General features: G+C 56.9%; 49 protein-coding genes (2 of these 49 only partly in view). 19 read left to right on the top strand and 30 right to left on the bottom strand.

Annotated elements, in window-relative coordinates; all coding sequences use genetic code 11:
• Positions 1 to 1,786: the 5' portion of a threonine--tRNA ligase gene (gene thrS / locus ADIMK_RS13400; RefSeq protein WP_036189027.1), read on the bottom strand. The gene continues 131 nt to the left of window position 1, outside the view; only the first 1,786 of its 1,917 coding nucleotides appear in the window; the start codon lies at positions 1,784 to 1,786; its stop codon lies beyond the left edge, outside the window.
• A gap of 195 nt (positions 1,787 to 1,981) precedes the next feature.
• On the opposite strand from thrS, the gene ADIMK_RS13405 reads away from it, so the two are divergent.
• Together ADIMK_RS13405 and ADIMK_RS13410 are read left to right on the top strand one after the other, a co-directional pair.
• Positions 1,982 to 3,568: an ATP-binding protein gene (locus ADIMK_RS13405; RefSeq protein WP_036189030.1), complete on the top strand. Its 1,587-nt coding sequence runs from the start codon at positions 1,982 to 1,984 to the stop codon at positions 3,566 to 3,568.
• The gene (locus ADIMK_RS13410) at positions 3,565 to 4,263 is read left to right on the top strand and encodes a response regulator (RefSeq protein WP_036189033.1); all 699 of its coding nucleotides are present in this window, start codon (positions 3,565 to 3,567) and stop codon (positions 4,261 to 4,263) included. The genes ADIMK_RS13405 and ADIMK_RS13410 overlap by 4 nt, the downstream gene beginning before the upstream one ends.
• A gap of 114 nt (positions 4,264 to 4,377) precedes the next feature.
• Here the strand turns inward: ADIMK_RS13410 and ADIMK_RS13415 are convergent, their stop codons facing one another.
• From ADIMK_RS13415 to ADIMK_RS13450, 8 genes are all read right to left on the bottom strand, one after another.
• Entirely contained in the window at positions 4,378 to 5,913 is a 1,536-nt protein-coding gene (locus ADIMK_RS13415; protein ID WP_036189035.1) for a tripartite tricarboxylate transporter permease, read from the bottom strand.
• Between the two features lie 13 nt (positions 5,914 to 5,926).
• The gene (locus tag ADIMK_RS13420; protein WP_036189037.1) at positions 5,927 to 6,367 is read right to left on the bottom strand and encodes a tripartite tricarboxylate transporter TctB family protein; all 441 of its coding nucleotides are present in this window, start codon (positions 6,365 to 6,367) and stop codon (positions 5,927 to 5,929) included.
• Complete coding sequence (locus tag ADIMK_RS13425) at positions 6,364 to 7,347, bottom strand: Bug family tripartite tricarboxylate transporter substrate binding protein (protein ID WP_036189551.1); 984 nt, start codon at positions 7,345 to 7,347, stop codon at positions 6,364 to 6,366. The genes ADIMK_RS13420 and ADIMK_RS13425 overlap by 4 nt, the downstream gene beginning before the upstream one ends.
• 182 nt (positions 7,348 to 7,529) lie before the next feature.
• Entirely contained in the window at positions 7,530 to 9,521 is a 1,992-nt protein-coding gene (locus ADIMK_RS13430) for a diguanylate cyclase (RefSeq protein ID WP_051692948.1), read from the bottom strand.
• Positions 9,522 to 9,636: 115 nt separating this feature from the next.
• Positions 9,637 to 10,938: an NAD(P)/FAD-dependent oxidoreductase gene (locus ADIMK_RS13435; RefSeq protein WP_036189039.1), complete on the bottom strand. Its 1,302-nt coding sequence runs from the start codon at positions 10,936 to 10,938 to the stop codon at positions 9,637 to 9,639.
• Between the two features lie 22 nt (positions 10,939 to 10,960).
• Complete coding sequence (gene aguA, locus ADIMK_RS13440) at positions 10,961 to 12,055, bottom strand: agmatine deiminase (RefSeq protein WP_036189040.1); 1,095 nt, start codon at positions 12,053 to 12,055, stop codon at positions 10,961 to 10,963.
• 14 nt (positions 12,056 to 12,069) lie between these two features.
• The gene (gene aguB, locus ADIMK_RS13445) at positions 12,070 to 12,972 is read right to left on the bottom strand and encodes an N-carbamoylputrescine amidase (RefSeq protein WP_036189042.1); all 903 of its coding nucleotides are present in this window, start codon (positions 12,970 to 12,972) and stop codon (positions 12,070 to 12,072) included.
• A gap of 21 nt (positions 12,973 to 12,993) precedes the next feature.
• Positions 12,994 to 14,385 carry a glutamine synthetase family protein gene (locus tag ADIMK_RS13450; protein ID WP_051692949.1) on the bottom strand — a complete coding sequence of 464 codons (1,392 nt, stop codon included), beginning with the start codon at positions 14,383 to 14,385 and terminating at the stop codon, positions 12,994 to 12,996.
• Between the two features lie 329 nt (positions 14,386 to 14,714).
• On the opposite strand from ADIMK_RS13450, the gene ADIMK_RS13455 reads away from it, so the two are divergent.
• From ADIMK_RS13455 to ADIMK_RS13475, 6 genes are all read left to right on the top strand, one after another.
• Complete coding sequence (locus ADIMK_RS13455; protein ID WP_036189044.1) at positions 14,715 to 16,064, top strand: glutamine synthetase family protein; 1,350 nt, start codon at positions 14,715 to 14,717, stop codon at positions 16,062 to 16,064.
• A gap of 78 nt (positions 16,065 to 16,142) precedes the next feature.
• Complete coding sequence (locus ADIMK_RS22315; RefSeq protein WP_255344288.1) at positions 16,143 to 16,274, top strand: hypothetical protein; 132 nt, start codon at positions 16,143 to 16,145, stop codon at positions 16,272 to 16,274.
• On the top strand, positions 16,271 to 17,368 hold the full coding sequence (locus tag ADIMK_RS13460) for an extracellular solute-binding protein (protein WP_036189046.1): 1,098 nt from the start codon (positions 16,271 to 16,273) through the stop codon (positions 17,366 to 17,368). Before ADIMK_RS22315 ends, ADIMK_RS13460 begins: the two co-directional genes overlap by 4 nt.
• 125 nt (positions 17,369 to 17,493) lie before the next feature.
• A complete protein-coding gene (potA, locus tag ADIMK_RS13465; RefSeq protein WP_036189049.1) occupies positions 17,494 to 18,627 on the top strand; it encodes a polyamine ABC transporter ATP-binding protein in 1,134 nt (377 codons plus the stop codon).
• The gene (locus ADIMK_RS13470) at positions 18,624 to 19,526 is read left to right on the top strand and encodes an ABC transporter permease subunit (RefSeq protein ID WP_051692950.1); all 903 of its coding nucleotides are present in this window, start codon (positions 18,624 to 18,626) and stop codon (positions 19,524 to 19,526) included. Before potA ends, ADIMK_RS13470 begins: the two co-directional genes overlap by 4 nt.
• 65 nt (positions 19,527 to 19,591) lie before the next feature.
• The gene (locus ADIMK_RS13475; RefSeq protein ID WP_036189559.1) at positions 19,592 to 20,383 is read left to right on the top strand and encodes an ABC transporter permease subunit; all 792 of its coding nucleotides are present in this window, start codon (positions 19,592 to 19,594) and stop codon (positions 20,381 to 20,383) included.
• A 33-nt stretch (positions 20,384 to 20,416) separates the two neighbouring features.
• On the opposite strand, the gene ADIMK_RS13480 is transcribed toward ADIMK_RS13475, so the two are convergent.
• The 4 genes from ADIMK_RS13480 to ADIMK_RS13495 all read right to left on the bottom strand — a co-directional run bounded on the left by ADIMK_RS13480 (position 20,417) and on the right by ADIMK_RS13495 (position 25,873).
• Entirely contained in the window at positions 20,417 to 21,691 is a 1,275-nt protein-coding gene (locus ADIMK_RS13480; RefSeq protein ID WP_036189054.1) for an MFS transporter, read from the bottom strand.
• Positions 21,688 to 23,499, bottom strand: coding sequence for an ABCB family ABC transporter ATP-binding protein/permease (locus ADIMK_RS13485; protein ID WP_081849789.1), 1,812 nt, complete (start codon positions 23,497 to 23,499; stop codon positions 21,688 to 21,690). Before ADIMK_RS13485 ends, ADIMK_RS13480 begins: the two co-directional genes overlap by 4 nt.
• 14 nt (positions 23,500 to 23,513) lie before the next feature.
• Positions 23,514 to 24,971, bottom strand: coding sequence for a sensor domain-containing diguanylate cyclase (locus tag ADIMK_RS13490; protein ID WP_197027538.1), 1,458 nt, complete (start codon positions 24,969 to 24,971; stop codon positions 23,514 to 23,516).
• A gap of 185 nt (positions 24,972 to 25,156) precedes the next feature.
• Positions 25,157 to 25,873, bottom strand: coding sequence for a glutamine amidotransferase-related protein (locus ADIMK_RS13495; RefSeq protein ID WP_036189060.1), 717 nt, complete (start codon positions 25,871 to 25,873; stop codon positions 25,157 to 25,159).
• A 219-nt stretch (positions 25,874 to 26,092) separates the two neighbouring features.
• Here ADIMK_RS13495 and ADIMK_RS13500 point away from each other — a divergent pair, with 219 nt between their 5' ends.
• A complete protein-coding gene (locus ADIMK_RS13500; RefSeq protein WP_036189062.1) occupies positions 26,093 to 27,496 on the top strand; it encodes an aspartate aminotransferase family protein in 1,404 nt (467 codons plus the stop codon).
• A gap of 150 nt (positions 27,497 to 27,646) precedes the next feature.
• The gene (locus ADIMK_RS13505) at positions 27,647 to 28,456 is read left to right on the top strand and encodes a response regulator transcription factor (RefSeq protein WP_036189063.1); all 810 of its coding nucleotides are present in this window, start codon (positions 27,647 to 27,649) and stop codon (positions 28,454 to 28,456) included.
• A gap of 53 nt (positions 28,457 to 28,509) precedes the next feature.
• Here the strand turns inward: ADIMK_RS13505 and ADIMK_RS13510 are convergent, their stop codons facing one another.
• Both ADIMK_RS13510 and ADIMK_RS13515 read right to left on the bottom strand, forming a co-directional pair.
• Positions 28,510 to 29,994 carry an aldehyde dehydrogenase gene (locus tag ADIMK_RS13510; protein ID WP_036189064.1) on the bottom strand — a complete coding sequence of 495 codons (1,485 nt, stop codon included), beginning with the start codon at positions 29,992 to 29,994 and terminating at the stop codon, positions 28,510 to 28,512.
• Between the two features lie 108 nt (positions 29,995 to 30,102).
• Positions 30,103 to 31,113: an ankyrin repeat domain-containing protein gene (locus tag ADIMK_RS13515; protein WP_036189065.1), complete on the bottom strand. Its 1,011-nt coding sequence runs from the start codon at positions 31,111 to 31,113 to the stop codon at positions 30,103 to 30,105.
• Positions 31,114 to 31,262: 149 nt separating this feature from the next.
• Between ADIMK_RS13515 and ADIMK_RS13520 the strand changes: the two genes are divergently transcribed.
• Both ADIMK_RS13520 and ADIMK_RS13525 read left to right on the top strand, forming a co-directional pair.
• Positions 31,263 to 32,303 carry a hypothetical protein gene (locus ADIMK_RS13520; protein WP_036189067.1) on the top strand — a complete coding sequence of 347 codons (1,041 nt, stop codon included), beginning with the start codon at positions 31,263 to 31,265 and terminating at the stop codon, positions 32,301 to 32,303.
• A complete protein-coding gene (locus ADIMK_RS13525) occupies positions 32,300 to 33,061 on the top strand; it encodes a hypothetical protein (protein ID WP_036189070.1) in 762 nt (253 codons plus the stop codon). Before ADIMK_RS13520 ends, ADIMK_RS13525 begins: the two co-directional genes overlap by 4 nt.
• Positions 33,062 to 33,079: 18 nt before the next feature.
• On the opposite strand, the gene ADIMK_RS13530 is transcribed toward ADIMK_RS13525, so the two are convergent.
• The gene (locus ADIMK_RS13530; RefSeq protein ID WP_231517056.1) at positions 33,080 to 33,799 is read right to left on the bottom strand and encodes a FadR/GntR family transcriptional regulator; all 720 of its coding nucleotides are present in this window, start codon (positions 33,797 to 33,799) and stop codon (positions 33,080 to 33,082) included.
• Between the two features lie 113 nt (positions 33,800 to 33,912).
• Here ADIMK_RS13530 and ADIMK_RS13535 point away from each other — a divergent pair, with 113 nt between their 5' ends.
• From ADIMK_RS13535 to ADIMK_RS13555, 5 genes are all read left to right on the top strand, one after another.
• Positions 33,913 to 34,683, top strand: a complete 771-nt coding sequence (locus ADIMK_RS13535) for a (Fe-S)-binding protein (RefSeq protein WP_036189072.1) — start codon at positions 33,913 to 33,915, stop codon at positions 34,681 to 34,683.
• A gap of 3 nt (positions 34,684 to 34,686) precedes the next feature.
• Positions 34,687 to 36,090 carry a LutB/LldF family L-lactate oxidation iron-sulfur protein gene (locus ADIMK_RS13540; RefSeq protein WP_036189075.1) on the top strand — a complete coding sequence of 468 codons (1,404 nt, stop codon included), beginning with the start codon at positions 34,687 to 34,689 and terminating at the stop codon, positions 36,088 to 36,090.
• On the top strand, positions 36,087 to 36,755 hold the full coding sequence (locus tag ADIMK_RS13545) for a LutC/YkgG family protein (RefSeq protein WP_036189079.1): 669 nt from the start codon (positions 36,087 to 36,089) through the stop codon (positions 36,753 to 36,755). Before ADIMK_RS13540 ends, ADIMK_RS13545 begins: the two co-directional genes overlap by 4 nt.
• 182 nt (positions 36,756 to 36,937) lie before the next feature.
• Positions 36,938 to 40,033: a tectonin domain-containing protein gene (locus tag ADIMK_RS13550; protein WP_156042919.1), complete on the top strand. Its 3,096-nt coding sequence runs from the start codon at positions 36,938 to 36,940 to the stop codon at positions 40,031 to 40,033.
• A gap of 397 nt (positions 40,034 to 40,430) precedes the next feature.
• Positions 40,431 to 42,323: a S8 family peptidase gene (locus ADIMK_RS13555; RefSeq protein WP_051692952.1), complete on the top strand. Its 1,893-nt coding sequence runs from the start codon at positions 40,431 to 40,433 to the stop codon at positions 42,321 to 42,323.
• A gap of 18 nt (positions 42,324 to 42,341) precedes the next feature.
• Here the strand turns inward: ADIMK_RS13555 and ADIMK_RS13560 are convergent, their stop codons facing one another.
• Together ADIMK_RS13560 and ADIMK_RS13565 are read right to left on the bottom strand one after the other, a co-directional pair.
• Positions 42,342 to 43,277 (bottom strand): pyridoxamine 5'-phosphate oxidase family protein, encoded by a 936-nt coding sequence (locus ADIMK_RS13560; protein WP_036189084.1) that lies wholly within the window; start codon positions 43,275 to 43,277, stop codon positions 42,342 to 42,344.
• Position 43,278: 1 nt separating this feature from the next.
• The gene (locus tag ADIMK_RS13565; protein WP_036189086.1) at positions 43,279 to 43,683 is read right to left on the bottom strand and encodes a VOC family protein; all 405 of its coding nucleotides are present in this window, start codon (positions 43,681 to 43,683) and stop codon (positions 43,279 to 43,281) included.
• 138 nt (positions 43,684 to 43,821) lie between these two features.
• Here ADIMK_RS13565 and ADIMK_RS13570 point away from each other — a divergent pair, with 138 nt between their 5' ends.
• Together ADIMK_RS13570 and ADIMK_RS13575 are read left to right on the top strand one after the other, a co-directional pair.
• Positions 43,822 to 44,397 carry a TetR/AcrR family transcriptional regulator gene (locus ADIMK_RS13570; protein WP_036189088.1) on the top strand — a complete coding sequence of 192 codons (576 nt, stop codon included), beginning with the start codon at positions 43,822 to 43,824 and terminating at the stop codon, positions 44,395 to 44,397.
• A 63-nt stretch (positions 44,398 to 44,460) separates the two neighbouring features.
• Positions 44,461 to 44,700, top strand: coding sequence for a hypothetical protein (locus ADIMK_RS13575; RefSeq protein ID WP_036189090.1), 240 nt, complete (start codon positions 44,461 to 44,463; stop codon positions 44,698 to 44,700).
• On the opposite strand, the gene ADIMK_RS13580 is transcribed toward ADIMK_RS13575, so the two are convergent.
• From ADIMK_RS13580 to ADIMK_RS13635, 12 genes are all read right to left on the bottom strand, one after another.
• Positions 44,693 to 45,220 carry a retropepsin-like aspartic protease family protein gene (locus tag ADIMK_RS13580; RefSeq protein WP_036189092.1) on the bottom strand — a complete coding sequence of 176 codons (528 nt, stop codon included), beginning with the start codon at positions 45,218 to 45,220 and terminating at the stop codon, positions 44,693 to 44,695. The genes ADIMK_RS13575 and ADIMK_RS13580 overlap by 8 nt on opposite strands.
• A gap of 74 nt (positions 45,221 to 45,294) precedes the next feature.
• Positions 45,295 to 47,622 carry a DNA polymerase II gene (locus ADIMK_RS13585; protein ID WP_036189095.1) on the bottom strand — a complete coding sequence of 776 codons (2,328 nt, stop codon included), beginning with the start codon at positions 47,620 to 47,622 and terminating at the stop codon, positions 45,295 to 45,297.
• Positions 47,623 to 47,628: 6 nt separating this feature from the next.
• The gene (gene mvaD, locus ADIMK_RS21985; RefSeq protein ID WP_036189098.1) at positions 47,629 to 48,624 is read right to left on the bottom strand and encodes a diphosphomevalonate decarboxylase; all 996 of its coding nucleotides are present in this window, start codon (positions 48,622 to 48,624) and stop codon (positions 47,629 to 47,631) included.
• A 7-nt stretch (positions 48,625 to 48,631) separates the two neighbouring features.
• Complete coding sequence (gene mvk / locus ADIMK_RS13595; protein ID WP_036189101.1) at positions 48,632 to 49,570, bottom strand: mevalonate kinase; 939 nt, start codon at positions 49,568 to 49,570, stop codon at positions 48,632 to 48,634.
• A complete protein-coding gene (locus ADIMK_RS13600; protein WP_036189103.1) occupies positions 49,557 to 50,567 on the bottom strand; it encodes a mevalonate kinase family protein in 1,011 nt (336 codons plus the stop codon). The genes mvk and ADIMK_RS13600 overlap by 14 nt, the downstream gene beginning before the upstream one ends.
• Positions 50,568 to 50,580: 13 nt before the next feature.
• Positions 50,581 to 51,747 (bottom strand): hydroxymethylglutaryl-CoA synthase, encoded by a 1,167-nt coding sequence (locus ADIMK_RS13605; RefSeq protein WP_036189105.1) that lies wholly within the window; start codon positions 51,745 to 51,747, stop codon positions 50,581 to 50,583.
• Positions 51,748 to 51,762: 15 nt separating this feature from the next.
• Positions 51,763 to 52,791 carry a type 2 isopentenyl-diphosphate Delta-isomerase gene (fni, locus tag ADIMK_RS13610; RefSeq protein WP_036189107.1) on the bottom strand — a complete coding sequence of 343 codons (1,029 nt, stop codon included), beginning with the start codon at positions 52,789 to 52,791 and terminating at the stop codon, positions 51,763 to 51,765.
• Entirely contained in the window at positions 52,791 to 53,828 is a 1,038-nt protein-coding gene (locus tag ADIMK_RS13615) for a hydroxymethylglutaryl-coenzyme A reductase family protein (RefSeq protein ID WP_036189110.1), read from the bottom strand. The genes fni and ADIMK_RS13615 overlap by 1 nt, the downstream gene beginning before the upstream one ends.
• Positions 53,829 to 53,988: 160 nt before the next feature.
• Complete coding sequence (locus tag ADIMK_RS13620) at positions 53,989 to 55,368, bottom strand: TolC family outer membrane protein (RefSeq protein ID WP_036189111.1); 1,380 nt, start codon at positions 55,366 to 55,368, stop codon at positions 53,989 to 53,991.
• A 33-nt stretch (positions 55,369 to 55,401) separates the two neighbouring features.
• Positions 55,402 to 56,022, bottom strand: a complete 621-nt coding sequence (locus ADIMK_RS13625; protein WP_051692954.1) for a LuxR C-terminal-related transcriptional regulator — start codon at positions 56,020 to 56,022, stop codon at positions 55,402 to 55,404.
• 1 nt (position 56,023) lies between these two features.
• Positions 56,024 to 57,355: an HlyD family type I secretion periplasmic adaptor subunit gene (locus ADIMK_RS13630; RefSeq protein WP_036189114.1), complete on the bottom strand. Its 1,332-nt coding sequence runs from the start codon at positions 57,353 to 57,355 to the stop codon at positions 56,024 to 56,026.
• 14 nt (positions 57,356 to 57,369) lie between these two features.
• On the bottom strand, positions 57,370 to 57,671 hold the end of the coding sequence (locus tag ADIMK_RS13635; protein WP_036189117.1) for a type I secretion system permease/ATPase. Its footprint extends 1,819 nt past the window's final position; 302 of the gene's 2,121 nt are visible here — the last part of the coding sequence; its start codon lies off the right edge, out of view; the stop codon is at positions 57,370 to 57,372.

A 57,671-nucleotide genomic window follows, 5' to 3' on the forward strand; every position in this document is an offset into this window, starting at 1 on the left:
CTACCACAAGCAGGTAGGGCACTTTCTGTAAAGTGCGCTCGCGGATTTTAAAGCCGATCTTCTCGTTTCTCAAGTCCGCAACGGCTCGATAACCCTGATTTTCGAGACGTTCTGTCACCTCTTTCACGAAATCGGCCTGTTTATCGGTAATATTCATCACCGCGACCTGTACCGGTGCCAGCCAGGTCGGCAACGCTCCGGCATAGTGTTCGATCAGAATACCGATAAAGCGTTCGAACGATCCAAGAATTGCACGGTGTAGCATCACCGGCGTTTCACGCTCGCCCTGCTCGTTAACGAACTGTGCATTCAGGCGGCCCGGCATCGAGAAGTCGACCTGAATGGTACCGCACTGCCAGACGCGGCCCAAGCAGTCACGCAGGGAAAACTCGATCTTCGGACCGTAGAACGCACCCTCGCCCGGCAGTTCATCCCAATCCAGTTGCGCGGTATCCAGGGCATCGGCCAGCGCTTTCTCCGCCTTGTCCCAGCTCTCATCGGAACCGACACGCTGCTCTGGACGGGTGGAGAGCTTATAGATGATGTCAGTGAAGCCGAAATCAGCATAGACCTCATGTAGAAACTCAATGAACGAGGCCACTTCTGACTGGATGGAGTTCTCGGCACAGAAGATATGTGCGTCATCCTGCACGAAACCGCGCACACGCATGATGCCGTGCAGTGCGCCGGAGGGCTCGTTGCGGTGGCATGAGCCAAACTCGGCCAGACGCAGCGGCATCTCACGGTAGGAGCGCAACCCCTGATTGAACACCTGAATGTGGCAGGGGCAGTTCATCGGTTTGATGGCAAAGTCACGACTCTCGGAGTGCGTGGTAAACATCTGCTCGTGGAACTTGTCCCAGTGGCCTGACTTCTCCCACAGGGTACGCTCGACCACCTGAGGCGTCTTGATCTCCTGATAACCGTGCTTGCGCTGTTTGGCACGCATGTATTGCTCGATCTGCTGGTACAGGGTCCAGCCGTGCGGGTGCCAGAACACCATGCCCGGCGCTTCTTCCTGCAGATGGAACAGGTTCAGCTGCTTGGCCAGCTTGCGGTGATCGCGCTTTTCGGCCTCCTCCAGACGGTGCAAGTAAGATTTCAGCTCCTTCTTGTCACCCCAGGCGGTACCGTAGATACGCTGCAGCATCTCGTTCTTGGCATCGCCGCGCCAGTAGGCACCGGCCACCTTCATCAGCTTGAACGCTTTGATATGGCCGGTGGAGGGTACGTGTGGACCCCGGCAGAGGTCGATGAAATCGCCCTGACGGTAGAAGGAGAGAGGCTCCTCGCCCGGGATCGATTCGATGATCTCGACCTTGTACTTCTCCCCCATCTGCTGGAACATCGCCACCGCTTCACTGCGGCTCATGATGGAGCGGGAAACCTCAAGGTTCGCCTTGGAAAGCTCATTCATACGCTGCTCGATCTTCGCCAGATCTTCCTGCGTGAACGGCCGCTCATAGGCGAAATCGTAATAGAAGCCATGTTCGATGACAGGACCGATGGTCACCTGAGCACCCGGAAACAGTTCCTGTACGGCCATCGCCATCAGGTGCGCACAGGAGTGCCGGATAACATCCACACCCTCTTCGTCACGCGCCGTCACGATCGCCAGCTGCGTATCCTGCTCGATGAGGTAGCTGGTATCGACCAGCGTACCGTCGACCTTGCCCGCCAGGGCAGCTTTGGCCAGTCCGGTGCCGATTGAGGCAGCGACATCGTATACAGTTACCGGGTGATCGAATTCGCGTGTACTTGCGTCTGGGAGGGTAATGACAGGCATCGGAGTTCCTTTAGCTTAGTGGTGGCCCCTACGACAGGCCACATAAGTGCTTCGCTGGCGGCCCCACTGGCCACCGGTTGAAAATAAGACGGGCAAGTATAGCGCTGCACCGCAGCAACCTCCACCCATACGGACAACGCTGGCGATTACGCGTACAATTGGGCAGGTTAACGGCGACAGAAATATACAATAACCATGCCCCGTATCCGTCTTCGCATCAGCACGCGCCTGATGCTTGTACTCTGCCTGTTAGTCCTGCTGCAATCCGCCCTGCTAGGCGGGTTCGCCCTGCGCCACCTTGGTGACTCCCTCGAGGACCAGATGGCCCAGCGCGCCCTGCAGCTGGCATCGATGATCTCCCAGACCCCCTCGATCCGTGAAGCAGTCGCGGCCAACGACAGCGAGGCCACACAACGCATCGCCAGTGAGCTCAGAGACGCCACTGATGCCAGTTTTATCTCCATCGGCAATGCGCAGGGTATTCGTCTGGCACACCCACTGCCTGATCGAATCGGCAAGCCTATGGTCGGCGGCGACAACGACGAGGTACTCAAGCAGGGCCATACGATCATTTCACAGGCAGTCGGCAGCATGGGGCCCTCCATTCGAGGTAAGGCACCTGTCTTCAACGACGTGGGCGAGATCGTCGGCGTTGTCTCCATCGGCTACCTGACACAGGAGATCGATGAGACAGTTCTGACCTACCAAAGAGTTGTCATCACCGTCACGCTCGTTCTGCTTGTGCTCTCCGTTCTGGTCGCCAGCTGGATAGCACGGCGATTCCGGGCCGCGATTTTTGATCTGGAACCGCATGAGATTGCGGCCCTGTTTGAGGAGCGCAATGCCACGCTGGAATCGATCCGCGAGGGGATCATTGCCATCAATACCGACGGGCAGATCACCACATGTAACCAAGCCGCTATCGAGACGCTGGGACTGGATGCCCGAAACCTGATCAATCGCCCCATTCGAGAGGTTGTACCCGACAGTCGGCTACCCGATTTGCTTGAAAGCGGCGAGCCGGAATTCGATACCGAGATGGTGATCGACGGACGCAGTCTAATCATCAACCGCATACCGATTCGGGTAAAAGGCCGCCTGACCGGCGTTGTCGCCAGCTTCCGTGTACGCGACGAGTTGGCGATGGTCAGTCGCCAGCTAACCCGTATTCGCCAATATGCGGAGACCCTGCGCAGTCAAGCGCATGAATACGCCAACAAACTGCACACCATCGCAGGGCTTATACAACTCGACAAAAGTGATGAAGCACTTGAGCTGATCGGCCAGGAAACCCGAGACCATCAGGCGATGCTGCGTTGGCTCGTGGACTCTGTGGACGATCCGGTGGTTTCGGGCTGCCTGCTCGGCAAGTTCAACCGTGCTCACGAGCTGGGGCTACAGCTGGTGATAGACCCCGACAGTCATCTGGGCCCGCTCCCTGCCAATATCACGCCCGAACGTCTGGTCACGCTCATTGGCAACCTGATCGACAACGCGTTCGACGCAACCCTCAGTGCCAAAGGTCGCAGTGTATTGCTCTCGATGACCGATATCGGCCAGGATCTGATATTCGAAGTGGAGGATCAGGGCCCCGGGATTGCCGAAGCAGACATGCCCCGTGTATTCGAGCGCGGCTTCAGCCGCAAGGCCGAGGGCCGCGGTATCGGCCTTTATCTGGTCAAGGAGGGGGTGAGTCAGCTCGGTGGCGAGATTGTGGTCGAAAACCTCAATGACGGTGGCGCCCGGTTCACACTTTACCTGCCCAAGGAGACGCTAGGATGAGCACACCTTTAGGTATTGTCATTGCCGAGGACGATCCTCAGATTGCCGAGATTCAGCGCCGCTTCGTCGAGCGCGTCTCCGGTTTCGAGGTTCGCGCAATCGCCCATACCACGCGGGATGCCCGTGAGCTGATCGAGGTATTGCGGCCCAATCTAGTGATGCTTGATATCCAGTTTCCTGACGGCAGCGGACTGGAGCTGTTGCGCGAACTCCGCGCCGCCAGACAACCCACCGACGTCATTCTGATCACAGCGGCAAAAGAGGTGGACAGCCTGACCGAGGCGCTGCGCTGCGGGGTATTCGACTATATTCTCAAGCCACTGGTGTATGAGCGTCTGGAGCAGTCACTGCATAACTACCTGTCGCATCTGGAACGCCTGCGTCAGCTCGGAAGCCTGAGCCAGCAGTCAGTGGACGGCCTGCTGCCGAGAAGCGGTACTTCAGTAAACAGCGTACCAGCCCCCTCCCGCCTGCCCAAGGGCATCGACACGCTGACGCTGGATAAGGTGCGCGCAGTCATGGCGCAAACGACTGACAGCTACAGCGCGGAGCAGGTCGGGGAGTGCATAGGCTCAAGCCGCACCACGGCGCGACGTTATCTCGAATATCTGGTATCCGAACAGGAGCTTGAAGCCGATATCAATTACGGCAGCATCGGTCGTCCCGAAAGGCGTTATAAACGTTCGACTGTTTGATCGAAGCCTAAAAAAAAGAAACCACCCTGGGAGCGGATCCGAAGGTGGTTTAAAGGTGCCGGACAACAGGAAGCTCAAGTTATCCGGCAGGTGCAGGAGCAGTCACACGCGGTATCAGTCGGCTTCCTCTTCCACTTCCATCCGCGCACGCGCATTTTCCATGCGGCGGCGCAGCAGCGGGCCGAGAATATAGGGCAAGGCAAGGCCTAGAATCGCCACACTCCAGATACCGATGCTCAAGCCGCTGGAGAACAGGATTGACCAGTCTCCATCGGAGATTGTCAGTGCGTGACGCAGGCTACGCTCCATCTCAGGCCCCAGCAGCATGCCGAGAATCACCGGCACCAGCGGCACTTCCAGCTTGCGCAACAGGTATCCCATCAGACCGAAGCCGACCATGAAGTAGAGGTCAAGCGCCGAGTTACTGATTGAGTAGATACCCACAGCCGCGATCAGTGTCACCACCGGCATCAGGTACTTGGGAGGGATACTGAGCAGCTTGACGAACACACCCACCATTGGAATGTTCAGGACAAGCAGCATCAGGTTGCCCACCAGCAGTGCCGCGATAACACCCCATACCAGCTCAGCATTCTGGGTGAACAGCATCGGACCCGGTTGCACGTTCAGCGAAATCAACATCGCCAGCAGAACCGCAGTGGTACCGCTTCCCGGTACACCGAGGGTCAACATCGGTACCAGAGCGCCATTGGCTGCCGCGTTATTACCCGCTTCAGGCGCCGCCACACCGCGAGGGTCACCCTCACCGAAATACCCCTTGGCGCCAACAATGCGCTTCTCCAGCGAGTAGCTGATAAAACTACCCAAAGACGCACCAGCACCTGGCAGAACACCGGAGATAAAGCCCAGAACCGAACCGCGCAGGCTGGTCGGCAGGATGTGCAGGATATCGCTCATCTTCAGATTGAGCTTGTTCAGCGTGGCACTGGCCGCGCCTTCGCTGATATGGCGTTCGATGAAGAACAACAGCTCGCTCACTGCAAACAGACCGACGATGGCGATAATGAAATCCACACCCTCGTACAACTCAAGGATGTTGTACGTATAACGCTGGTTGCCCGTGGTGATGTCGACGCCTACGGTCGAAATCATCAGGCCTAAAGCCGCCGCGACGACCGTCTTGACCTGATTCTTTCCGGTCACACCGCCCAACGTGGCAAAGGCCAGAGAGAACAGCGCAAAATACTCCGCAGGACCAAAATGCAACGCAAAACGGGCCAAAATCGGCGCCAGAATAATCAGGCCGATGGTGGCCAGCAGACTGCCGATAAACGACGCGATCGCCGAAATCGCCAGCGCTTCCGCCGCCTTGCCCTTGACCGCCATGGGATAACCATCAAGTGTGGTCATCATCGCCGGTTCATCACCGGGAATATTGAGCAGGATCGAGGAGATACGCCCACCATACATGGCACCGGCATAGACCGACGTCAGCATGATCATCGACGCGGCTGGCGACAGTCCGAGACTGAATGCCAGCGGAATCAGAATTGCAACACCGTTGGCAGGGCCTAATCCTGGCAACGCACCGATCAAGGTACCGAGCATGGCACCTATCGCCGCAAACATCAGGTGCTCAGGCGTTAACGCGACGGCAAAGCCCTGCAATAGAAAATTCATTGTTTCCATCAGTTCAGCTCCATCACGTCAGCTTGAGAATGCCCGCAGGCAGATGCAGCTCAAGCACGAAGTTGAACAACAGGTAGATCACCACTGCACTGCCAAGACCTGTCAGACCTGACGGCAGTGGCTTTGCACCCATGCGCCAGCAGAGCACACTGACCATCAGCGTGGTGGAGATCACAAACCCGAGCGGTGCCAACAACGCCGCGAAGATCAGCAGCAGAACCAGCACAAATCCGAGATCAAACAACGTTTTGGTACCTGGCCACTCCTGATCGGGATCCGGCTTGACGATCATATAGATGCTCGCGAAACCCATAATCACCGCCAGCAGCAGCGGGAAGGTTTCCGGTCCAACCGCTTCGGATCCACCAAACGGCTCGGGGAACTGGCTGGCCTCCCAGCCGTACGCGACGGCCAGGAGGAGCATCAGGATTCCCAGGATGCGGTCACCGATCATTTGATCAGCCCGATTTCGGTAGACAGATCACGGATATCCTTCACCTGCTGCTGTACGAAGGCTGTAAAATCCGGACCAGACTTGTGGAAAGGCATCAGACCGTTCTGCTGCATTACCTGCTTCCAGTTGTCACTTTCATAGACACCGTCGATGGTCTTAGTCCACCAATCGAAGGCATCATCCGGCACACCGGCCGGCAAATAGAAGCCACGCCAGTTCGGCGCGATAGCTTCGATGCCCTGCTCTTTCGCGGTCGGCATATCGGCATACTGACCCGGCAGACGCTCGTCAGACAGCACCGCCAGCACGCGCAGGTCACCGGACTCTACGAAGCCCAGCACCTCGGAAACGTCACCGGTAAAGCCCTGAATATGGCCGCCGACCACCTGAGTGATCGCCTCACCACCACCATTGAATGCCAGGTACTTGATCTTTGGCAGGTTACCTACGCCTGCGGCCTTGGCTGCGATCAGCACCTTCAGGTGATCCCAACCACCGGCAGCACTACCACCGCCAAACTTGACTGACTGAGGATCGTTTTTCAGCGCTTCCATCAGCTCATTCAGGTTTTTGTAGGGAGAGTCCTTGGCCACAGCGATGACACCGTAGTCGGCACCAAGTGCCCCGACCCAACGGACCTGATCGGCATTCATGCCAACAAACTGGCCCTGCGCCAAACGCGTTGTTGTGGCTGTACTGGCTGCAACGAGCAGCGCGGTGTCACCTTCACGCTTGGATACGGTATGAGCATAGGCTACACCACCACCGGCACCGGGCATGTTCACGGTCTGAACGTTGCCATCGATGTAGTGAAGGTCAGAGAGGATCTTGCCGACGCTGCGGCAGGTGAAGTCCCAGCCGCCGCCTGGGTTGGCCGGCGCGATACATTCGGCGGACTTGGCCGGTTCAAATGCGAAAGACTGAGAGGTTGCGAATACGAGAGAAGTGGCAAGCAGCAGCTTGCGAACGGAACGTTGCATCAGCGTAATCTCCAACATTATTGTTTTATTGTTGCCGGCCTGATCATGTAGGGGGGAATCAAGCCTTTCGGTACCTCTTCGGGTATCCGATTACGCTGAAAAGATAGTGCGGTGCTAACCCCTTAGATAGTTAAGACAATTAATAAGTATTGAATACTTAAACCGCTTTTTGTGCATATTGTTCACGCACGTTTTCCGGCACTACCGGACGCTGCTGGCGTAACAGCAGCTTCGACACGGTTACGTCCGCCACGCTTGGCGATGTATAACGCCTGATCGGCCTCATTGAGCAACGTATCAAGGGCAACCGCGCGCCCGGCCAGAGTGCTGACCCCGAACGACGCCGTAAACTGAATGGTTACTCCTTTCACGGTCGGCATGCGAGCATCGGTTATGCTCTGGCGCAAACGTTCCGCCACCTCCAAAGCCCGCGCCTTGTCGGTCTGCGGCAAGAGTATGGCGAACTCCTCGCCTCCGATACGCCCCACCATGTCCACTTCACGCAGCACCTTCAGACACAGCTCGGCGAGCTTCTTGAGCACAGTGTCGCCCACCTTGTGGCCGTAACTGTCATTGATCCTCTTGAAGTGATCCAGATCCAGCATAATCACCGACAGCTCACCTCCGTATCGCTCCACCCGCGCCAACTCGTTTTCGGCCTGCATGAAAAAGAATCGGCGATTCGCAAGCCCCGTCAGGTAGTCATAGTAGGCGCGGCTTTCGAGCTCTTCATAGGTGCGGCGGTTTTCGATGGCGATACCCGCCAGATTGGCCGCAAAGCCGATGCGTTCGATATCCTCAGCGCTGGGTTCCCCCGGTTCACGATGGTAAATACCGAAAGTACCCAGCACCTGTCCGCGCGAAGAGATGATCGGCTCCGACCAGCAGGCCCTGAGCCCTGCTTGCCGCGCAAGCTCTGCATGATCCCGCCAGAATTCATGGGTGGTGATGTCATCGACGATCACCCGCTCACCACTGTAGGCCGCAGCACCACAGGAGCCCACTGTAGGACCTATCTCGACGCCATCGATCGCACGGGTATACCAATCGGGAAGATCGGGGGCCACACACCGGCGCAGATGACGCCCCTCGTCATCGAGCAACAATACACTGCACAGAGAGTCTTCATCTTCAGACTGTACCTGACGCACGATGGCGGCGAGTATTTCCGACAAGGGTGCGCCATTGGCGACCATACCGAGCATCGCATCATGCGCCAGATTACGCTTTTCACTCTGCCAGTGCGCGGTAATATCGCTGAAGTTCACAAGACGCTTATCACCCACCCAACGCACATGGATCATCACCCGTCGGGTCGAACCATCCTTGCAGGTGACCGATGCTTCGAGCGTCGGCGGCGTCAGACCACTGGATCTCAGCCTGGAAATTTCGCTAAACCAGGGTTTGATCACCGCTTCGCGGTAATGGGCATCGGGGTATGCCTGCCTATACCAGCTGGCGAGATCTGGCAGATCGTCAAGCGTGTAACCGAACAGGCTGCTGAAACAGCGGTTGATATACTCAATCTTGCCGCTGGCGTTGGACCAACCGATCGCAACAGGTGAGGAGTCAAGAATATCCTCAAGCTGTATCTGCCGTTTACGCTGCCGCGACAGATCACGCTCCATATCCCTTTGCCGCAATCTGGCAAGGCCGCTCTTGGCGAGCATCTCGGCCATATCCACAAGACAGGCCATCAACGCATCAACGCGTACTTTCTCTACGACAGGAATGTGGGCGATGGACGCAAGATAGGCCGTTTCATCGAAGCCAAAACGATGGGCCTGCTCTTTGAAGAACGCCATGTCCGGCGACTCATGCAGCAGTTGACCCAGAAACAGTGTGGCGACGCGCTGGCCCTCGATCACAACCGGTGTTGCATAATCGAAAAGGCCATTGCTGCAGTGGCTGCCGCAGAACACGCCCGTTCGGGTGCGGGCGATCAGCTCAAGGTTGCTCTCGCGACAATTAGACGCAGACTCGGGACTCATCCGGTGAAAGAGTGTACAGGCGCTCTCCCAGCCGGACTGAATAAGCAGCTCCCCCTCTTCCGACACCAGTCCGTTAGCGATACCAGTGGCGCGATAAAAGTGTTCGAGCATCCGCTCAAACGCCGGGAGATCTACCAGATCACTAAAGCCATAGCGGGCCTGATCAACGTCTTTATCTGCCATGCATCTACCTCGTGCGTTGATGGCGCCGATTTGTGCTCATCAAAGCAAGATACTACCACCGGCATACTAACGCGCTGCCCACGCAATATCGATCAAAAATTGGCCGTTAACAGATTCAAAGCAGGTCCTTGGCACGGTAATAGAGCATGCCCAGTGCCAGCAATGGCGAGCGCAATGCAGGACCGCCCGGGAAGGTCATATGCTTGACCCGATCAAAAACATCGAAGCGCGCAGCTTGTCCGCTCAAAAGCTCCGCGATCACCCGCGCCGCCATATGCGTTGCATTGACGCCGTGCCCTGCGTACGCCTGGGCAAAGAGTATGTTGGGTGCATCGGGCAGACGGCCGATCTGCGGCAGACGGTTGGCGCCGATACCGATCATACCGCCCCACTCATACTCCACCCGGACACCTTTCAGCTGCGGAAACACACGCTCCAGATTGGGCATCAAGGCGCCGGTAATATCGCGCGGATCGCGGCCGGAATAGTTGCACAGACCGCCGAACAGCAGACGTCGGTCCGCCGACAGGTGGAAGTAATCCAATGCCACGCTGAGATCGGCAAATGCCATGTTCTGCGGAATGATATCGCGGCATTGCGCGTCGCTCAGCGGTTCGGTAGCGATCAGATAACTGCCGGCAGGTAGCACCTTGCCACCGATATGAGGCTCAAGCCGATGGCCAATATAGGCGTTGCCGCACAGCACCAGATAGCGGCAATTCACCTCGCCTGAGGGGGTCTCCACCTTCGGCTTGTCACCCTTGACGATCTTCTCCGCCGGGGTGTACTCGAAGATCTGCACACCGGCTTCGCGAGCTGCCCTCGCCTCCCCCAGCACCAGATTGAGCGGGTGCAGATGGCCGCTTCCCATATCGACCATGCCGCCGAGATAGCGATCCGAGCCGATCACCTCGTGCATCTCGTCGCGCTGCAGTATGCGTGTTTCGTGTCGATAACCGAGACTCTGCAGAAACGCCTGGTCCTCCTCCAGCTCGCGCATGTGACGCGGCTTGAGCGCCAGATCGCAGTAGCCCATCTGCAGATCGCAATCGATGGCATAGCGCGCGACACGCTCACGCACGATCTCCACCGCTTCGATCCCCATCCGGGCGATAGCATCGATCCCCTCCTGCCCGATCTCACCGGTAAACTGGTCGATACCGTGACCAATTCCGCGAATCAGCTCACCGCCGTTGCGGCCCGAAGCCCCCCAGCCGATGCGCTTGGCCTCAAGCAGCGCCACACTGAAACCGCGTTCGGCAAGCTCCAGCGCGGTATTAACGCCGCTGAAACCGCCGCCCACAACACACACATCGACGCTAATATCGCCCTCCAAACGCGGGTGTTCGGCCATCTCCCGGGCCGTCGCAGTATAAAAGGATTGCGGATGCTGTTCGGTGTGAACGGCGACTTTCATGGAGCCTCCCTGGGCTGTTTAATTAAGCAAGCGGCTGTTGCTGAGTAATGCAGTGGATATTGCCACCACCGAGCAATATTTCGCGTCCGGGCACGCTGACCACCTCTCTTTCCGGATAGAGCGCCTGCATCAACTCCATCGCGGCCCGGTCGGCCGGATCATCGAACTGCGGCATGATAACGCCACCGTTAACCAGCAGGTAGTTGATGTAGGATCCAGCCAGACGAATCGACGGATCACGCGGCTGACTGCTGTCGTTGTGGTCAACCCCGGCACACTCATCCGCCGAGGCGTACAAGGGGCCTGGAATCGGCATCTTGTGCACGATCAACTGGCGTCCCGCCGCATCCCGGGCAGCGTCCAGACGCGCCAGTGCAGAGCGACAACGCGGGAAGTTGGGATCGGCCTCGTCGTCTGTCCATGCCAGTGCGACTTCACCCGGGCGGACGAAACAGCAGAAGTTATCCACATGGCCGTCAGTTTCATCGCTGAACAGCCCTTCCGGCAACCAGATGGTTTTACTGATACCGAGATACTGCTCTAGCTGATGTTCGATCTGCTCACGTTTCATATGCGGGTTGCGATTGGAGTTAAGCAGACACTCCTCAGTGGTGAGCAGTGTGCCTTCACCATCGACGTGGATAGAACCGCCCTCCAATACAAAGCCCTCGGTACGATAGCGCGGGCAACGCTCGATCATCGCCACCTTGGCGGCCACCTGCTCATCCTGATCCCAGGGGAAGTAGAGCCCGCTTTTCAGTCCACCCCAGGCATTGAACTCCCAATCGACGCAACGCACCTCGGAACCGTTGGTGATAAAGGTCGGACCTGTATCGCGTATCCAGGCGTCGTTGCTGGCGATCTCCACCACCCGGATATCGGGGTGATCTAGCATCCGGCATGCATTGGCAAACTGCGCCGCGCTGACGCCGACGGTGACCAGCTCGAACCTGGCGATCGCCAGCGCTACGGCGGTGAATGCCGCCTGCGCGGGCTTAGCTCCCAAGCGCCAGTTATCGGGACGCTCCGGCCAGAGCATCCATATCTGCTGCTGTGGCGCCCACTCCGCCGGCATATGAAAGCCATCGGCGGCGGGCGTTCCGGTAAGAGTTTTCATGCTGTGTTCCACTGTTATTTAACCTGTTTTCCGACAAACGCACTGCTGCGTCCATCGAAGGTGGCCAGCGCGCCATAGAGTTCCGGACGCCGATCCCTGAATACCCCCCATCCGCGCCGCATCCGGGCAAGCTCATCCAGATCGAAGCTGTGCACCAGCACAGTCTCGCTCTGCTGATCCGCCTCGGCCACCAGCTCGCCATGCTGATTGGCAATAAACGAGGAGCCGTAGAAGGTTATTGAGACTTCATCCTCCCACTCCGTCCCGACGCGATTGGAGGCAATAACCGGTGTCAGGTTGGCCGCTGCATGACCCTGCTGGGTACGCTGCCAATGACGGCGCGAGTCCAACCCCGCATCCTGAGGCTCACTGCCGATAGCGGTCGGATAGAAGATTAGCTCGGCCCCCTGCAACGCGAGACAGCGTGCGGTTTCGGGAAACCACTGATCCCAGCATATACCAAGTCCGATGCGGGCATAGCGGGTGTCCCATACCTGAAAACCGGTATCGCCCGGCGAGAAGTAGAACTTCTCGCTGTAAGCCCAACCATCAGGAATATGGCTTTTACGATACAGGTTAGGCAGTACACGACCATCGGCGTCGATCATCACAACCGAGTTGAAACGCGCCTGTCCACTCAGTTCGTAGAAGCAGATCGGCAGCACCACCTCAAGCTCGGCCGCCAGACGGCTGAAGTGGGCAATTGCCGGATTCTCATCCACAGTGGTGGCCAGACTGAGGTACTCAGCTTTGTGCTTTTTGCAAAAGTAAGGTGTTTCGAACAACTCCTGCAGCAAAATGATCTGTGCACCCTGACTATGGGCCTGACGCACCAGCGCTTCCGCGCGTTCGATATTGCTCAGCCTATCGTTGTCGCAGGCCATCTGGGTAGCCGCAACGGTTACTACACGGGACATAACAGGCTCCTGTTATTGTTATTAAACAGTATGGAGATACCAGGAATACTCAAGGTCGGAGATGGTGCGTTCGAACTCTTCGAGCTCACTCTCCTTGCACGCCACAAACACATCGAGAAACTCACTGCCGAGATACTCATTCATCACCGGCGAGGCATCGAGCTGGCGCAGTGCATCGCGCAGGTTATTGGGCAGTGTGGGCTCGAACTGGTCATAGGCGTTGCCAACGACCTTCGCCGGCGGCTCGATCTTGTTGGATATGCCGTAGTGCATCGCCGCCAGCATGGCCGCCATCATCAGATAAGGGTTGGCATCGGTACCCGCCACACGGTGTTCGATGCGGGTCGCCGCCGGGTCGCCGCCGGGTATACGCAAAGCCGTGGTGCGGTTCTCAACTCCCCAGGTAGGGGCCATCGGTACGAAGAACTCGCGGCTGAAACGGCGGTATGAGTTGATATTGGGGCAGAGGATAGCGAAGTACTGGTCCAGCGTCTCCAGCAAGCCACCCAGTGCCCAACGCAGCATATCGTTGGCCTCATCGTTGTCGTCGAGGGCGAAAACGTTGTTGCCCGCCTCATTGAGCAGGCTGATATGCAGATGCATGCCGTTGCCCGCCTGATCCGCATAGGGCTTGGCCATGAACGTGGTATCCATCTCGTGGTCGTAGGCCACGTTCTTGATCACACGGCGCAACAGCGTTGCGTTGTCGCAAGAGCGCACCGGATCGTCCACGTGCATCAGGTTGATCTCAAACTGCCCCGGTGCCGATTCGGCAACGATGGTGTCCGCCGGCAGCCCCTGAGCACGCGCAGTGGAGATGATATCCATCAGCAGATCGGTGTACTCATCGAGTTCATCGATGGAGTACACCTGTACACTCTCAGGGCGTTTGCCGGAGATTGGCGATCGTGGCGGCTGGGGCCGACCGGAGATGTTCTCCTGATCGATCAGATAAAACTCCAATTCGAACGCGGTCACCGGCGTCAGACCCAACTCCCTGAACCGGCGCACCATACCTTTAAGGATCATCCGGGGGTCGGCGAAGAACGGCGTCTCGCGATCTTCGTACATCGACATCAGACACTGTGCGATGGGGCGCTTTTGCCAGGGCTCCATCGCCAAAGTCCCTGTTATCGGGAAGCAGATGCGATCCGCATCCCCTATCTCCAGACCCAACCCTGTCTCTTCGACGGTAGTACCCTGAATATTCAAACCATAAAGTGAAGCCGGCAACGCAATACCCTTGGTATAGGCCTTGGTCAACGCCGAACGGTCTACCCTTTTCCCTCTGACAATGCCGTTCATGTCGGCAATCAGCAGATCGACAAATTGCAGATCCGGATGTTTTTCCAGAAAGGCTTCTGCCTCATCCACCGTGGGAACAACAACATCTTCCGAGCTTAAACAACTCATGCTACGCACCCGTTTAATATGAGAACTTTCAATTGATTAGCGTTATTTTCCGGTGTTCGTCCCGGCGCGGACGCAGGTCTTGCAGAAGATGAAGACGCGCACGATCGGAGCGCACGTTTTTCGTGCCACAGGACACCGATGGGATACGATTCTGATTTGAAAGAATTTTTCAGAAAATACCACCCGGGGGGTATTCAGACGCAACTCTCGCTTCCTACACACTGTGTCCAGATCAATCGTTCAGCTCAAACGCCGACGCCGCAATCACTCACGTGTGCTGCGGCTCGAGTAAGCCGAACGAGGCATACAAAACCAATCGAGTATTCAACATGGAAGCGGACCTGGAACGCTGGCTGAAAGAGCAACAGATTACCGAGGTGGAGTGTGTGGTCAGTGACCTGACCGGCATTGCACGCGGCAAGATCTCACCGGTGGATAAGTTTATCGCCGAAAAGGGGATGCGATTACCAGAGAGCATTTTGCTGCAAACGGTAACCGGTGACTATGTCGAAGACGACATCTATTACGCCCTGCTTAACCCCGCCGATATCGACTTTATCTGTAAACCCGACCCCAACGCTGCATACCTCCTACCCTGGACTCTGGAAAAAACCGCACTGGTTATACACGACACCTACGACCGCAGCGGCAACCCGATCCAACTGTCACCACGCAATGTACTCAAGCGGGTACTCAGCCTCTATGCCGAAAAGGGCTGGCAGCCGATTGTGGCACCGGAGATGGAGTTTTACCTCACCTCTCGCACCACTGATTACGACATGCCGCTTAAGCCGCCGATTGGTCGCTCCGGACGCCCGGAGACCGGTCGCCAGTCCTTCTCCATAGAGGCTGCCAACGAATACGATCCGCTGTTCGAAGATATGTATGACTGGTGTGAGATGCAGGGACTCGAGATCGATACCCTGATCCACGAAGAGGGCACCGCCCAGATGGAGATCAACTTTCTCCATGGCGACCCGCTAACCGTGGCCGACCAGGTATTCGTGTTCAAGCGCACCCTGCGCGAAGCGGCGCTTAAGCACAACGTTATCGCGACCTTTATGGCCAAGCCGGTCACCAATGAGCCGGGCAGCGCCATGCACCTGCATCAGAGCGTAGTGGACACGCACTCCGGCCGTAACGTGTTCAGCACCGTGGACGGCGAGCAAAGTGAGCTGTTCCTGAACCATATCGCGGGGTTGCAGACCTACATTCCCAGCCTGATCCCGCTACTGGCTCCCAACGTCAACTCTTTCCGACGTTTCCTGCCTGATACGTCAGCGCCGGTAAATGTGGAGTGGGGGCTTGAAAACCGCACCTGCGGTCTTCGGGTGCCGGAGTCATCCGCCCAGAACCGTCGCGTGGAAAACCGTCTTGCCGGTGCCGATGCCAACGTCTACCTGGCGATCGCCGCTAGCCTGCTCAGTGGCTATATCGGCATGATCGAGGGGATCGCCCCTAATCCACCGGTGGAGGGCCGGGCCTACGAACGGCGTAACCTGCGCCTACCGCTGACACTGGAAGCCGCCACCGAACAGATGGAGCAATGCCCGACCATGCGCCGCTATCTGGGCGATCTGTTCATCGACGGCTATATCGCCACGCGACGGGCTGAAATGGAAAACTTCAAGCGCGTCATCAGCTCTTGGGAGCGGGAGTTCCTGCTGCTGACGGTATGACCGCCATACACAACGTATAAACACTACATAAAAACTAACTCGGCAATCCGATCATAAAAGTAACAAAAGGATTAAGCGATGAGTCAATTAGCCAGTTCCCCTCAACCGCCACCTCTGGGTGGCCAGTACATTGCCGCGACAACTTCGGTCATACCGGAGGCGACGCACTATGCACAATTTACCGACCTGTACTCTGAGGAGAGAACATGAACTCGACATTCCGCAAGACACTGCTGGCACTGACCCTTGGCGCTGCCGTCACCTCCACCGCCCAGGCCGAAGAGCGAGTGCTTCACGTCTACAACTGGTCCGACTACATCGCCGAAGATACCCTGGCCAACTTCGAAGCCAAGACCGGAATCCACGTTGTCTACGATGTATTCGACAGCAACGAAGTCCTTGAGGCCAAGCTGCTCTCCGGCCGCTCCGGCTATGATGTGGTAGTGCCCTCCAACAGCTTTCTCGCCAAGCAGATCCGTGCCGGTATATTCAAGGAGCTTGATCGCAGCAAGCTGCCCAACTGGGACAACCTGGATCCCTCTCTGTTGAAATCGCTCGATCATGCCGACCCTGGCAACAAGCATGCCTTCCCCTACCTCTGGGGCACCACCGGCATCGGTTATAACGTGGACAAGGTAAAAGCGGCACTTGGTGTCGATGAGATCACCTCCTGGGATGTGGTGTTCAACCCCGAGAACCTGGCCAAGCTCAAAGATTGCGGGGTGTCCCTGCTTGACGCTCCGAGCGAAATCTTCCCGGCAACACTTAACTATTTGGGTGAAGACCCCAACCCGACCACCACGGATGCGATAGCGAAAGCGGAAGAAGCACTGCTCAAGATCCGCCCCTACGTGCGTTACTTCCACTCTTCCAAGTACATCACCGATCTCGCCAACGGCGATATCTGCCTGGCCGTCGGCTGGTCCGGCGACATTTTCCAGGCCCAGTCCCGTGCCATCGAAGTCAACAACGGCGTCAATGTCGGATACAGCATCCCGAAAGAGGGTGCCGGCACCTTCTTCGACATGGTCGCCGTACCGGCCGATGCGAAAAATGTGGATGAGGCCTATGCCTTCCTCAACTACCTGCTGGAACCCGAAGTAATCGCGAAAGTTTCCGACTATGTCGCCTACCCCAATGGAAATGCAGCGGCAACTCCCTATGTCAGCGAAGAGATTCGTACCAACCCAGGTATCTATCCGAGCAAGGAAACCAGCGAGAAGCTGTACACCTTTGCCGACCTGAGCCCGAAGATCATACGCGCCATGACCCGCAGCTGGACCCGTATCAAGTCTGGCCAATGATCTTCCGCACTGGCCGTCGCCCCTACCTAGGGGCGGCAGGCCGTGCCTAAGGCTAAACACCAGGGAAGATTTCCGTTCATCTCTGCCCGAGTCGGGCAGACCGCTTTCCGTTTTGGAGACTATCCATGACCGCAATCGAAGCAAGTGCCGAACACCTGAGCCGTGTTGCTCAGAGCGAGATCCTGAAGATCGACGGCATCAGCAAACTTTTCGACGAAGTACGCGCCGTCGACAACGTGTCACTGACGATCAACCGCGGTGAAATCTTTGCACTGCTGGGCGGCTCCGGCTCCGGCAAGTCTACCCTGCTGCGCATGTTGGCCGGGTTCGAAAAGCCTTCCGAGGGCCGTATCTACCTCGATGGCCAGGACATTACCGACCTGCCGCCCTATGAGCGGCCGATTAACATGATGTTCCAGTCGTACGCCCTGTTCCCGCATATGACCGTGGCCCAGAATATCGCCTTCGGCCTCAAACGCGACAAACTACCCAAAGCCGAGGTGGAAGCCCGCGTCAAAGAGATGCTGACACTGGTGCACATGGAGAAGTTTGCCAAGCGCAAGCCGCATCAGCTCTCAGGCGGACAGCGCCAGCGCGTAGCACTGGCCCGCTCTCTGGCCAAGCGCCCCAAACTGTTACTCCTCGACGAGCCGATGGGCGCACTGGACAAGAAACTGCGCACCCGGATGCAGCTTGAGGTGGTTGAGATCCTTGAACGCGTGGGCGTGACCTGTGTGATGGTGACCCACGATCAGGAAGAGGCGATGACCATGGCCGGGCGCATCGCGATCATGGATGAGGGCTGGATCGCACAGGTCGGCTCACCCATGGATATCTACGAAAGCCCCAACAGCCGCATGATCGCGGAGTTCATCGGTTCGGTGAACCTGTTCGAGGGCGATATCGTCGCCGACGAGGCCGACCACGCCATCATCGCAGCGCCCGGCATCGCGCAACCTCTTTTCGTTAGCCACGGAGTCTCCACCAATGTGGAGAACAAGCATGTCTGGCTGGCAGTGCGCCCGGAGAAAACTCTGCTCACCCGTGAGCGTCCGGAGGGCGAGTACAACTGGGCCAGCGGCCAGGTCCACGATATCGCCTACCTCGGCGGTCTTTCAGTGTTCTACGTAAAGCTTGAAAGCGGCCAGATCGTACAGTGCATGCTGGCTAACCGCGAGCGGCGCGGCGACTACCCGAGCTGGAACGAACAGGTTTACATCAGCTGGGAGGCCACCAGTGGCGTGGTATTGCGATCATGAACAAGTTAACGCTGAAACGGCCTAACGGCCGGGTGCTCACTGTCGGCATCCCTTACCTCTGGCTGCTGCTCTTTTTTGCTCTGCCCTTCCTGATCGTGCTTAAGATCAGCCTGTCGAGCATGGCGATCGCGATTCCGCCCTATGAGAGTATCCTCAACTTTACCGATGACGTACTGCAGATCTCGCTCAATCTGAGTAACTACCTGCTGCTGCTCGAAGACTCACTCTACGTACAGGCCTATCTGCACTCGCTTCAGATCGCCTTTTTCTCGACACTGGGCTGTCTGCTGCTCGGGTATCCCATGGCATACGCTATGGCCAAGGCCCCGCCACGTAAACAAACTATCCTGCTGCTACTGATCATGCTGCCGTCGTGGACCTCGTTCCTGATCCGCGTGTATGCCTGGATGGGGCTGCTAAGCGATACCGGTCTTATCAACAACTTTCTACTCTGGCTCGGAGTAATCGACTCGCCCTTGCGTATTATGAACACCGATATAGCGGTCTATATTGGCATCATCTACGCGTATCTGCCGTTCATGGTACTGCCGCTATATGCCAACCTGGTCAAGCTTGATCGCAGCCTGCTTGAGGCCTCCGCCGATCTGGGTTCACGATCACTGCACACCTTCTGGACCATCACCCTGCCACTGTCCAAAGGCGGCATTATTGCAGGCTCCATGTTGGTGTTTATTCCCACCGTGGGCGAATTCGTCATACCTGAACTGCTCGGTGGCCCCAACTCACTGATGATTGGCAAGATCCTCTGGCAGGAGTTCTTCAACAACCGTGACTGGCCCGTAGCATCGGCATTGGCGATCGTTATGCTTGCACTGCTGATCATTCCAATCTCGCTGTTCCACCGCTACCAGTCCCGCGCTATGGAGGCAGACCGATGAAACAACGTGACTCTATACCGGTGAAGCTGAGGTCTCGCCAGCGCCAGACCTCCTTCTCCTCCGTTATGCTTTGGATCGGCCTGGCATTCCTCTATGTGCCGATGCTGATTCTGGTGATCTACTCCTTCAACGCCTCGAAGCTGGTAACGGTCTGGGGCGGGTTCTCGGCAAAATGGTATGCAGAGCTTCTGCACAACCAGCAGATCCTCGATGCAGTGGGCACCAGTCTTGCCATCGCCTTCAACAGCGCCTGCATGTCGGTAATCCTCGGCACCATGGCGGCTTTCGTGATGGCGCGCTTTCGCCACTCATGGAGCAAGATGACCCTGTCCAACATGATCACAGCCCCTCTGGTTATGCCGGACGTCATCATCGGGCTGTCTCTGCTTCTGTTGTTCGTGCACATGGCCGATTTCCTCGGCTGGCCCATGGAACGTGGCATGACAACCGTATGGATCGCGCACTCGACCTTCAGCTCCGCCTACGTTGCGGTGGTGGTATCGTCACGGTTGCGGGAGGTGGATCGTTCAATTGAAGAGGCGGCGCTGGATCTAGGCGCTACACCCTTGCAGTCCTTCTTCCTTGTGACTGTACCGGTGATTGCGCCCTCGTTGGCTGCAGGCTGGCTGCTCGCCTTCAGCCTGTCGCTGGACGATCTGGTCATTGCCAGCTTCACCTCAGGCCCGGGTTCTACCACCCTGCCCATGGTGGTGTTCTCCTCCGTTCGCCTCGGCGTATCGCCCCAGATCAATGCGCTGGCGACACTGATCATTCTGTCTGTATCGTTGGTCGCCTTTGCGGCCTGGTTCCTGGCAAGGCGCTCGGAGCGCAAACAGAAGATGATGATGGAGGGCTAACCCACACCGTCACGAGTCGGGCGTTTGGCGGCACTAGGCGGCCGCCAAACGTTCACCCCGCTTATCCCAGGGCTTCTCTATAATCGGTAGATGGATAAGGGCAGAGAGCGCCCCGAAGCCGACGCCAATCCACCACACCAAGGTGTAGTTTGCATACAGATCGTACATCACCCCGCCCAACCAGACGCCCAAGAAACCACCTAACTGGTGAGAGAAAAACACCAGTCCGTAAAGCGTGCCCATATACCGCAGTCCATAAATCTGTGCCACAAGCCCGGACGTGAGTGGCACGGTGGCCAGCCACAACGCCCCCATAGCGATTGAAAACAGCAGGACGCTTTCCGGCGTTATCGGATTCATGATGAACCATGCCGCCACTATGGTGCGCATCAGATAGATACTGGCCAGCAGGTATTTGCGTGAATACTTGTTGCCAAGCCATCCAGCCAGCAGTGTGCCGCCGATATTAAATACACCGATCAGGGCGATAGCGATTGCACCGAGCGTCGATGTGGAGGTCACCCCCAGCGACTGGATAACGCTGCCTGGTGCAATGGCACTGCACATCTCGGCAATGAACGCGGGGAAGTGAGCGGTAATAAATGCCAACTGATAGCCGCAGGAAAAAAAACCGATGAAGATGAACGCGAATGTCGGATCCGTTACGGCCCTTTTGATCACCACACTCATACGTTCATCGACCGGGCTGCGCTTTTCCACCGGCGCTACACGCATCAACGAGAGGGCGAACAACGACAGTAAGATAAAGCCCGACAGAACAATAAAAACAGACTGCCAAGGCATTTGATTCAACAGCAACTGCGTCAACGGGGGGCCGACGATCTGACCGGCCGAGCCGGCGGCTGTTACAATACCCAACGAGAGTGACCGGTGTTTGTCCGATGCCGCGCGCCCCACCACAGCTAGAATCACACCAAAGCCTGTGCCTGCAATACCAAAACCGATCAACATCTCCAGCAGCTGGTGTTGGCCGGGGGTAATGGAGTAGGCCGAGAGCACGAGGCCCACCACATAGCAAAAAGCGCCGGCCACGATCGCCTTCCGGTCGCCGTACTTCTCCGCCAACGCGCTGAACATCGGCTGCCCTATCCCCCAGAACAGGTTCTGCAGGGCGATAGCAAAGGAGAATGATTCCCGCGGCCAGCTGAACTCCTGAGCGATGGGAATCTGGAACAAGCCGAATGAAGCGCGAATGGAAAAGCTCACCAAAATAATGATACATCCCGCAATCAATACGGGGGTGATCAGCGAATCATGGGGACTCGCTGGTACAGTAGTTTTGCTCATGTTCCGGAATTATCCTGCTGTAGACGCCACATACTCGCGTAGCGCCCATCCAGTGCCAACAACTGCTGGTGTGTGCCACGTTCAACAATTTCACCCTGATCCATGACCAGAATCTGATCGGCATCGATCACCGTTGATAGACGATGCGCTATCACCAGGCTGGTGTGATTTTTGGCCAGTGTGTTCAAAGATGCCAGAATCGCACGCTCCGTGGCGCTGTCCAGCGCCGAAGTTGCCTCGTCAAACAGCAGAATCGGCGGTTTCTTGAGGATGACACGGGCGATAGCGATACGCTGTTTCTCTCCGCCGGACACCTTCAGTCCCCGCTCTCCAACCCGCGTATCCCCCCCTTCGGGCAGCGCCTCTAGAAAGCGATCGAGATTGGCAAGGCGAATCGCTTCGCTCACCTCCTCGACACTGGCCCCAGGCTTGCCATAGGCGACGTTGCTGAAAATGGTGTCGTTAAACAGCACCGTGTCCTGCGGCACGACGCCTATCGCCTGACGCAGACTGAGCTGGGTGACCGTCTTGATCGGCTGGTCATCGATCAGAATGTCACCGCTGTTCAGGTCGTAAAACCGGAACAGCAGCCGTGCCAGCGTGGACTTTCCTGCACCACTGGGGCCGACAATCGCCACTTTCTGACCGGGCTCCACACGAAAGCTCAGATCGCGCAATATGGGACGCTCGGCGTGATAGGCAAAGCTTACGTTGCGAAACTCAACGCTGCCGTGGCTTACCGTGAGTGGGCTTGCATTAGGTGCATCGGTTACACCAGGTGTTTTCTTCAGCAACCCGAACATGTTCTCTATATCGGTTAATGCCCGGCGCACTTCGCGATAGACCATGCCAAGAAAATTCAACGGCAAAAAGAGCTGCAGAATATAGGCGTTAATCATCACCAACGAACCAAGCGTCATCTCCCCGGCGACAACATCACCTGCTGCCAGCCACAGCAGTAAGACCATACCAATGGCGATGATCAACGCCTGCCCGCTGTTAAGCAGCATCAGCGTCATCCGCGTTTTCAGCCTGGCGCTCTCCCAGCGCGCCAGGTTGCGGTCGTACTGTTCGGCCTCGAACGCTTCGTTATTAAAGTACTTCACTGTCTCGTAGTTGAGCAGGCTGTCGATGGCGCGGGTATTGGTTTCCGAGTCGAGCTGATTCATCTCGCGTACGAACCGGTTGCGCCATTCGGTGGTGAGAACGGTGAAGTAGATGTAGATACCCACACACACGAGGATGATCAGCGCATACCAGACACTGAAATTGATCATCAGGATACCGGCGACCATGGCCAGCTCTATCAGCGTCGGCACGATGTTGAACACCAACATCCGCATCAGAAAGCCGAAGCCGTTTCCGCCTCTGTCGATATCGCGGGAGATCCCCCCGGTCTGCCTCGACAGGTGAAACTCCAGATCCAGCGCATGCAGGTGGCGAAACACCCTCAGTACCATACGCCTCATGGCCCGCTCGGTGATTCGGCTGAAAACCGCATCGCGTGCCTCGGCAAAGAAGACCGAACTGAATCTCAGCACACCGTAAAAGGCGAGCATCAAAAGCGGTACGGCAATCATCTGGTGCTGGGCGCGGTCCAATCCATCGACGATATTCTTCAATGCCCAGGGCATGGTGACGGTGGCCACCTTGGCCGCGACCAGCAGCAGGAAAGCCGCACCTAATCGGCCTCTGAATGCCCAAAGGTAGGGCCAGATCGTCTTGATGACATGCCAGGCCTCCGAGGCGCCCACAGGCTCCTTGGATGGCGACAGATGGTGGTGACTGGTGCGCGCGCTTCTGGACATGAATCCGGTATCCGTCAGTCAACAGCCTGAGACTGTGATGTCTGTTCGCTGACGCGGTTGCGCCCAGCGCCTTTGGAGGCCAACAATGCGTGATCGGCACGCAGGATCAGGTCATCCGGCCCATCCTTTTCACCAAGTTCGGCGATACCCACACTCAGTGTCACACCAACCAGATCGTTGTCCACTCTCAGCCGATGGCTCTGAACGGCCTCGCGCAGTTTTTCAGCCAGCTGTCCGGCTTGCATTCGATCGCACTTGGGCAGCAGAAACAGGAATTCGTCACCACCCCAACGACATACAAGATCCGCCCGACGCGTCATGGCGGTAAACAGCTCTGCAATAGAGCTGATCACCTGGTCACCAACAGGGTGTCCATAGGTATCGTTGATCTGTTTGAATCCGTCCAGATCGCCGATCATGCAACTGAGCGGCTCTTTTCGCCGACGCGCCTGGGCGATCTGCTGCGGCAGTACCCGATCCAGAACCTGCCGGTTGGCCAAGCCGGTCAGCTTGTCCGTATGCGCAAGTGCCTCGAGGCGGCGCTGAAACGTGTCGATGGTAAGCCAGGCGAGCAATAGCACAACCAGTGTCACGATAACCGAGCCGATCAGGTTCAGGATTAGGGTGTGATAGATCTTGTCGGAGGCGGGATTATTCGCCTGCTGCACGATCAAGTACCAGTTAAACTCCGGCACCAACCGACTGTTGACGTAGATCGTTTGCCCCTCGGACTCGTAGCTGAACGAACTGCTGGGCGAGGTCAGAATACGCGTGGCATACAGACCAAGCGCCGGGCTGTTCCGGATCTGGTCGACCCCGCTATAGGTATCGCTGTGTATCATCACCTTACCAAAACGGTTGATGAAGAATATTTCGCGATTGAACCTGCGCTGATAGTCGTCGATCAGCTGTTTGACCACCGACGTGGACAGGCCAACTCCCACCACACCAATGAAGTTGCCGTCGTAGTCGAACACTTTGTAGTTGATGAAAACAGCGATGCTGTCCAGGTTTGCCGTATCACGGTCGATGTTGATCTCATAAGGTGCCAGGTCACTTTTGAAGCGAAAGTACCAGGCATCCTGTGGATCATTCTTGCTGACCTCCTTGAGTGTGCCCGTGGGATGGTAGTACCTGTGGGTTTTGTCGGACACGAAGAAGCTGGTCTCGGTTTCGTACCGCGCCTGAATCTCTTTCAGGTAGCGGGTGATGGCCGCCGGGTCCTGCTCGCCGGCCAACGCCCAGTCACGAACAAAGGTGTCATGTGACATCAGTGAGGATATGAATATCGGGCGAAGCAGATCACGCTGAATCTCGGAATAGATGTTGTCACCGGTCAGCGGCAGGGTGCTCTCTTCGATCTCCCGCTCCAGGCTGTCACGTGCGGTGTAGTAACTGATCAGGCTGGTGGTGATGAATCCGGCAAACAGCAGGAGGCTGAGAATAATCAGAATCTGGTATTTTTTGGTCAACGGTACACTCTCCACAATCCCTTAGAGCACGCGCCTGTCGAGACAACAACAGGTTCTCAGCGTCGGCATAAAATACCATAGATGAGTCATGCTCAGGATTGAAGCTGGCCGATTGGGACGAGAAACCCGGTGTTGAACACACCGGGTTGGAGAGTAAAACGCGCGGGCTCTGCGTGAACGTTCTGTTAGTCTGCCCGCCCCCGAGTCAGGAAACGCGTCATCCATTTAGCCACGAGCGCCGAATCCACTTTGGCATCCTTAGTGAGGGTTTCCAGCCCTTTGTCTGCCACTTCGTCAGGCACCACCGCGCTCTTGCGCGAGCGTACCAGCTCACGCTCGTAGTCGATGGAGAACTCGGGATGCGCCTGCAGCGTCAGGATACGGTTGTCGTAAACAAGGCCTGCGTAACGGCAAAACTCGGACGTGGCGAACAGGCGGGCACTTGGCGGCAGCTCCAATACCTGATCCTGATGCATGGCATTGATGGTGAAGGCACGCTCACCCGCATCCAGAAACGAGTGTTCGCCTTCGATGGCATAGGTATGCAGGCCTACGCCCCAGCCTCCCTGGTACTTCTCCACTTTGGCACCGAAGGCCGAGGCGATGATCTGGTGGCCGAAACAGATGCCGACCAGCGGGATATCCGCCTCGTAGATATCGACAATCAGCTGCTTGAGTGTCTGCATCCAGGGCAGGTTGTCATACACACCACAGCGCGAGCCGGTAATAATCCAGCCCTCGCACTGATCCGCGGACGCAGGAAACTCACCGTCGCGTACATCGAATATGGAGTAGCTGTGAGCCTCTGGCCCCATCAGTTGAACGAACATGTCGGCGTACGAACCGTACTGACCGATCAGGGTATCCGGTGTAATACCTGTGGCTAGAATCCCGATTTTCATTATCTGTCCTCTGACACAGTCCTTGAAGTAGGTTTCTGTCTTGTCTGTATAGACTATAGAGGGTGTCTAAACGTCAAAATATCCCCGGGTAGGTATATTCGCAAAACAACCGCTCTCGTTACTGTTGGCTCATCCCGTATGGGTATCGCTCGGCATCGGCAAGGCTTGTCACCAAGGCCACACAGTCGAGCAGACCACAATAACGACTGGAGACAACCCATGAATGCGATCAACAAGGAACCGGCCCGCAGTGAAGATATCCGCGCACTGGATGCGGAGCATCATCTGCACCCCTTCACCGATACCCACGCACTGAATGCCAAGGGTGCGCGCGTGATCGAGCGCGCAGAAGGGGTCTACCTCTGGGACAGCGAAGGCAACCGCATTATCGACGGCATGGCCGGCCTCTGGTGCGTCAATATCGGCTACGGTCGCAAGGAGTTGGCCGAAGCTGCCTACACGCAGATGAATCAGCTGCCGTATTACAACACCTTTTTCCAGACCACAACGAGCCCTGCAACCCAATTGGCAAAGGAGTTGGCCGTCCTGACACCGGGCGACCTGAACCACATCTTCTTCGCCAACTCAGGCTCCGAAGCGATCGATACCGTGATCCGCATGGTGCGCCGATACTGGGAAGTGATGGGCAAGCCCTGGCGCAAAACCCTGATCGCGCGCAACAACGCCTACCACGGCAGTACCATCGGCGGCACCAGTCTCGGCGGCATGGGCGCCATGCATAATCAGGGCGGCCCCTTCCTGCCCGGCATCGAGCATATCCGCCAGCCGTACTGGTATGGCGAAGCAGACGGCCAGAGCCCCGAGACGTTCGCACTGACCTGTGCACAGGCGCTGGAAGAGAAAATTCTGGAGGTCGGACCGGATAACGTCGCCGCCTTCGTTGGTGAGCCGATTCAGGGTGCCGGGGGCGTTATTGTTCCCCCCGAAGGCTATTGGGCCGAGATCCAGAAGATCTGCCGCAAGTACGATATTCTGCTGGTGGCCGACGAGGTGATCTGCGGCTTCGGGCGCACAGGCAACTGGTTCGGCAGCCAGACACTGGATATCAAACCTGACCTGATCTCCATGGCCAAGGGCCTCTCCTCCGGCTATCAGCCGATCTCGGCCGTCGCGGTCGGTGAGCGTGTCGCCAGTGCCCTGATCGAGAAAGGCGGCGAGTTCTACCACGGTTTCACCTACTCCGGCCATCCGGTTGCCGCCGCGGTAGCTCTTGAGAATCTGCGCATCCTGCGTGAGGAGAAGATCATCGAACAGGTACGCGATGTCACCGGCCCTTACCTGCAGCAACAACTGCGTGAGCGGCTGGGCAACCATCCGCTGGTCGGTCACATCGAAGGTGTGGGTCTGATTGCCGGTATGGCGCTGGCGCAGGACAAGGCGCAGCACAAGCTGTTTGACTCAAACCTGGATGTCGGCACCATTTGCCGTAACCACTGTTTCGCCAATGGCCTGATCATGCGCGCCTGCGGCAACCGTATGGTGCTGTCTCCGCCGCTGGTGATCACCAAGGCCGAGATCGACGAGATGCTCGACAAAGCGTTGCTCTGTCTTGACCTCACCGTTGCATCACTCAAGGAGATGGGCGTCACCCTCGGTAGCTGATTTTTCGTCCTCGACCCTGTGGCATATAGCAACGTTCTGTTTCTGCGTTTATTGCCAGATGTTGTTATATGCCATTTTTTTGTGTAGAAGAAAAAGGACTGATTCTATTCAAACCACGCGGCAATGCCGCATTTAAATCGCAGTACTCCCATGGCTGACACATATCAGACGATCAACGTCCAGGATAGCTGGCAGAAGAACCTGGCGTTGCTGATCGACCATATACGCATGCCCAGCTTTCCCGATCTGCTCATCGAATATCTCGCGACCCTCTGCCAATTCGATACATCCCTCACCGTTACCTACAAGAAATCGTTCAAACCGATCATCATCCAGCCAACGGATCCGTCGGAACAGAGCAGCACGCTACGCTCGTTCATCGATAACGGCTACTACCTGCTTGATCCGCTGTTTAACGCCATACAGAACGACGTCAGCTCGGGCGTTACACGTATATCGGAATACGCACCGGATTCGTTCGAGAGCAGCGACTTTTACGTGAACTGCTACCAGTATTTCGGCATCGTCGATGAGATCGTGCTGATCATCAAACTCGATCAATCGGTCACCTGCGCCATCTCGCTCGGACGCAAGAAAGAGCTAGGATCGATCACCCGAACGGAGCTTCGCGCCCTGCAGGAGATATTTCCGGTGCTCAGTGCCCTGTTCCGCCAGTTTTGGACAGCGCAGTCCGGCGAGTATGTGCAGTACGAGCAGTCGGACGACTCGATGAAGCAGGCCCTCAAGAGCTTCGGTAGCGGCGTGCTGACTCAGCGTGAGCGGGAGATCACCCACCTGCTGCTCAAGGGCAACTCATCGAAAGCGATTGCGGACAGTCTTAACATCAGTGTGGGTACGGTGAAGGTGCATCGAAAGAACATCCACGCCAAGCTCAACACGTCGACACAGTCAGAAATTTTTACCCTGTTTCTGAACCACCTGAAGAGCCTGACCGATTAGAAACAAAAAGGCCCCGGCGTGCGCACGGGGCCTTTTTCAATCGGCAATCGGGATCAGAGCGATATCCAAACCGACTTAAGTTCCGAATACTTGTCCAGCGCGTGCAGCGACTTATCGCGGCCGTTACCTGAGCCCTTAACCCCGCCGAACGGCATAGTGGTATCGCCCTCGCCCCAGCCGTTAACCCAAACCATGCCACTTTCGATAGCACCGGCTACGCGGTGAGCGCGCGAGAGGTTGTCGGTCCACACCGAAGCGCCCAGACCGTATATGCTGTCATTAGCCAGAGCAATCGCCTCCTCTTCGGTATCGAAACCCGCCACTGCCAGCACAGGGCCAAAGATCTCCTCACGCACACAGGTCATCGCCTGATGGGTCTCGGTGATGATGGTCGGCGTCGGGAAGAAACCCTTGCCCTCGGGCATGGACAACCCACCATGCTCGATACGACCGCCTTCGTCGATGGCGCTCTGCACGTAACGGTTGACCGTATCCAGCTGAGCCTTGTCGACCATTGGCCCCATTCTCACCTTCGGATCGAGTGGGTTACCCGGCTGGTACTTACCGGCAAACCGCTTGAGTGCTTCGATGAACGGCTCGCGGATGCTGTTCTGCACATAGAGACGTGAACCGGCTATACACACTTCCCCCTGATTGGTGAAGATCGCGCCAGCGGCCCCGCGGGCAGCCGCTTCGATATTCTGGCAATCCTCGAACACGATCAGCGGTGACTTGCCACCGGCCTCGATCCAGACCCGTTTCAGGTTGGATTGTCCGGCGTACTGCATCAGCATGCCCGCCACACGGGTAGAGCCGGTGAAAGCTAATGCATCGACATCCATATGCAGGGCCAGCGCCTTGCCTGCTGTGTGCCCAAAGCCGGGAACGACATTGAGCACACCGTTAGGCAAGCCGGCGTCCCGCGCCAACTCTGCAAATCGCAGGCAGCTCAGCGAGGCTTTCTCGGAGGGCTTGAGCACCACGCTGTTACCGGCAGCCAGCGCCGGTGCCAATTTCCACATCGCCATCAGCAGCGGGTAGTTCCAGGGCGTAATAGCACCCACCACACCAACCGGATGTCGGGTGATCAGTCCCAGCGTGCTCGGCTTGGTCGGCGCAATCTCGCCGTACACCTTGTCGATACACTCGGCAGTCCAGCGCAGGCAATCGATGGCATCGGGCACATCGATGGCCGTCATTTCGGAGATTGTCTTGCCCATATCGAGGGTATCGATCAAGGCGAACTCATCAGCATGCTGCTCGAGCAGGTCGGCGAGTTTCAGCAGCACGCGCTTGCGCTCGGCCGGTGCTGCCCGCGACCAGTCTCCAGCCTTGAACACCCGACGTGCAGCAACAACCGCCGCGTCGATATCCGGCGTATCGCAGCTGGCCACATCGACCAGCAGCTCTTCGGTGGCGGGATTTATGGCCGGAAAAGTGTCACCGCTGATCGACGGGCGGAACTCTCCGTCGATCCAGGCCTGTGCACGAAACGAAATATCCTGTGCCAGCGCGGTCCACTCGGTAAGCGTACGCATAGAACCTCCTAATAAATTGCACCATTGACGCGCAGACTAGTCTTCCCGGCACTGAAATCCAATATACCCTGAGGGGTATTCACAGCCATGGAAGAGATGGTGCGACTATCAGTTCTCCAGCATACGCTCGGCATCCAAAAGCTTCTGCAACGCCAGCGTATAATACTGACCGCTTGATCCGGCGCGGTTGATATAGCGCTTGAACTTGGTCAGCGCCGCTTCAGGATCGTCAAGCTCCAGTAACGCCTCGCCCCAGAAATAGTAGAACGAGTCTTCCATCGGAATACTCAGACGATCGAGAAGACGCGCATAGAGCAGCGCATCGATATAGTTTTCGCTTTTCAGAGCCGTACTGAACGCCACCAGATACTTGTCCCGCTTGAACTGCATCGGCAAACCGCTATCCCGGGACTCCGTCTGCGCAAGACGATCTTCCAGCCGTTCAAGCCGCTGCTTCTGCTGGTGCGCGGCATACCACTGCCTGACCATCTCCGGCGTTACATTTTTGGTCTTTGCCGCCAAGGTGTAGCTGTCGTCGCCGTCGTCATTCTTGACATCCGGCGATGCGCCAACACTGATCAGGTACTCAACCAACTCGCGATTATCGGCAAAAACCGCCAGACTCAGCGGACTCCAACCGTGGTCGGTGGTTACATTTAGGCTGGCCCCTCTTTTGAGCAGATATTTCATCATGGCAACATCACGATACCGTGCGGCCAGCAGCACAATACTCCAGTCGTCGGGGCTGCGTTTGGTCATGTCGGCGCCACCATCGAGCAACGCTGCGATCGTCTCGATCGAGCCCTCGTAACGAACCGCAGCCAGCAGTGGCGTCCACCCCTTCCAGCTGGCATCCACCCTTGCACCGCCTTCGAGCAACGTCTTCACTATGTCGGTCTGCCCTTTTTCAGCAGCCCGGTACAGCGCTGTATAACCGGTTTCAGAGACTGCATTGGGATCAGCCCCTTCGTTGAGCAACGACTGCACGCGAGCGGCGTCGTTATCGAAGGTTGCGGTAATCACGCGCGGCTGCACGGAACAACCAGCAAGCCCCATCAACAGGACAACGCCGGCGAACAGGGGTAATTTCGGTATCAGTCTCAAGGATTGGCGCTTCATGAGAAGTCCCTTTCAGTATATGGTTTGGCCTCAGGCAGGCATGATGCGTCGCACTATTGTGACGTTACAAAAGCGGTACCGGCTTGACAAGGTAGCGTTACCGTCTGCTCTTGCTGCCCTTGCTACGATATCCAAGGTAGGAGCTGAACATGTCAGTATGGAAAAAACGCCTTTCAATCTTGCGATCAGCTCTTCTGGCTCTGCTGATCCCCGCATTGCCGCTGCACGCTGAGGGCCTGTCGCTGGACGATCTGATGGGCACACCTGCCAAGCACTCCTCAGCAGGCAGTAGCCCCGACCAGCTGCTCGATTCGGCAAAACCTGCCGGCGGTGCCAGCCTGGATCTCAGCGATATTCATGCAGGACGCGAACAGGCCAGACAAGTGCGCGCAGTCGATGATTTGAGATCACAAGACAGGGAGATTGTACAACGCTGCCACTGTGCACTCAGTTCAGATAACTGCTACGACTTCAGCCCCCGCCGTTTGAACCTCTCTCAACAGGTGGTGATCGACGCGGCTAAAAAAGCCAATCACGACCTGACCGAGCAAGCAGCCAATATCTGCCGGAGCTGGAACGGCTCGAAAAACCTGGCGGTTACCGACATGGCCGCTATCGAGGCGCAGGCAAAGCTGGCTCACCGCTATCAGGGCCTGCTAGACAGTGTTGAGAAAGCCGCGGATGACAGCGCGTCAAAACTGCGTCAGAAGGATGATCAGATCGCGGCCAGCATCGCGCAGCAGGAGTCTCAATCGAGCTTCGACTGGGGCAAGGCACTGGCGTTGGGCGTTGGTGCCGTGGCAGGCGGATTGGGTAACCTCGACTCCGCCAGCCAGACCGAGATTCTGGGGGCTATTGTCGCCGATAGTTTCTCGGGGGATTCCAGTATTTCCAACCTTCAGTCGACCGTGAACTCGTTAAATGCGGAGTTGCAACAAGTCTCCCGCAGCGCCAGCCCCGGCGTACAGGGCGGTCAGGGCGGTCAGGGCGGCGGTATCAGCATCGATGAGAACTACAGTTTTACCTGCCCCTCCGGTCGCAGCGACAACATACGGATTCAGGCCAAGAGCCAGAGCTGCGCCCAGGCAATGAAGCGCTATGCGAAAGCCGCCGGATGCAACCTGATCGATGAACTGGAATCGGCCCAGCAATCCTATTACAGCGCCTGCGCATCGGAGATGTATCAATGAAGCCTATCGCATACATCGCCCCACTGCTGCTGTGCAGCGCCATGGCATCGGCCGATGAGTGCCGCGACAAATTTGTCGCCTGTGTCCAGAACACCGGGAATCCGGGCACCTGCCAGTCGACTTACCAGCAGTGCAAAGCCCCTGTCAAAGCACCGGCACCCGAGGAGAGTCAAGGTGATGCATTGAGCCTGGAACCGAGAATGAGCCAGCTAAATGGTCTGGATACCGTTGAGCTGTGGGTCGCCAATACGGGTAAGGTGCCTGTGCAAATCGGCGATGTCTCCTATGACATCCGCTGTGCCGATGGCACGACTCAAACCGCTTATTTTGAACTTGGCGGCATGGTCGGACCCAATGCCGAGCACCAGCGCGTCGGCTTTCCTCAGGTTATCTGTGCCGACGCAGGCGGCGCTGTGGCGATGCTCGAGGGCAAGGAGGCGCCCGATACCGGCAGCGCCAGCCTCGCGGCACAGATCATCTACTACCTCCCCTGTGCCAATGGCACGACTCAAACGCTGACACTGGAATACAAGCAACCGGGGTTCTATCAGTGGCAATCCACCAGCGGCATAACAGGACGCTTTCCCACCAAAACTCTGATCAACAGCGATATGGTTGCGATGGCCTGTTCCCCCGAGTCGCCCCCACAGCCAAACCGGATGCAACAGGTGCTTGAAGAGCTAAACCGGCTGCTCAACGACCACTCACAGGGAACGCCCGTCCCGACCAAATCGACCACAACAGGGGTTAGGGGTTAAACACCCAACCTGCCCGGGCTATTCACCGGCCAGAATCGCCCGCGTATACAGGATGTGTTCGCGGGCAATCTCCCGTGCCCGCCGCGCATCACGGGCCTGAATGGCATTATGTATCTCGGCATGCTGGCCGCGAATCCCTTCGGGATAGCGGCCAAACTTTTTCAGTGTCCGTGACAACACACCGTAGATGGCATTGAAGTAACGCTCATAGAACAGCTGGCTGAACGAGATCAGCAGCAGGTTATGGCTGGATTGGGCGATTAGCGTATGAAAGCGCAGATCCGCCCGGGCCTTGGCCAACGTCGTCTCGCTCTGCCCGCGTGCATGCATCAATGCGTACTCTGCCGCCAGGGCCTTGAGCTCCTGATCGCTGGCCCTCTGCGCGGCGTACCCAGCACACTCACCCTCCAAAAAGGCGCGCACCTCCAGCACCTGAAGCTGGAAATCCAGATCATCACCCAGCCCTTCAAGAGGCAGTTGCAGATGAGGAGCCATCAGATTAGTGATTCGGCTTGCCCTCCCTTGAGAAGACTCGATAAAGCCTGCCGCATTTAGTCGTGACAGCGCGTCCCGAACCATCTGCCGGGACATGCCGAAATCCTCTGCCAAACGCCGTTCAGAGGGTAGCCTGCCCCCAGGAATCAGTTCACCACTGGCGAGCTGGGTCACCAGTTCCTCATACAGACGATCACTTTGCCCCGGCGATGCCGGTTTGTCGCTCAAGCGGTTTTCGGCCAAGGAAGACGTACCTTTTCAGTTCTTGGTCAGACCAGTTGACAGGATAACATTTCCAATATCGGTTGCCTCACCTATCTTTCACTGCACGATAAGCAGATAGAGATACTCAGATTATGGCTAACCCGCATCCCCGTGTCGGGCTGTTCGTGACCTGCCTGGCTGACATGTTCCGCCCGGAAGTCGCCTTCGCCAGCGTCAAGCTGCTGGAGATGGCAGGATTCGAAGTCGAGGTGCCGGAGCGGCAAACCTGCTGTGGCCAACCGGCCTTTAACTCCGGAGACCGGGCAGACGCCGCGGCGATCGCCCGCCAGACAATCGAAGCGTTTGACGGCTTTGAGTATGTTGTCGGCCCGTCCGGTTCATGCATCGGCATGTTGCACCACTACCCCGAGCTGTTCGCCAAGGATGATCCCTGGTATCAGCGTGCTCAGACACTGAAAGCCCGTGCCTTCGAGATCACCAGCTTCCTGGCGGTACATCTGGATCTGGATAAGCTGTCCAGCTCGTTCAGCGGTAAGGTGACCTATCACGACTCCTGCTCAGGCCTTAGAGAGCTGGGTATCAAGAAACAGCCGCGCATACTGCTGTCTAAAATCCCCGGTGTTCAGATCTGTGAAATGGAGGAAGCGGAAACCTGTTGCGGCTTCGGCGGTACCTTCTGCGTCAAGTATCCCGATATCTCCAACCGCATGGTCGGCAACAAAAGCGATAACATTCGCGCCACCGGTGCGGACACTCTGCTCGGCGGCGACCTGGGCTGTCTGCTCAACATGGCCGGCAAACTCAAGCGCGAAGGCATTGACGTCAAGGCACGCCATATCGTCGAAGTGCTGGCCGACATGGCACAGATACCGGCCATTGGCGAAAGTGACAGGGGGGCATAAGCGATGGAGATCAGAAGCAAGGCGTTCAAAAGCAACTCACGCATTGCGCTTGAAGATGCCAACCTGCAACGAGCGTTGGGCAACCTGAAAGCGGGCTTTCCTTCCAAACGTGCGGCTGCCATCGCTCGCCTGCCCGAGTTCGATGCCCTGCGCGATCAGGCGCGTGATCTGAAAAACCATATCCTCGAACATCTGGATCTGTATCTGGAGGAGTTCGAAAAGAATGTGACGACCAACGGCGGTACTGTGCACTGGTGCCGCAGCGCCGAAGACGCACGCAAAACGATCCTGCAGATCTGTCAGCAGCAGGATGCCAAAACCGTGACCAAGGGCAAGTCGATGGTGAGCGAAGAGATCGCGCTCAATGAATACCTCGAAGCCAACGGTGTCACACCGGTGGAAACTGACCTTGGCGAGTACATTCTGCAGCTGCGTAACGATCATCCCAGCCATATTGTCGCCCCGGCGATTCACCTGACACTGGACGATGTCTCCACCGCCTTTCACGAGCACCACAAGCGGCCGAAGAGCGACGACCCTGCTGTTCTGATGCAGGAAGCACGAGAGGTGTTGCGCACCAAGTTTGTTGCCGCCGATGTCGGTATTACCGGCGCCAACTTCCTGATTGCCGAAACAGGCTCTACCATTATCTGCACCAATGAGGGTAACGGCGATCTGACACAGACATTGCCGAAAACCCATATCGTTGTCTCGTCGATAGAAAAGGTTGTGCCGACGCTGGAGGATATGACCCTGTTCCTGCGCCTGCTGGCACGCTCGGCTACCGGTCAGGAGTTCACCGTCTACAACACCCTGTCCACAGGCCCCCGCCGCCGCAGCGATCAGGATGGCCCGGAAAACTTCCATGTGGTGCTGGTGGACAACGGCCGCAGCGACATGGTCGGTACCGAGTTTCAGGAGATGCTGCGCTGCATACGCTGCTCGGCCTGCATGAACCACTGTCCTGTCTATGGCGCCGTCGGTGGTCATACCTATGGCTGGGTCTATCCCGGCCCCATGGGATCGGTCTTAACGCCGCAGATGGTTGGCATCGAGAACGCGGGTTTGCTGCCCAACGCCTCAACCTTCTGCGGCAAGTGCGAGGAGGTGTGCCCGGTACGCATTCCATTGCCCAAGCTGATGCGGCACTGGCGTGACAAGGAGTATGAAAAGCACCTGAGTCCGGCCAGTGTCCGCTGGGGCTTGGGCACCTGGAGCTTCTTTGCCCGCCGCCCCTCTCTCTATCGCTGGCTCTCGCGCGGCAGCAACCTGTTTTTACGCCTGGTGGGCGGTAAACGGGGCCGTATCTCTAAACTCCCGCTTGCCGGTGGCTGGACCGACTTCCGCGATCTGCCAGCGCCAAGCGGAAAAACATTCATGCAGCAGTGGCAGGAGCGCAAGCAATGAGTCGAGCTGAAATCTTTAACCGCATCCGTTCTGGCCTGCGTACCGGAGCCGACGACCAGCAGCGCCGTGACGCCGTGCAGAACCGCTTGCAGGCCAAGGCTCGCAACCTGATTCCGGCACGGGCTCAGCTGCCCCACGATGCCTGCGTCAAGCTGTTCATCGATATGGCAGAGGAAAGCGCCGCCGAGCTGATCGAGCTGCAACATCGCAGCGAATTGGCGGCGGCGGTCGAGCACTGGCTCGAAGAGAACGGAATCGCCCAATTGGTGATGGCCAGCGATGAAAACCTGACATCGTTGAACTGGTCCGGCAAAGGCACACTGGTACGCGAAGAGCGCGTCGCACAGGCCGGCGACGAAGCCAGTCTGACCAACGCGTTCTGCGGTATCGCGGAAACCGGCACGCTGATGCTGCACTCGGGCCCGGACAGCCCGACTACGCTGAACTTCCTGCCCGATATCCACCTGGTGGTGCTCTCATCCAGTACCATCGTCGGCCCTTACGAGGAAGCCTGGCAAAAGTTGCGCAATGCAACCGATGGCGTGATGCCACGCACGGTCAACCTGATTACCGGGCCATCACGCAGTGCCGATATCGAACAGAGATTGCAGATGGGTGCGCACGGTCCGAAGCAGCTCATTATTTTTCTGTTAACAGACGAATAGTCCTTAAGTCAGCATTTAACGACAGTTAAATGCTGTTCGCTTTATCTGCAAGACAATAAACCTGTCCCATCTATCAACTTCATACTTTTGGCCGGTGTGCCTCCGGCGCTCTACTTCTATATTGCCCATTTGCTTAAACCGGACGACGGAAGGCTTATGGACAATCCAGAAGAGAGCGCCCAATGAATATAAGATCCTATTTATCCCTTATCTTTTTAATGCTCTCGCTGAGCCTCATCAGCCAGAGCAGTAGCGCTGCCATCGAGTGCGGCGGCCAGGGCCAGGCAGCCTGTGAATCGAAATCTGCCGAGTTCGTGCGCGGGGTGCCGACTCATGATGCCTGCCGCGACGGCGGTTTCGTCGACCCTATCAATGGTGGCGAGTGCTGGAGGTGCCCGGAAGGATTTGTACGCTCGTGGCGTCCAATCACAGACAAAGGCGCTGCCTGTATAAAACCTCGTGGAGGCCTTGCCTACGAAAAAGCGACGCAGATACCAACCAACGGCGGTAACTGTCCTGCCGGACAGTTCTTCGATCCTCGGGAAGGTGGTGAGTGCTGGTCCTGCCCGGAAGGCTATGACCGCTCCTTGGCAGAGGTCGATAAATTCAACGCTTGTGTAAAAGCCGCTCACGAAAAATTTGCGGCAGCTACCCAGCGCAGTACACTCAAGACGCAGTGCGATGCAGGCCAGTTCTCCGATCCCAATGGAGGGTGCTACTCCTGTCCCTCTGGCTACAATCGTACCGGTTACCCGGTTACCAGCAACAAAGCCTGCTCCAAAGCTGTCAGCAGCGACAAATCAGCGGTTAACCATGGCCGTGGCACTGGTATATTCGGTACCGACTGTGGGTCAGGACAGTTCTGGGACCCGAACGGCAGCTGCTACTCCTGCCCATCCGGATATTCCCGCACCACCGCGCCAGTAACCGCTGGCAACGCTTGCCGCCGTAATTATGAAGATCTGAAACCTGCGAACTCACATGGAAAACTGATTACAGCCTGCCCCGCTGGCCAGTTTGGTGACCCTAACGGCAAATGCTACACCTGCCCTACAGGCTACAAACGCACAGGCTATGCCGTGACCGACTCACGCGCATGCGCCAAGGTGGAACCTGAAGCCGTATCGCGTGCCACACAGGAGAGCCGATTGTGTAAGGCCGAAGATGGGGAGTTCGTCCATTTCGGCCAATGCTGGACCTGCCCGACCGGTTATGATCGTAGCATTGCGCCAATCGATTCAGACCTGGCATGCATTACCAATGCCTCTGAATTTACCGCCGCCGAGTTTCTAGAACCCTGGGGCTGCGACGCCAGCAAAGGAGAATTTTGGGACCCGCTCAACAAAAACGGCTCCAAACTGGGTTCCTGCTGGAAATGCCCGAGCCAGACCGAACGCAGCACTGCCCGAGTGGATTCGAACCAGGCCTGCATATCCGCCGAGATTCGCTGGGTAAATGATCCCTATGACGAGCCAGGTATGTTCCGTCTTGGCCGAACCAACCAGTTCACCAAGATGGCTGTCAATCTGTTCCAGTCACCAGAAAGTATCGCCAGCATTACCGATTTTATGCATCGAATCTGGGAGGGCATGGAGGAAAAAACCGGCACTGCGGATCAATACGTGAAAGAGCAGTGGCAGCTGATCGCATCCAACCCTGCCGAAAGTCCCGCATTCATCGCGTATGTGTTTACATCGATGCAGCAGATTCTGCTGCTTCCCGCCAATGAGCGCTCGGCAGACGAAAAGGCGCTGTTAACCGCTTTTGAAGACTATATAAATGCCCGCCGACTTTATATGGCCGAACAGGCGATGGAAGCTTACGACGGCTGGAAAACGGCATACGACTGGCGTGCTGCACAGAGAAGCAATCTGGCGAGTCTGGCAGGTACAGAGAGTCCTCCACCGGACTTCTTAGCCCTGACACAGGGCAGCCTAGAGGGTTCATCTAAGTCAGGTGCTTCTCTTATCGCCATAGCAGCGGTCAATCGGGCGTTGAGCCACCTGTCTCAGTCACAACTGGTAAATCTTGGTAATGCTATTTGGCCCTACATGGGCGAGGGCCTAAGAAGACAGGTCATCAAGCAAGTATCCGAGAAAGCTGCAAGACAGGCTGCAACAACGGCCGCAAAAGCCAGTACGACAATCATGAGAAGCGCCGGACCGCAGATCATATTTGCCGTGTTTACGATCGTTACTGAGATCAGGATGAATCAGGTCATCGACATTGCGAATGCCCGCATCAAAATTCAGGAGTCTATCGACTATATCAAGCGTAATCCGGTAAGTCTGGATGATTTGACCTCTTCGGAAGAGCAGTATCAGATGATGCTTAAATACTGGAGCCTGGCCACAGACACCAAGTATTCACCGCCATCGGCTGTGATTTCCGCTGCTAAGAAGGCGGAAAAGATAGCGCGCGAAAGCGGTTTCGCACGTGAATATACGGCTCCCGAAAGCTCTGAATCCGGGGTTGTCCTGGTCGGTAACTCTGTCACTATCGACACCGGAGAAAGCTCCGGTACAGAGAAGAGTCCGGTTGGGGAGATCGAGATTCAGAAAGTCGAAAGCATCTCCTGGAGCAAGGAGGCCGACAAGGTTGAAGATATTTTCATCGACCATGCGGGCAATATATTCCGCAAGGTAATTGCATCGTCAGAGCCTGTCATTCAGGTATTTGATTCCGGTCGTAAACAGTGGAGCGATGTCGCCAAAGGCTTCTCTGACATCGCCGGCGCTGACGACGGAAAAGTCTGGCTGATGGACTCAGCCGGTGCCTTGTATAGCGGTTCGGTCGATGGCTCAGATATCAAGAAAATCGACGGTGCCGCATCGGCCATTACGTCATCGAACTCCGGCGATCTTTGGGTGGTAAGCGACAAACTCAATAACCAGGGTGGTGATATATGGATACTGAGTAATAAACGCTGGCAGAAAAAAGCCGGTGTCAAAGCCGTCGCGATTGCCAATCAGAATGGATATATGTGGGCTGTAAACAAACAGGGGGACATCCTGCGCTCAGACACCAACGACGCGAGATCACTGCTGCGCTCGCGCATGAAGAAGATGCCGGGCAAAGCATTGGATATCGCATCCGGCCGTGACGGTTCAATCTATGTGGTCGGCACCGACAACCAACTCTACCTCTGGGATGATACGGGCGGCCAGTGGGTTAAAAAGCAGACTTCACCCAAGGCTGTGCGTGTGGCGGTTGAGCAAGCCGGGGATGTCTGGTTGATTGACGAAAAAGGTAGCCTGTTCAGGGGAAGCTATCGCTGAGCCTGAATTAAAACCTTGTTTAAATCGGCCCGATCAGGGCCGATTTTTCTAGTCTCCTTCTTAGCTTCCGTTATCGGCACTCCCTTCCAGCGTAGCGTTCAAACCGAAGCGTTCAGTTGATGCACGATGCATGTTTCAAACTGATTATCGATAGAGTGCAGGGATACGCTCCCGAACTGATCGAGCGGTAATATCGCAGCGAGTGCGCGGCGTCGGTCCAGCACTGCGTCCTCCCGTATTCTGAATATAATTCATTTTGTAAACTTTTCGTTACACATTCGGCGCTTTTACGAATTATGTACAACGACGTTACATGACCTATACCTAAAGCATTTCCCGTCGTTGCATTACCCGATCCGGCGGAATCCCCCCACCTCTCGCTGTAGGAGGGTGTTCCATGAGTCGATTACAATTTAGCGCGCTGGCACTGATATTTGCATTGATTGCCCCCCTGCACACCAGCCTCGCCGCGCCTGCCCAACCATCCGGCCTCGATTTGCCGAGCTATGCACCTGACCGCGTGCTGGTCAAGTTCAAACCCGGTGCAGCCGCACAAGCCCGAGAAATTCCCGCCGATGCACAGGTGATCGAGAGCATTCCCCAGATCGGTGTACTGGTGCTCCAGGTGCCGATCGGGCAGGTGGGCAACAGTCTGGCGGCGCTCAGGCGCAACCCGAATGTGCTCTACGCCGAACCGGATTACTACCGCGTGCTCGTCGTGCCCAGTGAAGATCCCGGCCCTCTTCCGATGAGCGATATCACCAACCTGTTCGACGATCAGTGGTATCTGCGCAATACAGGTCAGGGTCATATCGTCAAAACTGTGGATCTTTTCGGCAACGTCAGCCTCGATACCCAGTACGGCACGCCCGGTGCGGATATCCACTGGCCCGGCGCCGATTTCGACTGGTCGACCATTGATACGAACAGCTTCGATCTGGCCCGTATCGCAGTGCTCGATAGCGGGGCCGACTGCGCTATACCGGATCTATCAGGCAACGGTGTCGATATACCCGGCAAGTGTCTAGAGAAAGTCAGCCTCGTTGGCAGCGATCCCGGTACCGGCTGGGACCCCTGCCCCGACAGTGATGAAGCCTGCGATAACCTCGGGCATGGCACCTTCACCGCCTCCGAGGCGGTAGCCAGAGTTAACAACCAGCTTGGCCTCTCCGGCGTGGCCTATCGCACCGGTGCCGGCATCTTCAAGGTGTGCTATCAGGAACTGGTCAGTGATGGACTGTTTCTCTACCTTGTAGGGCTCTGCCCTGTATCCCACTCTATCGCCGCCATCGGGCAGGCAGCGGATAGTGGCTACCACGTGATCACCATGAGCTATGGCAGCGACTGGATTACCCCCACCGGTGAGATCTACGCCACCGATCCATCCAATGCCGAGTGCGATGCCATCGAATATGCCAACAGCCTCGGTGTTGTGGTCGTAGCAGCGGCGGGAAACAACGGCGACACCGGCAAGGTGTATCCGGCCGCGTGCACCGATAGCAGCGGCAACTCCAGTGTGATAGCCGTCGCGGCCTCCAACGACGAGGATGATCGGGCCACGTTCTCGACCTACAGCCGCAACCGCGATGACTGGGTATCCATGGCGGCCCCCGGCGATGGACTCATAGGACTCTTGCCCGGGGCGGCCTGCGGCATCTCGTCAGCATCCGACAGCTGTGTCGACTGGTGGAGCGGCACATCGATGTCGGCGCCACTGGTAGCCGGCGCTGCCGCGCTGGTATGGAACGATCTTTATACCCGTCTGGCCGACGGCGCTCCCACCGAGCCAAGCCTTTGTACCTATGCCGGCATGCCGTGCAATCAGGTTGTACGCCAACGCCTTGAAGATAATGCGGCTCAAGTCGGAGCCAACGGCCAGAACCTGCTGAGCTGGACCGCCCACGGCAGGCTCGACCTGAGTGCAGCACTGGCCAACGACGTTGTTCCGTCAGGAGGGGGGGACCCGGGCACAGGCGTGGTAGCCGCTTTCAGTTACGACTGTATCGGGTTGATCTGTAACTTCACCAATGCATCCCAAGGTCAGGGCACCCTCGGCTATAGCTGGAACTTCGGCGACGGCGTCACCAGCAGTGATACAAGTCCCGGTCACACCTATGGCGCCGCCGGCACCTATGAGGTCACGTTGATCACGACCGACAGCGGTGGCAGTGTACCGGTGAGCGCCAGCGTGACACTCAAAAGCGGCAAGCGCTCCACAAGCGGCAGTGTGAGCAGTTCAGGTGGAGGCAGTTCAGGCGGCACCTGCACACATCCGAAAAACAAGTGCTGATCCTGTCGGGATGACACCCTATGCCGGGGTGTCACCCTGCCCACCCCCGGTATTGGCCCAGCGGTACGGGCTCGCCTGTTTAACCCAATACCCGGATTTCATCCGAAACAGAACATTGCGCGCATAGCCTGCAACTGGAAGCGGGCCATCATCGGCCCACAAAAGTGAAGCCTCACCATTCAGATGCAGATGGTCTCCGCTCTGGTAGTCGATAAACAGCAGCGCTGTCTCCGTATCCGTCATGATATTGCCAAGCGTATTAAAGAAGTTGTTTCCTCTGAAGTCGGCAAACGCCAGCGTATGCGTATCTAACTGGTGCACAAAGCCGACCACTCCTCCTCGGTGCGAGATATCGTATCCGGCCATAGGCTCAGTCAAACTGCCCACGGCAGGTGCAGCACGGCTGGCGATAAACAGGGTATCAGCCTCGGATATAAGCTCAGCCACAGGCCCCAGAAGCGAACTGATTGCCTCAGGTTGCACGGCGTCAACAGGACTGTGAGCGCAGATTTCACGCGGCACTATGTACTTCGGACAATTACCGAAACTTTGCTCGACCTCCAACACCAGCTCGTCGGCTGAAGCTGCGATAACCCGGCCATTGGCGCGATTGCGGCGCCGGCTGGAAAACTCGAGACCAAGTACCGCATAGCGCTGCCCCTTTGTGAACTGCATAAACAGCGGGTCACTTGCGCTCAGTGACAGCTTTACCGAAAGCGTTCGCTCATCAGGCGATGCGACAAAACCGGGTTCGCCATACAAGGCAGTCGCCCACAGCCTGTCACGGCAATCGGCGCTGGCGACCAGCAGCATCGGCAAATGAGCATAAAACGCGCGGTGCTGTTCAATAAGGTAGGGACGCAGCACCTTTTCGCCCACGGCCGCCATTTTGTCCGCGACACCGACCCGTGTCTGAACCTCACGTTCTCCGGCATGAAAGGGCTGCGTCTGCATATCAATTCCCTCCGGTCGCGATCAGTTCCATGCGGATTCCACCGGGAATGGTGCACATCATGTGCCTGATCGGTGTGTCGCCCAGCGGCTCAGGTGCAAACTCGATCTCGACGCCATCAAAATTTTGTAGCCGCTCATAAGCCTTTTCAAGGCCTGTTACACCGTCGACAGCCAATGCGAAGTGATGCAAACCCAGATTACTCTTGCGATCGAAAGACACCGCGTTTTCGGCCTGAACCTGCCATAGCGTCAACATCACTGTACCGTCGTGTATAAACACCGCCGGATAATCCGGTTTCTCCCCTACCCGCTCAAACCCCAGCGCGTCACAAAAGAAGCGCTCGGTTTCAGCCAGATCGGATACCGTCAATCCCAGGTGGTGCACACCTTTGGTCATAGCACTCATTTAGGTTGCTCCATTGCTTTAAACTTTAAAGTGAACAGATCTGTTCACCAACAAACAGAACACTAGTAGACAGATCTGTTCACGTCAATAGCTTTCGAGTAAGCTATTGGAAGAAACGGTTTCAACGACAGACACACGATGGCCAATAGCACCCCACGCAAGCAGCACCTTTTAGACACCGCCTTCCGCCTTTTCAACGAGCGTGGCTACCACGCGACCGGCATCGACCTGATACTGGCCGAATCCGGGGTATCAAAAGCAACCTTGTATAAGCACTTTGCCAGTAAAGAGGCGCTGATTCTGGCCGTGCTGGAGCAACGGCATCGTCAGCTGATGGAAAGCCTGGAGGCATCTCTGGCCAGGGACCCCAGCCCCGCGGGCGTGCTCGTAATCTTTGATCTGTTAGCCACATGGTTCAAAAGCGTTGATTTCTTCGGCTGCAACTTTATCCGCGCCAGTGGCGAATACTCGGCTCACGAGGACAGTATTCACCGTTTCGCCGCAGCACATAAAACCCGCATGGCCGACGTGCTTGAACACCACTTGAAGCCCCACTGCGGCGGCGCAAGTGCAAAGCTGGCCTCTGACCTGATGCTGTTGATCGACGGCGCTATCGTCGCAGCACAGATGCTAGAGGATAAGGAAGCGGCTGCTCGGGCAAAGGAGATCGCCCGTTTCATGCTCGATAGCACCGGGTGTGGACAGCAAGCGTAACCCCCCCCTGTCCTAAAGCACGTTAAAGATACTTCCCACATATATTTTTAAAGTGCATAATGGATGCATGTTTTAAATGCCGGTTGGGAGATGATCGAAATGGTTCAGTGGTCCAACACCGAAATCGCCGTCTTTATCGCACTCTTATTCGCTATCGGATTCAAGCTGTGGTCAGTCTGGCATGTACAGATCTGTGCCAAAGCAACCCGTGAGGGAAAGATGATCTTCCTCGGTCTGGTGTCCGGCCTTACGCTGTTTGCCGTCGCCGCGAAATTCTTTATCAGCTACCAGATGGCTATCTGACAGCGTCGGGTACTCGCAACGTGAGCTGCCCGTTGCGCTGAATCAGCTCAAGATGCTGCATAAAGCTCATACCGAGCAGCACGATATTCTCGCTCATCCCCGGATTGATGGTGGCACTGACATCCTGCATGCGTATTCCGCCGAGTTCGACGCTATCAAGCTGGGTTCTGTACACCGTCACAACTCCATTCGCCGTCATCGACTGCATCGGCGCACCACGCTGCAAGCCCAACTCGCTCGCCAGCCCCTGCGGTACGCTGACATTAGTGGCACCGGTATCCAGCAGGAACTCAACCCGCTGACCGTTGATACGCCCCGGCGCCAGATAATGACCGGCCCGGTTTCGATCCAGCACCACCTCGGGGCGGGCGCTGTCGCTTAACGCAAGGGTTGCATTGGGGTTATCCCGCGAGGCGATAAAGTTGTTAAAGTAAAGCGTCAGCATCGCCAGCACGACCACCCAGGTCAGGTGGGTCATCAGGCGCGCCATGCGTCGGCGGTTACGATCGGGATCGTTCATGCTCTTCTCGTCTTCTGCTCATCCTGAATAGACTGCCCTGAGCGTGATTAAATTCCATTTCGTCTGGCGGTGGCTCAAAACAGATCGATCTGGGGCGCCGACAGGGCTTCAAACCCCTGCCCCAGAAACGGCAGGATCGAATCCGCCACCGGCAGCAGCTGCTTATCCACATAGTGTTGGTAATCGATAGGCGAGCGCAACAGCTCCAGCGGCTCGGGGCCGTTGACCGTCATCAGGTATTGGACGGAGTCACCCACGCCATAGGCTGGAGGCAGGTGCAGCTGCTTGCGCTCCATCTCCAATAGTCTTGCGGCCTTCACATGTGGCGGCTGGTTATGGGTATAAGCGTCGAGCGGCTGTCGCAGGCGTCGCCTGTACACCAGCTGCTCGTCACGCTCTCCGCCGCGCAAGGCCTCAAGCGTTGCCGTGATCAGTGACTCGTAGGGCTGGTCATGAAAGATACGTTCATACAACTCGCGCTGGAAGGTACGCGCCAGTGCCGTCCAGTCGGTACGCACAGACTCAAGCCCGCGAAACACCAACTCTTCACTGCCGTCTGAGAGGCGCTTGAGACCGGCATAGCGCTTCTTGCTGCCCTTTTCGCTGTGCCGCATGCGAGGCATCAGAAAACGGCTGTAGTGCGCCTCGAACTGGAGTTCCAGCGCACACTCCAAGCCAAAGCGCTCCCGGAGTTGCTGTTGCCACCATCCGTTCAGCTCATGGGACAGCTGCTCCCCATAAAGTGTGGTATCCCGATCAGCCCAATCATCGCCGAGCCAGACGAAAACAGAATCGGTATCGCCGTAGATCACCTTGTGGCCATGATGCTGCTCGATACGCTCGGCGGTCTGATTAAGTATCTGATGACCGCGCAAGGTAATGGAACCTGACAGCCGCTGATCGAAAAAGCGGCAGACGCGAGATCCCAACACACCATAGCAAGCGTTCATCTGTATCTTGATCGCCTGCGAAAGCGCCGCGTTGCCCTCGGCCTTGGCCCGATCCCGCGCCAGCCATAGGTGCTCGATAATATCCGGCAGCAGTGCCTGCGAGCGTGAAAAAATAGCGCCGTGAAAGCCCGGCACCAGATCGTCGGGATCAGCATTTTCCAGCCCCCCCCGACTCATGCCGAGCGGGTCGATCTTGAACGTGCGGATAATGCTCGGATACAGGCTTTTAAAATCCAGCACCAGAATATGGCGATAAAGCCCGGGTACGGAGTCCATGACAAAGCCCCCGGGGATAGACAGGTCAGAGCGCCCCGAGGCGTATTGGGGCGCCACATGCCCCTTGCGGTGTAGCACCGGCAGGTAGAGGTTATCGAAGGCCTGTTGCGAGCCCCCCACCTTGTCCAGCGGCAGGCCTGTCAGTCGGGCACGCTCGATCAGGTACTCGATCAGCCCCGCCTTCTGAAAAATTTCGCTGACCAGCCTGCAATCTTCAAGGTTGTACCGCGCAAGCGCCAACCGGTCTTCGGCATACAGCCGCTGAATTTCGGCCCCGCGATCATCAACCTTGTCGATCGCCTTACCCCGCCCCAGCAGCGCATTCGCGACAAACTCAAGGCCATAGCGCTCAAAGCGCCAGGTCGCGCCCTTTAGGGTATCGATGCCATCGAGCACGACCCTGCCCGGTATCCGCGCAAACCATCGCCCGTTCTGAGCACGGTCCACCAGAATCGGCGAGGTGTCTCGACCGATGGTCAGTTTTACGCCCAAGGCTCTCGCGCGCGCCTCCAGCACCCGGAGATCGAAGCCGATCACATTCCAGCCGATCAGAATATCGGGATCGTAGGAGTTGATCGCCGCGATCATTCGTACCAGCAGGTCGCGCTCATCGCGACAACTCTCAATCCAGGGTTCAACGGGAGCCTCTCCATTGACCAGCACGCGCTCGAAACCATCGCCTTGTAACGCTACCGACAGAATACGATCGGCCCGCATCGTGGTCTCGATGTCGATGGATACTATGCGAAAAGCGGGATCATAATCGGCAGGCTTAAGCAGGGTCTTGCCCGCTCGTTGAGTGCAGGCGGCACCGGCATGAATAAACCGCTCCATCAGATAACGGTCGACAGGCCGGATATCCTCCTCCATCAGCGCGAGTCCTGCGCCGACAATGCGAGCGACTGCGTCACGATAGAGCGCAAGTGTGCGGCAATAGAGCGCCGCAACCGGCCGCTGCTGAAGGTCGCACAGCTCCAACTCCCTCAGGCGCCAACCGCTGAGTTCGGACAACAGTTCACGGATAGCGTCGAGCTCCGAGGCGAGCACGAAGCACACCGCGTCCTCACCCTGAATATCGATACGCTGAGGTCCAGCAGCGGTGGACAACCAATAGGAGAGTTCGATTCCGTCGGCCAGATCCCGTTGCTGGCGAGTCAGTACGAAGCCGGTGGTCACGGTCGATCAGACACCGAAAGGCTGCACGATCTCCATTCCCGGAAAGTGAGCCTCCAGTGCTGCAGCTGAAGCTGATTCGAACAACATCTTCAGGTTCGGGCCTGCATCCATGGTGAAGTAAACCGCCAGCCCCTCTGCGCGCAGACGCCATACCTTTTGCATCGCCGCCACACTGCCAGGCTGCCAATAAAGCAACGGGGGCCAGGATGCAATCATGGTGGCATGCATCGACAGCGCATTCTGCTCGGCCACGCTTCCCAGCAGTGCGAAGTCACGTGTCTCTATCGCCTGCTGTAGACGGCTAAGATCGGACGCGGCCTGCAACGGCCAGCTCTGGTAGAGGTGTGCTGTTTCCTTGGTGCGTTGCATCCCGGCACGGGAGTCGACGCTTTTTTCACTCTCATCGACTTTGATAAGACCGATCGAGAGCCCGGGCCAGGTTTGCTCAAGTGCTACAGCATGGCTATCCAGGCCATCTTCACGCACGCCCATCTGCCACTCGACAAAACCATCGAACAGCGACCGACACGCGCTACCGCTACCCAGGCGGGCAATGATCGACTGCTCGGTAGCTGTAAGACCAAGACCGAAAGCATCGACCAGCGCCTTGGTCAGCGCACCGAACCCGGATGCCGATGAAGCAAGCCCAGCCGCCGTCGGTATGTTGTTGTGAGTGTCCACCCGAAAAGCCAATTCGGGATGCCGTATTCTAAAGAGATCGATGAATCCGCTGACACGGCGAGCAAAGCGGCTGTCGGATACCTGCCTGACGCCGTTCAGCCAGACCTCGTCGCTGGCGGCCTCGATGGGCTCGACACGGGTGCGACTGCCAAGGGTGTCCAACGACACCGAGAGTGAGGCATTCACAGGTAGATTCAGCTCCGAATCTCGCTTGCCCCAGTATTTGCACAAGGCGATGTTGCTCGGTGCAAAGTGCTCGGCACTGGCTTTCGGTATGGTCGCCTCCGGCATCCAGCCAGCCATTACATCTATACGGTTCATAGCCCTCTCAGCTCCTGCTCTCAGCCAACTGCTCGCTCTCCGTACCGCGCGCAGACAATCCGATGGGAATCTCTTCAAAGCGTAGATCGCCGAACTTCGCACTGCCCAGTGCAACGACGCAATCACCCAATCCTGAGCCGGAAATCTTCGCGCCCAAAACACCTTCTGCCGAGCGAAGCCGATACACCAGCTCTGCCAAATTGCCATCGCAGACACCCAGGGCATCCATCAGACCTTGATAGACGTTCATCAGTTCGCCGAGCGCATTCCAGTCACTGTTATCCACAGCGGCCCTGGCATTGAGGCTGCATTGCTCCATAAGCCTGTCCAGCCCGTCATACAACTCCGGATATCGCTGACGCTTGGTCTCGACCAGCTCCAGCACATCCGGTGTTTTCATCTTGTAGCCTACATACCAGAGACTCAACGTAGGTAGGCCCTTGAGCGGAATCAGCTCTCTTGGCTCTACCCTGTAGGCGATCACGCCACCGTAGAGGCTGGCGGCCAGATCGGTGCCTGAGCCTCTCCCGTTTTGAACCTGGTGAATCACCTTCAGCGCCGAATCGAACAGTTGCTCTGTACTGAAACCCGTCCCGGCAAAACGATCCAATACAACGGTTAACGCCGCTATCACGGCAGCAGAAGAGCCAAGGCCGACACGGTGGGAAAATTCGGAGGTGATCTTCAGCTCGAAGCCGGATGCCAGGTGTGAGCGCCATTGTCGTAATGCCGCTATGACAAATTTAAGCTCGGACGACTCGGCTAATTCGCCAAGCGTTGACTCATAGACGCCCAGTGCACTGTCGACACACACACGATCATCGTCGCGCGGCCGGAGCTCCACATGGATATAACGGTCAACGGCGCAGGCAATTGCCAAGGCGCCACGTAAAACGGCATGCTCGCCCATCAGCATGATACTGCCGGGCGCACTAGCCCTGATCATCGAGCAATCGGACACCTGCTGGATCCTCCTTCAATTCGCCCCAATGCCAATCTCCAGGCATCTCCAGCGTAGATGGCGTACCCTCAGGCAGCCATACCAGCATCAACCCGCCACTCTCGCCAGAAACCGATCCGGCGCCGGCCACCTTGGCGGCTCCGCCGCGCCGTTCCACCTGCTCGGCGAACCGCACAAGGGTTGCAGGCACCACACCAATTCGAGTCAGCAGCCTGTGATTCTGCCGGATCATCTCAGCCAGAGGTGCACCGCTGCCAAGGCGAAGCTCGATCTCAGTGGTCACATCCGCAAACTCACTCCAGATCACCGATCCTGAAAAGGCACGTCTGACCCGCTCCACACAGGTTCCCGTACTGGCCGCGGGCGTACCGGTAAATACCCAGAACCAGCCCTCACCGAGCCCCTGTTCAGCCAACGCCGGCCGGCTGATCTGCCCGTCACGCAGGCGAACCAGACCACCGCTGCACACAGTCGCCGCATCGATCAAACTGCCCCGTCCGTGCTGTAATCGCTCACAGTGGTGTACCTTCTGGATCAGCTGATCAAGGTCGTCGAAATGGCCAAAAAGTGTGAGCAAGGCTGCAATCAGCGCCGCCGATGATCCCATGCCAGCACCGATAGGAATATCGGAGTCTATACGCACGCTGCCTCGGGGAATGCTGTCCAGCCCGGACACCATCCGCGCCATATCGACAGCATAAAAGGCCAGTTCTGCGGGTTTTTTAAGAATCTGCGTAATCGAGAGTTCGCCGCGCAGATAACGTTCGAAATGACTATCCAGGCGACGTCTAAGGGCCGCGAATTTATCCAGCCCCAGTACATGGGTTCGCTCTTGCGCGTGCCAGCTTAATCTTGGCAGCCTGTCGGACTGGTAGTAGACACGCATATGCCGGTCCACAGCCAGCGCCAGCGCCGGCGCGCCGTAGACCACGGCATGTTCACCGCTGAGGATGACCTTGCCCGGTGCGCAGGCAACTCGCATCAGAAACCCTCAATCAGCAGGGGATATACTCGCGCTTGTGATGGCTGATTGCAGCAAGGCGGAAGCGACCACGGGTAATATGCGGCAGCTCGTGTTCGCCACCATCTCGCGGATCGGGATGACGATAAAGGTTCAGGTACTCGTCGTAGCTAAGCGCCTCACGCTCGGACAGCATCTTGCTGTGCCGGTCGGCGTGTAGATGTTGCTCATACCCCGCTTGCACGGTGCCGCTAAAAAACTCGGCGACACAACCCGAACCGTAACTGAAAAATCCGATACGCTGACCGGCAAGGTTCTCCCGGCAGGTCTCCAGCAGGGAGCAAAGACCGATATACATCGACGCGGTGTAGCTGTTGCCGATAATGCGGTTGTAGCTCAGCGTCGGCTCGATCTGCGCCTCAATCTGCTCAGGTGCCATGGCGGCTTTGTTCAGTTTGACCAGATGTTGATGCGCCTTCTGCGCCATGCGGCTAAATGGCAGGTGGTAGCAGAAATGCCGCAGATCCTCGAAAACCAGCGGGCTTGCTTCGCGGAAACTTTCCCACGCCTTCTTCAGCGACTTGAGATAGATTTTCGTTGAATACTTGCCGTCCACCAGAGCGGTAGAGCGATAGTTCGGGCGCCAGAAATCCATGACATCCTCGGTGTAATTGCCCACCTCCGGATCGATACTGACAAGGCGTGGGTTAGCACCGATAAGCATGGCCACGGCACCGCAGCCCTGGGTCGCTTCACCCGGAGTGTTAAGGTCGTAGCGAGCAATATCGGACGCGACAACCAGTACCTTTCGGCGCGGATCGCGGGCCACCAGCGCGCAGGCCATCTGCAACGCGGCCGTCGCGCTGTAACAGGCCTGTTTCAGTTCAACAACACGACAGTTAGCATTCAGGCCGAGCAGCCGATGCACATAAACGCCTGCCGCTTTTGACTGATCGATACCCGTTTCTGTGGCGAACAGGAGGGTACTGACAGCATCGGGCCCAACGCGCTCGATCAGTGGTGACGCCGCATTAGCGGCCATAGTCACCACATCCTCATCAGGCGCGGCCATTCCCATTTTTTCCTGGCCGATTCCGACATAATACTTTTCAGGATCGGTATTCTGGACTTCCGCCAACGTCCTCAGATCAAAATAATAGCTGGACGTGTAGAAACTGATTTCGTCTATACCCACGGACATCTTTGGCTTAGATCCTCAACGCTCTTCTACGATCAGCGCGCGGTTGTTACGCATGGTCGCAACATCCGGCATGCCAAGCAGAAACATCGCCGTTACAAATTCACGTCTGACCCGCTCGATCACTTCGACGACGGCATCGACAGATTGACTGGCCGGGCGCAGGAAAGGCGCGGCCATACCGCACAGAGAGGCGCCGAGTATAACAGATTTGGCCATATCAATCCCATCTCTGAGCCCGCCGCTGGCGATCAACGTGGCACGATCCAACCAAGGCTGTGCGCACTTGAGTGCCACAGGCGTCGGCAGCCCCCAATCCTGGAACCGGATGCCTATATCGCTACCATCATCGCGCCGATGATGCTCTATCCGGCTCCAGGAGGTGCCACCGCTGCCAGCGACATCGAAATACCGTATACCCTGTGCATAACCGGCTGCAATATCCTCAGGCGAAAGCCCACACCCCACCTCTTTGAGCAGCACCGGCACTTTCAGCCCACGCTGAATTGCCCCGATCTTTTCAACCACGCCCCGGAAGTTAGTATCGCCTTCTGGCTGCACCGCTTCCTGCAATGGATTCAGGTGCAGATAGAGACCATCAGCACCCACACATTCGACGGCATCCCGGGCCTGCTCGATTGTAAACCCATAGTTGAGCTGCACAGCGCCGATATTGGCCAGCAGCACCGTATCGGGCGCAAGGCTACGCAGTTCAAAGCTAGAGCGGGCAGCGGGCTGCCCGAACATGACCCGTTGGGAGCCGACCGCCAGCGCCACACCGCAGTGCTGCGCCGCTTCGGCCAGATTGGTATTGATCCGGCGAACCAGCTCATGATCCCCACCGGTCATGGAGGAGATCAGCAGCGGAAAACTAAGCCTGCGGCCGAGAAACTCGATCGCCGAATCGATTTCAGCCAGATCCAGTTCAGGCAACGCCCGATGCGTCAGGACGATGCGATCGAAGTAACGTCCATCACGGTCAGTGGAGGGGTCGTTCTCTATCGCCCTGATGTGCTCGATCTTGCGGTCATTGGTTTGATCCGACATCAACGCTCCAGCTGGATATGTGCTTCCATCAGCTCACCGGGGTTGGTCTGGGCAGCAAGTAGCGACAGCTCTCCGCAAAGCACCGTTGCAGCACAAATGACGGCCAAACGGCGGGCATTGGCACCTGGCTCACGCTCTTCGCGACACCCCAACTGTGCGAGATTCGCCTCGACGAAATCGATTCCCTTTCCATTACCCACACTGCCAACAATAAGGTTGGGCAGAGTGCAGGAGAAATACAGATCGCCGTTGCGTACTTCTGCGTGGACCACACCCTGCGAGCCTTCAATAATGTTGGCGGCATCCTGCCCTGTGGCCAGGTAAAACGCCAACAGCATGTTGGCATAATGGGCGTTGGCGCTGCGTAACCCTCCGGCCATCAACGTACCGATAAGGTTCTTCTTGATATTGAGATCGACCACCTTCTCCGGCGTCGTTTTGAGCCGGCGCTCACAAATATCGCGCGGAATCAGGATTTCGCTGACCACATACTTGCCGCGACCCAAAATGCCGTTTACGGCTGTCGCCTTTTTGTCCGAGCAGTAGTTGGCCGATATCGAGCTGTAGCGAAGATCGGGATACTCACCCAGCAGCCAGGGGATCAGCTTGTCGGCAGCGTTGGTCACCATGTTGTGCCCGGACGCATCACCTGTTGTAAATTCAAGCCGCAGGTAGATCAGGTTACCCACGATCTGACTGTGCATGTCGATCAGTTGCGCGAAGCGGCTGGACTGAGTCACCACCGCATTCAGATCTTCCCGACGGGACTTGATCGACTGCAAGGCCTGATGAGCCGCCAGTGCATCATCCGCCTCGAGCAGGATCGAGCGAGTCATTCGTTCGTCGATAAGTGTCGTCTTGATTCCGCCTTCACAGAGTGTGGAAACTCGTGCACCTCGCCCGACGGAGTGCCACAAAGGTGTCTCATACGTCGCCAACGGCACGCTGAGTTTCTCATCCACTATGTGGCCACTGATCTGGATCGGCCCAACCCAGCGCATTGGGATAGGGGCCTGAAGTATCTTGTGCGCTTTCATCAGCTCTCTTTATCCCGCTGCTGTCGCGACAGGCAATGGCGGGACAGCGTACATCCTGTAATTAAAACAAAAAGAGGGTTGCAAACCCTGCAACCCTCTCAGGCAAAAACCTCAGGTGGGCGCGATTTTAGCCACCCACCCCGGTAGATGCAATCTTGGCTCAGCTAGCGCTTTCGCTGCTTTCCTCGGCCGTTTTCATCTCATCCATCGCAGGCTCAGCCTGCACCTCGGCCGTCATGGTTGCGGATTCTTCCAGCGGAACGTCGATGTTCATCGCGCTCAGAAGACCGCCCATGCCGTTGAGAATACGAAGCTTGGCAATCTGCTGATCGAGCTGAGCTTCGGCCAGCTGGTTCTTGGCGGAGAAGACCTCGTTCTCGGTATCGAGCAGATCTAGCAGGGAGCGCTGTCCGATATCAAACTGCTTCTGATAGGAGTTGCGAGTCTGCTCACTTGAACTTACATGCTGTTGCAGATGCTCGATCTGGCGTCCGAGAATCTCGTAAGCGTTCCAGGATAGTTCCAGGCTCTGCTTGATCTGGCGCATGGAGTCACGCTGAACCTGCTGGGCCTCGCCGATCTGATACTCAGTCTGACGAATACGTGCCTTGTCAGCACCACCGTTGAACAGGTTATAGCGCAGTCGCAGCATGGCGGTCAGATCTTCATCATCACCTTCGATACCATCCAGGTTTTCGTCCCAGCGACGCTCGATCTCAAGATCCAGTCTCGGATACATACGACTCTTGGCTGCATCACGCTGGGCATAGGTCGCCTCGACATCACTCTGAGCAACACCCACAACCGGATGGCTCTCATTAGCGATAGCCAATGCTTCTTCGAAGGTACCCGGCAGCTGCAGCGCATCATCCATCAGTGGTTCAAGATCGGCCGGCGGCTCTTGACCGACGACACGCTGGTAGTTGGCCTGAGCGTCGAGCAGATTATTTTCAGCAGCCAGTGTATTTACCTCTGCCAGAGCCAGTCGGCCTTCAGCCTGCTGAATGGAAGCCAGCGTGCCCAGGCCAGACTCGGAGCGACGCTTGATCTGATCGTAGATCTTGACGTGATTGTAGAGAGTCTCTTTCGCCAGCTTGACCAGTTGATCACGGCGTAGAAGCTCCAGGTAAGCGCGAGAGGCCTGTAATGCATAGTTTTCCGCCGAGTCGGATGCTTCCGCAGCAGCCGACTCCATACGGGCGCGTTGACGCTTCACTTCGCTAGGCGTTGCAAAGCCGTCGAACAACATCTGATTAATGTTCAGGTGAGCCTCACGACGGTTCAGCTCGACATCCTGAACACCCTGGTCTTTGTCTGTCCACTCATATCCGTAACCCAGAGTGGCATCGACGGTCGGGTAGTAGCCCGCTTTTGCCTGGTCAACCTCTTTGACCACGGCCCGGTAGGCCTCGATTGCCCGCGCAACATCCGGATTCTCCGCCAGATTGTCCGCTACGACTTCCTGTACTGTCGCGGAGTGCGCCGTGCCGGAGACAGCAACGAGCACAGCAGCCGCAAGCATAGACTGTTTAAACGCCATTTTTCTTCCCCTATCCTTAAAAGGTGTCCCTGATCAGACAGCGTTACGCTCAGTTCGCTGAGCTAAAAGAATAAGCTCTACACGATCACGCGCGCCAGTCTTGTTCAGAATAGCACTCATGTGAGCCTTTACCGTACGTTCAGTAATATCCAAACGTCGTGCCACTACTTTGTTGCTTGCACCGGACATTACTTCGACGAGTACTTCATTTTCCCGATCGCTCAAGCCATATCGTTCAGCCAGGCTTTGCACCGGCGGCTCCACCTGCTCAAGGAGCTGGCGCAACACCGATTGAAGTACATCTTGCCCTGCCCATATGTCGCCGCGTTTTACCGCCTTGATCATCTCATTGAGCAGGCTATAAGTGACGAAGGTATTACCATAGGCCTTGGCCCCTCGCCGAATCAGTTCACGACCCTCATCTGTATCAGGATGATCGGTCAGCACAACTAAACTCAAACCACAGCCATGAGCATGCGCCAACAACAACTCTTTTTCAGCTCCGCTGATGCTCTGCCAATGAGCCAGGCATAAACCGTTTTGGGGCAAAGCCACACTCGACAGCGGCTGCTCTAGCCTATTCAAGTTAAGATCCAGTGCTTCCGTCCAGCGCTGAGCGATGTCGTCCCTCATTGCGATACAGAAATAGTCCATTCTATCGCTCCGTTAAAGCCCGCTGACGCGCTTTCGTAATAGGCTTGAGCAGATACTGCATGACCGTTTTCTCGCCCGTGACAATATCCACGGAAACGGTCATGCCAGCTATCAGCGGCAAGTTCTTATTCTCGCCCAAATAGGGATTTTCCGTTTCCAGACGCACCTGATAGAACGTCTCATCCTTCTCGTCGACAATCGTACTCGGTGAGATGTATACCAGCTTGGCAGGCAAGCCACCGTAGATCGCAAAATCGTAGGCACTTACTTTCACCATCGAGGGCTGGCCAACCTTGAGCTGGCCGATGTCCGAAGGACGAATACGTGCCTCGATCAGCAGCTTATCTTCCCAAGGCACGATGTTCAGCAGAGGATCACCGGGGCGAACAACTCCGTCAATGGTGTTGATCAATAACTGCTTGACCGTTCCCTTGATCGGGGCGCGAACATCTGTGCGCTGGATTCGGTCCTGCATACCACTAAAGGTTTCACTCAGTCGCGCCCGTTCAGCCAGTACGTCATTCAACTCGGACCGGGCCGTATTACGGAACTGAAGCTCCATTTCGCTGCGTTTCTGGTCGATCTCTTCGATGGTCGACTGAATTCTCGGCAAACTCAGTTCGATACTGGATAGCTCGCCCCTGAGATCGTTGACCTGGCGCTTCAATCGCAGGTATTCCACCTCGGAAATAACGCCTTCGCTCAACAATGGCTCGGTAATACGCATCTCTTGCAGAAGCAGATCGTAGCTGCGACGAACCTGCGCCCGGCGAGATTCTGCCTCCTTGAGTTCTTGACGCCGCTGGTCACGCTGCTGACCCAGTACAGCAAGGTTGGCATTCAGCTCCTGCTGACGCGTCGCGAACAGGTTCACCTCTTGATTGAGCAGGTATTGATACTGTTCAGGAAAATCCTTCGGCGTTTCCATCGGCTCGCCATTTGCTTCCGCAGCGAGCCTGGCGGCTTTTGACTTTAATTCAAACAGCCGTACTTCACTCTCTTTCACCGAGCTCACGAAGCGCTTGTCTTCAATTCGCATCAGGACCTGGCCCTTCTCCACCAGGTCTCCTTCGTGAACAAGTATTTCGGAGACGATCCCGCCCTCGAGGTTCTGTACAACCTGCAACTGGCGGGACGGTATTATTTCGCCATCACCACGGGTAATTTCATCCAGCGTGGCCCAGTTGGCCCACACACCGGCGGCCAAGATAAACAATGCCATAGCCCATAATAACGCACTGGCCCCTTTCGGCGCCTGCTCCAACATCGCTTCACTGATACTGGATGTGTAGCCCAGATCTTCCTGCTTCAACTTAACTTCTTTGCGCTTCATCTACGGCTTGTCCCTTAACGGCGCACATGCAGGCGTCCTTGTTTGAGCGCTTCAAGCACCGTGTCTTTCGGCCCATCGGCGACAATCTGCCCCTGATCGACCACTATCAGTCTGTCGACCAATGTTAGCAATGACATTTTGTGCGTAATCATCAGCAATGTGCGCCCTTCAAGCACCTCATTGAGCTGGCGCTTGAACTGATCCTCGGATGCGTTATCCATAGAGTTACTGGGCTCATCCATAATCAGCAGACTGGGCTGATGCAGCAAAGCACGCGCTATGGCTATGGACTGCCGCTGGCCACCCGACAACGCCT

Origin of the sequence: Marinobacterium lacunae, from assembly GCF_000705555.1 — a bacterium.
GTDB lineage: Bacteria > Pseudomonadota > Gammaproteobacteria > Pseudomonadales > Balneatricaceae > Marinobacterium_D > Marinobacterium_D lacunae.

Excerpts from the sequence above, each read along its gene's own strand:
- ADIMK_RS13405 (WP_036189030.1), top strand. The coding sequence starts at position 1,982 with ATGCCCCGTATCCGTCTTCGCATCAGCACGCGCCTGATGCTTGTACTC.
- ADIMK_RS13410 (WP_036189033.1), top strand. The coding sequence starts at position 3,565 with ATGAGCACACCTTTAGGTATTGTCATTGCCGAGGACGATCCTCAGATT.
- ADIMK_RS13415 (WP_036189035.1), bottom strand. The coding sequence starts at position 5,913 with ATGGAAACAATGAATTTTCTATTGCAGGGCTTTGCCGTCGCGTTAACG.
- ADIMK_RS13420 (WP_036189037.1), bottom strand. The coding sequence starts at position 6,367 with ATGATCGGTGACCGCATCCTGGGAATCCTGATGCTCCTCCTGGCCGTC.
- ADIMK_RS13425 (WP_036189551.1), bottom strand. The coding sequence starts at position 7,347 with ATGCAACGTTCCGTTCGCAAGCTGCTGCTTGCCACTTCTCTCGTATTC.
- ADIMK_RS13430 (WP_051692948.1), bottom strand. The coding sequence starts at position 9,521 with ATGGCAGATAAAGACGTTGATCAGGCCCGCTATGGCTTTAGTGATCTG.
- ADIMK_RS13435 (WP_036189039.1), bottom strand. The coding sequence starts at position 10,938 with ATGAAAGTCGCCGTTCACACCGAACAGCATCCGCAATCCTTTTATACT.
- aguA (WP_036189040.1), bottom strand. The coding sequence starts at position 12,055 with ATGAAAACTCTTACCGGAACGCCCGCCGCCGATGGCTTTCATATGCCG.
- aguB (WP_036189042.1), bottom strand. The coding sequence starts at position 12,972 with ATGTCCCGTGTAGTAACCGTTGCGGCTACCCAGATGGCCTGCGACAAC.
- ADIMK_RS13450 (WP_051692949.1), bottom strand. The coding sequence starts at position 14,385 with ATGAGTTGTTTAAGCTCGGAAGATGTTGTTGTTCCCACGGTGGATGAG.
- ADIMK_RS13455 (WP_036189044.1), top strand. The coding sequence starts at position 14,715 with ATGGAAGCGGACCTGGAACGCTGGCTGAAAGAGCAACAGATTACCGAG.
- ADIMK_RS22315 (WP_255344288.1), top strand. The coding sequence starts at position 16,143 with ATGAGTCAATTAGCCAGTTCCCCTCAACCGCCACCTCTGGGTGGCCAG.
- ADIMK_RS13460 (WP_036189046.1), top strand. The coding sequence starts at position 16,271 with ATGAACTCGACATTCCGCAAGACACTGCTGGCACTGACCCTTGGCGCT.
- potA (WP_036189049.1), top strand. The coding sequence starts at position 17,494 with ATGACCGCAATCGAAGCAAGTGCCGAACACCTGAGCCGTGTTGCTCAG.
- ADIMK_RS13470 (WP_051692950.1), top strand. The coding sequence starts at position 18,624 with ATGAACAAGTTAACGCTGAAACGGCCTAACGGCCGGGTGCTCACTGTC.
- ADIMK_RS13475 (WP_036189559.1), top strand. The coding sequence starts at position 19,592 with ATGCTTTGGATCGGCCTGGCATTCCTCTATGTGCCGATGCTGATTCTG.
- ADIMK_RS13480 (WP_036189054.1), bottom strand. The coding sequence starts at position 21,691 with ATGAGCAAAACTACTGTACCAGCGAGTCCCCATGATTCGCTGATCACC.
- ADIMK_RS13485 (WP_081849789.1), bottom strand. The coding sequence starts at position 23,499 with ATGTCCAGAAGCGCGCGCACCAGTCACCACCATCTGTCGCCATCCAAG.
- ADIMK_RS13495 (WP_036189060.1), bottom strand. The coding sequence starts at position 25,873 with ATGAAAATCGGGATTCTAGCCACAGGTATTACACCGGATACCCTGATC.
- ADIMK_RS13500 (WP_036189062.1), top strand. The coding sequence starts at position 26,093 with ATGAATGCGATCAACAAGGAACCGGCCCGCAGTGAAGATATCCGCGCA.
- ADIMK_RS13505 (WP_036189063.1), top strand. The coding sequence starts at position 27,647 with ATGGCTGACACATATCAGACGATCAACGTCCAGGATAGCTGGCAGAAG.
- ADIMK_RS13510 (WP_036189064.1), bottom strand. The coding sequence starts at position 29,994 with ATGCGTACGCTTACCGAGTGGACCGCGCTGGCACAGGATATTTCGTTT.
- ADIMK_RS13515 (WP_036189065.1), bottom strand. The coding sequence starts at position 31,113 with ATGAAGCGCCAATCCTTGAGACTGATACCGAAATTACCCCTGTTCGCC.
- ADIMK_RS13520 (WP_036189067.1), top strand. The coding sequence starts at position 31,263 with ATGTCAGTATGGAAAAAACGCCTTTCAATCTTGCGATCAGCTCTTCTG.
- ADIMK_RS13525 (WP_036189070.1), top strand. The coding sequence starts at position 32,300 with ATGAAGCCTATCGCATACATCGCCCCACTGCTGCTGTGCAGCGCCATG.
- ADIMK_RS13535 (WP_036189072.1), top strand. The coding sequence starts at position 33,913 with ATGGCTAACCCGCATCCCCGTGTCGGGCTGTTCGTGACCTGCCTGGCT.
- ADIMK_RS13540 (WP_036189075.1), top strand. The coding sequence starts at position 34,687 with ATGGAGATCAGAAGCAAGGCGTTCAAAAGCAACTCACGCATTGCGCTT.
- ADIMK_RS13545 (WP_036189079.1), top strand. The coding sequence starts at position 36,087 with ATGAGTCGAGCTGAAATCTTTAACCGCATCCGTTCTGGCCTGCGTACC.
- ADIMK_RS13550 (WP_156042919.1), top strand. The coding sequence starts at position 36,938 with ATGAATATAAGATCCTATTTATCCCTTATCTTTTTAATGCTCTCGCTG.
- ADIMK_RS13555 (WP_051692952.1), top strand. The coding sequence starts at position 40,431 with ATGAGTCGATTACAATTTAGCGCGCTGGCACTGATATTTGCATTGATT.
- ADIMK_RS13560 (WP_036189084.1), bottom strand. The coding sequence starts at position 43,277 with ATGCAGACGCAGCCCTTTCATGCCGGAGAACGTGAGGTTCAGACACGG.
- ADIMK_RS13565 (WP_036189086.1), bottom strand. The coding sequence starts at position 43,683 with ATGAGTGCTATGACCAAAGGTGTGCACCACCTGGGATTGACGGTATCC.
- ADIMK_RS13570 (WP_036189088.1), top strand. The coding sequence starts at position 43,822 with ATGGCCAATAGCACCCCACGCAAGCAGCACCTTTTAGACACCGCCTTC.
- ADIMK_RS13575 (WP_036189090.1), top strand. The coding sequence starts at position 44,461 with ATGCATGTTTTAAATGCCGGTTGGGAGATGATCGAAATGGTTCAGTGG.
- ADIMK_RS13580 (WP_036189092.1), bottom strand. The coding sequence starts at position 45,220 with ATGAACGATCCCGATCGTAACCGCCGACGCATGGCGCGCCTGATGACC.
- mvaD (WP_036189098.1), bottom strand. The coding sequence starts at position 48,624 with ATGAACCGTATAGATGTAATGGCTGGCTGGATGCCGGAGGCGACCATA.
- mvk (WP_036189101.1), bottom strand. The coding sequence starts at position 49,570 with ATGATCAGGGCTAGTGCGCCCGGCAGTATCATGCTGATGGGCGAGCAT.
- ADIMK_RS13600 (WP_036189103.1), bottom strand. The coding sequence starts at position 50,567 with ATGCGAGTTGCCTGCGCACCGGGCAAGGTCATCCTCAGCGGTGAACAT.
- ADIMK_RS13605 (WP_036189105.1), bottom strand. The coding sequence starts at position 51,747 with ATGTCCGTGGGTATAGACGAAATCAGTTTCTACACGTCCAGCTATTAT.
- fni (WP_036189107.1), bottom strand. The coding sequence starts at position 52,791 with ATGTCGGATCAAACCAATGACCGCAAGATCGAGCACATCAGGGCGATA.
- ADIMK_RS13615 (WP_036189110.1), bottom strand. The coding sequence starts at position 53,828 with ATGAAAGCGCACAAGATACTTCAGGCCCCTATCCCAATGCGCTGGGTT.
- ADIMK_RS13620 (WP_036189111.1), bottom strand. The coding sequence starts at position 55,368 with ATGGCGTTTAAACAGTCTATGCTTGCGGCTGCTGTGCTCGTTGCTGTC.
- ADIMK_RS13625 (WP_051692954.1), bottom strand. The coding sequence starts at position 56,022 with ATGGACTATTTCTGTATCGCAATGAGGGACGACATCGCTCAGCGCTGG.
- ADIMK_RS13630 (WP_036189114.1), bottom strand. The coding sequence starts at position 57,355 with ATGAAGCGCAAAGAAGTTAAGTTGAAGCAGGAAGATCTGGGCTACACA.